51 protein-coding genes, 1 other RNA gene and 1 pseudogene (2 of these 53 running past the window's edge) are annotated in these 55906 nt (G+C 67.2%); 23 read left to right on the forward strand and 30 right to left on the reverse strand.

What is annotated here, in order from left to right; translation table 11 throughout:
• The 4 genes from xdhC to ACW9UL_RS09610 all read right to left on the reverse strand — a co-directional run.
• Positions 1-74: the beginning of a xanthine dehydrogenase accessory protein XdhC gene (gene xdhC, locus ACW9UL_RS09595; RefSeq protein WP_457790404.1), read on the reverse strand. Its footprint begins 778 nt before the window's first position; the window shows 74 of its 852 coding nt (coding positions 1-74); its start codon is at positions 72-74; its stop codon lies off the left edge, out of view.
• A 247-nt stretch (positions 75-321) separates the two neighbouring features.
• A complete protein-coding gene (xdhB, locus tag ACW9UL_RS09600) occupies positions 322-2718 on the reverse strand; it encodes a xanthine dehydrogenase molybdopterin binding subunit (RefSeq protein ID WP_457790405.1) in 2397 nt (798 codons plus the stop codon).
• Between the two features lie 62 nt (positions 2719-2780).
• Complete coding sequence (gene xdhA, locus ACW9UL_RS09605; RefSeq protein WP_397497351.1) at positions 2781-4220, reverse strand: xanthine dehydrogenase small subunit; 1440 nt, start codon at positions 4218-4220, stop codon at positions 2781-2783.
• A 284-nt stretch (positions 4221-4504) separates the two neighbouring features.
• Positions 4505-4930, reverse strand: a complete 426-nt coding sequence (locus tag ACW9UL_RS09610; protein ID WP_021443262.1) for a MarR family winged helix-turn-helix transcriptional regulator — start codon at positions 4928-4930, stop codon at positions 4505-4507.
• 167 nt (positions 4931-5097) lie between these two features.
• Here ACW9UL_RS09610 and ACW9UL_RS09615 point away from each other — a divergent pair, with 167 nt between their 5' ends.
• Positions 5098-6255, forward strand: coding sequence for an aminotransferase-like domain-containing protein (locus ACW9UL_RS09615; protein ID WP_457790408.1), 1158 nt, complete (start codon positions 5098-5100; stop codon positions 6253-6255).
• Positions 6256-6344: 89 nt separating this feature from the next.
• Positions 6345-6947 carry a glutathione S-transferase family protein gene (locus ACW9UL_RS09620; protein WP_457790410.1) on the forward strand — a complete coding sequence of 201 codons (603 nt, stop codon included), beginning with the start codon at positions 6345-6347 and terminating at the stop codon, positions 6945-6947.
• Here ACW9UL_RS09620 and ACW9UL_RS09625 read toward each other — a convergent pair whose 3' ends face one another.
• The 9 genes from ACW9UL_RS09625 to ACW9UL_RS09665 form a co-directional block, all read right to left on the reverse strand.
• On the reverse strand, positions 6948-7514 hold the full coding sequence (locus ACW9UL_RS09625) for a helix-turn-helix domain-containing protein (protein WP_122108375.1): 567 nt from the start codon (positions 7512-7514) through the stop codon (positions 6948-6950).
• A gap of 86 nt (positions 7515-7600) precedes the next feature.
• Entirely contained in the window at positions 7601-8242 is a 642-nt protein-coding gene (locus ACW9UL_RS09630) for a response regulator (RefSeq protein WP_457790412.1), read from the reverse strand.
• A complete protein-coding gene (locus ACW9UL_RS09635) occupies positions 8239-11244 on the reverse strand; it encodes a sensor histidine kinase (protein WP_457790414.1) in 3006 nt (1001 codons plus the stop codon). The genes ACW9UL_RS09630 and ACW9UL_RS09635 overlap by 4 nt, the downstream gene beginning before the upstream one ends.
• Before the next feature lie 34 nt (positions 11245-11278).
• Positions 11279-12049 carry an alpha/beta fold hydrolase gene (locus ACW9UL_RS09640; protein ID WP_457790416.1) on the reverse strand — a complete coding sequence of 257 codons (771 nt, stop codon included), beginning with the start codon at positions 12047-12049 and terminating at the stop codon, positions 11279-11281.
• 30 nt (positions 12050-12079) lie between these two features.
• Positions 12080-13708 carry an MFS transporter gene (locus tag ACW9UL_RS09645; protein ID WP_457790418.1) on the reverse strand — a complete coding sequence of 543 codons (1629 nt, stop codon included), beginning with the start codon at positions 13706-13708 and terminating at the stop codon, positions 12080-12082.
• A gap of 1 nt (position 13709) precedes the next feature.
• Positions 13710-15551 (reverse strand): amidohydrolase, encoded by a 1842-nt coding sequence (locus ACW9UL_RS09650; RefSeq protein WP_178082551.1) that lies wholly within the window; start codon positions 15549-15551, stop codon positions 13710-13712.
• 137 nt (positions 15552-15688) lie between these two features.
• The gene (locus ACW9UL_RS09655; RefSeq protein WP_021446345.1) at positions 15689-16267 is read right to left on the reverse strand and encodes an antibiotic biosynthesis monooxygenase; all 579 of its coding nucleotides are present in this window, start codon (positions 16265-16267) and stop codon (positions 15689-15691) included.
• A gap of 82 nt (positions 16268-16349) precedes the next feature.
• Positions 16350-17036 carry a hydrolase gene (locus ACW9UL_RS09660; RefSeq protein ID WP_003243736.1) on the reverse strand — a complete coding sequence of 229 codons (687 nt, stop codon included), beginning with the start codon at positions 17034-17036 and terminating at the stop codon, positions 16350-16352.
• 138 nt (positions 17037-17174) lie between these two features.
• A complete protein-coding gene (locus tag ACW9UL_RS09665) occupies positions 17175-18152 on the reverse strand; it encodes an alpha/beta hydrolase (RefSeq protein ID WP_457790421.1) in 978 nt (325 codons plus the stop codon).
• Positions 18153-18315: 163 nt separating this feature from the next.
• Here ACW9UL_RS09665 and arcD point away from each other — a divergent pair, with 163 nt between their 5' ends.
• The 7 genes from arcD to ACW9UL_RS09700 all read left to right on the forward strand — a co-directional run bounded on the left by arcD (position 18316) and on the right by ACW9UL_RS09700 (position 24263).
• A complete protein-coding gene (gene arcD, locus ACW9UL_RS09670) occupies positions 18316-19743 on the forward strand; it encodes an arginine-ornithine antiporter (RefSeq protein ID WP_457790423.1) in 1428 nt (475 codons plus the stop codon).
• 69 nt (positions 19744-19812) lie between these two features.
• Positions 19813-20208 (forward strand): hypothetical protein, encoded by a 396-nt coding sequence (locus ACW9UL_RS09675; protein WP_457790425.1) that lies wholly within the window; start codon positions 19813-19815, stop codon positions 20206-20208.
• A 74-nt stretch (positions 20209-20282) separates the two neighbouring features.
• The gene (locus ACW9UL_RS09680; protein ID WP_457790427.1) at positions 20283-20582 is read left to right on the forward strand and encodes a hypothetical protein; all 300 of its coding nucleotides are present in this window, start codon (positions 20283-20285) and stop codon (positions 20580-20582) included.
• The gene (locus ACW9UL_RS09685; RefSeq protein WP_457790429.1) at positions 20569-21969 is read left to right on the forward strand and encodes a TolC family protein; all 1401 of its coding nucleotides are present in this window, start codon (positions 20569-20571) and stop codon (positions 21967-21969) included. The genes ACW9UL_RS09680 and ACW9UL_RS09685 overlap by 14 nt, the downstream gene beginning before the upstream one ends.
• 16 nt (positions 21970-21985) lie before the next feature.
• Positions 21986-23398, forward strand: coding sequence for a multicopper oxidase family protein (locus tag ACW9UL_RS09690; RefSeq protein ID WP_457790431.1), 1413 nt, complete (start codon positions 21986-21988; stop codon positions 23396-23398).
• A 57-nt stretch (positions 23399-23455) separates the two neighbouring features.
• On the forward strand, positions 23456-23950 hold the full coding sequence (locus ACW9UL_RS09695; RefSeq protein ID WP_457790433.1) for a cupredoxin domain-containing protein: 495 nt from the start codon (positions 23456-23458) through the stop codon (positions 23948-23950).
• A gap of 19 nt (positions 23951-23969) precedes the next feature.
• Positions 23970-24263 (forward strand): copper-binding protein, encoded by a 294-nt coding sequence (locus ACW9UL_RS09700; protein WP_122108366.1) that lies wholly within the window; start codon positions 23970-23972, stop codon positions 24261-24263.
• Positions 24264-24285: 22 nt separating this feature from the next.
• On the opposite strand, the gene ACW9UL_RS09705 is transcribed toward ACW9UL_RS09700, so the two are convergent.
• From ACW9UL_RS09705 to ACW9UL_RS09720, 4 genes are all read right to left on the reverse strand, one after another.
• Positions 24286-26619: an EAL domain-containing protein gene (locus ACW9UL_RS09705; RefSeq protein WP_457790435.1), complete on the reverse strand. Its 2334-nt coding sequence runs from the start codon at positions 26617-26619 to the stop codon at positions 24286-24288.
• Positions 26619-27872 carry a tetratricopeptide repeat protein gene (locus tag ACW9UL_RS09710; RefSeq protein WP_457790437.1) on the reverse strand — a complete coding sequence of 418 codons (1254 nt, stop codon included), beginning with the start codon at positions 27870-27872 and terminating at the stop codon, positions 26619-26621. Before ACW9UL_RS09710 ends, ACW9UL_RS09705 begins: the two co-directional genes overlap by 1 nt.
• A gap of 161 nt (positions 27873-28033) precedes the next feature.
• On the reverse strand, positions 28034-28312 hold the full coding sequence (locus ACW9UL_RS09715) for an HU family DNA-binding protein (RefSeq protein ID WP_021443254.1): 279 nt from the start codon (positions 28310-28312) through the stop codon (positions 28034-28036).
• Positions 28313-28439: 127 nt separating this feature from the next.
• Positions 28440-30047 carry an esterase/lipase family protein gene (locus tag ACW9UL_RS09720; protein WP_457790439.1) on the reverse strand — a complete coding sequence of 536 codons (1608 nt, stop codon included), beginning with the start codon at positions 30045-30047 and terminating at the stop codon, positions 28440-28442.
• A gap of 194 nt (positions 30048-30241) precedes the next feature.
• Between ACW9UL_RS09720 and ACW9UL_RS09725 the strand changes: the two are divergent.
• The 3 genes and pseudogenes from ACW9UL_RS09725 to ffs all read left to right on the forward strand — a co-directional run.
• Positions 30242-31024, forward strand: a pseudogene (locus ACW9UL_RS09725) (MCP four helix bundle domain-containing protein); the annotation flags it as partial.
• A gap of 78 nt (positions 31025-31102) precedes the next feature.
• Positions 31103-31882 (forward strand): methyl-accepting chemotaxis protein, encoded by a 780-nt coding sequence (locus ACW9UL_RS09730; protein WP_397497514.1) that lies wholly within the window; start codon positions 31103-31105, stop codon positions 31880-31882.
• A gap of 102 nt (positions 31883-31984) precedes the next feature.
• Positions 31985-32081, forward strand: an RNA gene (ffs, locus tag ACW9UL_RS09735) — signal recognition particle sRNA small type.
• 207 nt (positions 32082-32288) lie between these two features.
• On the opposite strand, the gene ACW9UL_RS09740 is transcribed toward ffs, so the two are convergent.
• Positions 32289-32576, reverse strand: a complete 288-nt coding sequence (locus ACW9UL_RS09740) for a DUF3509 domain-containing protein (RefSeq protein ID WP_021443251.1) — start codon at positions 32574-32576, stop codon at positions 32289-32291.
• Between the two features lie 54 nt (positions 32577-32630).
• Positions 32631-32852, reverse strand: coding sequence for a hypothetical protein (locus tag ACW9UL_RS09745; protein WP_021443250.1), 222 nt, complete (start codon positions 32850-32852; stop codon positions 32631-32633).
• A 455-nt stretch (positions 32853-33307) separates the two neighbouring features.
• Here ACW9UL_RS09745 and dnaX point away from each other — a divergent pair, with 455 nt between their 5' ends.
• The 5 genes from dnaX to ACW9UL_RS09770 all read left to right on the forward strand — a co-directional run bounded on the left by dnaX (position 33308) and on the right by ACW9UL_RS09770 (position 38421).
• The gene (dnaX, locus tag ACW9UL_RS09750; RefSeq protein WP_457790441.1) at positions 33308-35404 is read left to right on the forward strand and encodes a DNA polymerase III subunit gamma/tau; all 2097 of its coding nucleotides are present in this window, start codon (positions 33308-33310) and stop codon (positions 35402-35404) included.
• A 24-nt stretch (positions 35405-35428) separates the two neighbouring features.
• Positions 35429-35755 carry a YbaB/EbfC family nucleoid-associated protein gene (locus tag ACW9UL_RS09755; RefSeq protein ID WP_003240957.1) on the forward strand — a complete coding sequence of 109 codons (327 nt, stop codon included), beginning with the start codon at positions 35429-35431 and terminating at the stop codon, positions 35753-35755.
• A 236-nt stretch (positions 35756-35991) separates the two neighbouring features.
• Positions 35992-36591, forward strand: a complete 600-nt coding sequence (gene recR / locus ACW9UL_RS09760) for a recombination mediator RecR (RefSeq protein ID WP_021442697.1) — start codon at positions 35992-35994, stop codon at positions 36589-36591.
• Positions 36592-36620: 29 nt separating this feature from the next.
• Positions 36621-37205 carry an eCIS core domain-containing protein gene (locus ACW9UL_RS09765; protein ID WP_457790444.1) on the forward strand — a complete coding sequence of 195 codons (585 nt, stop codon included), beginning with the start codon at positions 36621-36623 and terminating at the stop codon, positions 37203-37205.
• 67 nt (positions 37206-37272) lie between these two features.
• Positions 37273-38421, forward strand: a complete 1149-nt coding sequence (locus ACW9UL_RS09770; protein ID WP_457790446.1) for an acyl-CoA dehydrogenase family protein — start codon at positions 37273-37275, stop codon at positions 38419-38421.
• Positions 38422-38523: 102 nt separating this feature from the next.
• On the opposite strand, the gene ACW9UL_RS09775 is transcribed toward ACW9UL_RS09770, so the two are convergent.
• Positions 38524-39471, reverse strand: coding sequence for an AraC family transcriptional regulator (locus ACW9UL_RS09775; protein ID WP_457790448.1), 948 nt, complete (start codon positions 39469-39471; stop codon positions 38524-38526).
• A 358-nt stretch (positions 39472-39829) separates the two neighbouring features.
• On the opposite strand from ACW9UL_RS09775, the gene ACW9UL_RS09780 reads away from it, so the two are divergent.
• The 6 genes from ACW9UL_RS09780 (at position 39830) to ACW9UL_RS09805 (ending at position 45017) form a co-directional block, all read left to right on the forward strand.
• The gene (locus ACW9UL_RS09780) at positions 39830-39976 is read left to right on the forward strand and encodes a hypothetical protein (protein WP_021442701.1); all 147 of its coding nucleotides are present in this window, start codon (positions 39830-39832) and stop codon (positions 39974-39976) included.
• A 20-nt stretch (positions 39977-39996) separates the two neighbouring features.
• A complete protein-coding gene (locus ACW9UL_RS09785; protein WP_397497324.1) occupies positions 39997-40296 on the forward strand; it encodes an antibiotic biosynthesis monooxygenase in 300 nt (99 codons plus the stop codon).
• Between the two features lie 118 nt (positions 40297-40414).
• The gene (locus ACW9UL_RS09790; protein ID WP_457790451.1) at positions 40415-41704 is read left to right on the forward strand and encodes an NAD(P)/FAD-dependent oxidoreductase; all 1290 of its coding nucleotides are present in this window, start codon (positions 40415-40417) and stop codon (positions 41702-41704) included.
• A 13-nt stretch (positions 41705-41717) separates the two neighbouring features.
• Positions 41718-42275, forward strand: coding sequence for a helix-turn-helix domain-containing protein (locus tag ACW9UL_RS09795; RefSeq protein ID WP_021442704.1), 558 nt, complete (start codon positions 41718-41720; stop codon positions 42273-42275).
• 24 nt (positions 42276-42299) lie between these two features.
• Complete coding sequence (locus ACW9UL_RS09800) at positions 42300-43640, forward strand: glutamine synthetase family protein (RefSeq protein WP_457790453.1); 1341 nt, start codon at positions 42300-42302, stop codon at positions 43638-43640.
• Between the two features lie 9 nt (positions 43641-43649).
• Positions 43650-45017, forward strand: coding sequence for an aspartate aminotransferase family protein (locus ACW9UL_RS09805; RefSeq protein WP_457790455.1), 1368 nt, complete (start codon positions 43650-43652; stop codon positions 45015-45017).
• Positions 45018-45249: 232 nt separating this feature from the next.
• On the opposite strand, the gene ACW9UL_RS09810 is transcribed toward ACW9UL_RS09805, so the two are convergent.
• The 10 genes from ACW9UL_RS09810 to ACW9UL_RS09855 form a co-directional block, all read right to left on the reverse strand.
• Positions 45250-46104: a helix-turn-helix transcriptional regulator gene (locus ACW9UL_RS09810; RefSeq protein WP_457790456.1), complete on the reverse strand. Its 855-nt coding sequence runs from the start codon at positions 46102-46104 to the stop codon at positions 45250-45252.
• A 13-nt stretch (positions 46105-46117) separates the two neighbouring features.
• Positions 46118-46522, reverse strand: coding sequence for a nucleotidyltransferase family protein (locus ACW9UL_RS09815; protein ID WP_457790458.1), 405 nt, complete (start codon positions 46520-46522; stop codon positions 46118-46120).
• Entirely contained in the window at positions 46479-47450 is a 972-nt protein-coding gene (locus tag ACW9UL_RS09820; protein WP_457790460.1) for an XdhC family protein, read from the reverse strand. The genes ACW9UL_RS09815 and ACW9UL_RS09820 overlap by 44 nt, the downstream gene beginning before the upstream one ends.
• 323 nt (positions 47451-47773) lie before the next feature.
• On the reverse strand, positions 47774-49072 hold the full coding sequence (locus ACW9UL_RS09825; RefSeq protein ID WP_457790462.1) for an OprD family porin: 1299 nt from the start codon (positions 49070-49072) through the stop codon (positions 47774-47776).
• 148 nt (positions 49073-49220) lie between these two features.
• The gene (locus ACW9UL_RS09830) at positions 49221-50462 is read right to left on the reverse strand and encodes a benzoate/H(+) symporter BenE family transporter (RefSeq protein ID WP_021445637.1); all 1242 of its coding nucleotides are present in this window, start codon (positions 50460-50462) and stop codon (positions 49221-49223) included.
• 83 nt (positions 50463-50545) lie between these two features.
• Entirely contained in the window at positions 50546-51349 is an 804-nt protein-coding gene (locus tag ACW9UL_RS09835; RefSeq protein WP_021445636.1) for an enoyl-CoA hydratase/isomerase family protein, read from the reverse strand.
• 27 nt (positions 51350-51376) lie between these two features.
• Positions 51377-52909 (reverse strand): AMP-binding protein, encoded by a 1533-nt coding sequence (locus ACW9UL_RS09840; protein WP_457790464.1) that lies wholly within the window; start codon positions 52907-52909, stop codon positions 51377-51379.
• Positions 52909-53415: a (2Fe-2S)-binding protein gene (locus ACW9UL_RS09845; protein WP_457790466.1), complete on the reverse strand. Its 507-nt coding sequence runs from the start codon at positions 53413-53415 to the stop codon at positions 52909-52911. The genes ACW9UL_RS09840 and ACW9UL_RS09845 overlap by 1 nt, the downstream gene beginning before the upstream one ends.
• A 2-nt stretch (positions 53416-53417) precedes the next feature.
• Positions 53418-54224, reverse strand: a complete 807-nt coding sequence (locus tag ACW9UL_RS09850; protein ID WP_457790468.1) for an FAD binding domain-containing protein — start codon at positions 54222-54224, stop codon at positions 53418-53420.
• On the reverse strand, positions 54221-55906 hold the 3' portion of the coding sequence (locus ACW9UL_RS09855; protein WP_457790470.1) for a xanthine dehydrogenase family protein molybdopterin-binding subunit. It continues 1317 nt past the right edge of the window; the window shows 1686 of its 3003 coding nt (coding positions 1318-3003); the start codon falls outside the window, past its right edge — the gene reads right to left on this strand; its stop codon occupies positions 54221-54223. Before ACW9UL_RS09855 ends, ACW9UL_RS09850 begins: the two co-directional genes overlap by 4 nt.

Genomic DNA, 55906 nt, shown 5'->3' on the forward strand with positions numbered 1-55906 from the left:
TCCTCGATGATGGTCACCAGCACGCAGGCTTCACCTTTTTGCTGCAGCTCGGCGAGGGCACTGATCCAGCTCATTTACTCAGCCTCCAGGAAGGCGTGGTCTGGCCCGGGCGCGGCAGGCGCCAGTTGCTCGGCGACGGGTCGAGAATCGGCACCGGTGCCGGGCGAGCAGGGCGGTTATTCGGTTCGGTGTGTTTTGTCATTGTTGTACACCTGCTTTGTTCTTCATTCACGCCTCTGGTGGACAACACTTCGCGGTTGTCCACCCTACGAACCGTCGTAGGGTGGATGTCGCGCAGCACATCCACCAAGGTGTTTAGCGTTACGCCGGTTCAACCTCGGCAGCGCTGGCAGCCTTGGCCGTAGCCTTCAGCTTGCGCATCTGTTCCACGCCCCAGAGCACGCGCTCGGGGGTGGCCGGGGCGTCGATCTGCGGTTGCACCTTGTAGTCCGCCAGGCTGGCCACGGCGTCCTTGAGGGCGCACCAGGCAGCGATGCCGAGCATGAACGGCGGCTCGCCCACGGCCTTGGAGTGGAACACGGTGTCTTCCGGGTTCTTGCGGTTCTCCACCAGCTTCACGCGGAGGTCGATGGGCATGTCGGCGATGGCCGGGATCTTGTAGCTGGCCGGGCCGTTGGTCATCAGCTTGCCCTTGGCGTTCCACACCAGCTCTTCCATGGTCAGCCAGCCCATGCCCTGGACGAAGGCGCCTTCGACCTGGCCGATGTCGATGGCCGGATTCAGCGAGTCGCCGACGTCATGCAGGATGTCGCCACGCAGCATGCGGTATTCGCCGGTCAGGGTGTCGACCAGCACTTCCACGCAGGCCACGCCGTAGGCGTAGTAGTAGAAGGGGCGGCCGGCGGCCTTGTCGCGGTCGTAGTAGATTTTCGGCGTGCGGTAGAAACCGGTCGACGACAGCGAGACCTGGCCGAAGTAGGCCTTCTGGATCATTTCCTCGAAGGACAGGAAGTGATCACGCACGCGCACCTGGCCGTTGCGGAATTCCACGTCTTCCGGGGTGACCTTGTACTCGCGCACCAGGAAGTCCACCAGGCGCTGCTTGATGGTCTCGGCCGCGTTCTTCGCCGCCATGCCGTTGAGGTCGGCGCCGCTGGAGGCTGCGGTGGGCGAGGTGTTGGGCACCTTGTCGGTGTTGGTGGCGGTGATCTGGATGCGCTCGATATCGACCTGGAACACTTCGGCGACGACCTGCGCGACCTTGGTGTTGAGGCCCTGGCCCATCTCGGTGCCGCCGTGGTTGAGGTGGATCGAACCGTCGGTGTAGATGTGGATCAGCGCGCCGGCCTGGTTGAGGAAGGTGGCGGTGAAACTGATGCCGAATTTCACCGGGGTCATGGCCAGGCCTTTCTTCAGCACCGGGCTTTTTTGGTTGAACTCGATAATTTCGCGACGGCGCTTGGCGTACTCGCAGCTTTGCTCCAGCTCGGCGGTCATTTCGTGAATGACGTTGTGCTCGACGGTCTGGTGGTAGTGGGTGACGTTACGCTCGGTCTTGCCGTAGTAGTTGAGCTTGCGTACTTCCAGCGGGTCCTTGCCCAGGCTGCGCGCCACGGCGTCCATCACTTCCTCGATGGCGACCATGCCCTGCGGGCCGCCGAAACCGCGGTAGGCGGTGTTCGACGCGGTGTTGGTCTTACAGCGATGACCGTTGATGGTGGCGTTGCCGAGGAAGTAGGCGTTGTCCGAGTGGAACATGGCGCGGTCGACGATGGAGCCGGACAGATCCGGCGAGTAGCCGCAGTTGCCGGCCAGGTCCATCTCGATGCCGTGCAGCAGGCCATCGTCATCGAAGCCGACGTCGTACTCGACGTAGAAGGGGTGACGCTTGCCGGTCATGCTCATGTCTTCCATGCGCGGCAGGCGCATCTTGGTCGGCCGACCGGTGAGGTGCGCGATCACCGCGCACAGGCACGCCGGGCCGGCGGCCTGGGTTTCCTTGCCGCCGAAACCGCCGCCCATGCGGCGCATGTCGATGACGATCTTGTTCATCGGCACGCCGAGCACTTCGGCGACCAGTTTCTGCACCTCAGTGGGGTTCTGCGTCGAGGTGTAGACCAGCATGCCGCCGTCTTCAGTCGGCATGACCGAGGAAATCTGGGTTTCCAGGTAGAAGTGCTCCTGGCCGCCGATATGCAGGGTGCCCTGCAGGCGACGCGGGGCGCTGGCCAGTTGGCTGGCCGAGTCGCCAATGCGGTGGGTGTGGCTGGCGAGCACGAAATGCTTCTTGCGGTAGGCCTCGACCACGTCGAGCACCGGCTCCAGGTCTTCGTATTCGACGATCGCGGCCATGGCCGCCTTGCGCGCGGTTTCCAGGCTGTCGGCGGCTACCGCCAGCACCACCTGGCCAACGTACTCCACCTTGCCGTCGGCCAGCAGCGGGTCGCCGGCGACCACCGGGCCGATATCCAGCTGGCCTGGCACGTCATCCTTGGTGATGGCGATGGCCACGCCCGGAAACTCGTAGCAGGGGCGGGTGTCGATGCGCAGGATGCGCGCATGGGCGCGATCCGACTGGCGCGCATAGACGTGCAGCTGGTTGGGGAATTCCAGGCGGTCGTCGACATAGACCGCCTCGCCGGACACGTGCTTGTCCGCGCTCTCGTGCTTGACGCTGCGGCCGACGCCGCTGGTCATGCCGGCGCGGAGCAGGGCGGCCAGCTCTTCCTGGGATTTGTGTTCGATATGACTGGACATCTTCGCCTCCAAAACTTCGCATGCCGCCGGGCGCGCCGGCGGCGTATCAATTCACTGCGCCATCAGGCGTAAGCGGTAACCCGGGTCTCGACCTCGGGCGACTGCTGCTCCAGGAAGAACTTGCGCAGCAGGTTCTGGGCAGTGAGCAGGCGGTATTCCTTGCTGGCGCGGAAATCCGACAGCGGGGTGAAGTCCTCACCCAGCGCGTCGCAGGCGCGTTCGATCACGCCCGGATACCAGGCCGAGCCGACCAGCGCCGCTTCGCAGGCGCTGGCGCGTTTGGGGATGGCGGCCATGCCGCCAAAGGCGATGCGTGCTTCGGTGACCACGCCGTCGACGATAGTCAGGTTGAAGGCGGCGCAGACGGCGGAGATGTCGTCGTCCAGGCGCTTGGACACCTTGTAGGCGCGGAACGCCTGGTTGGCCTGGGCGCGCGGCACGATGATCTTCTCGATGAATTCGGCTTCCTGGCGGGCGGTAACCTTGTAGTCGAGGAAGTAGTCCTGCAGCGGCAGGATGCGCCGAGTGTTGCCCTGGCGCAGGGCGATCTGCGCGCCGAGGGCGATCAGCAGCGGCGGGGCGTCGCCGATGGGCGAGGCGTTGCCGATATTGCCGCCCAGGGTGCCCTGGTTGCGAATCTGCAGCGAGGCGAAGCGGTGCAGCAGCTCGCCGAAGTCCGGGTACTCGCGCGACAGAGCTTCGTAGCAGTCGGACAGGGCCGCGGCCGCGCCGATCTCGATGGCGCTGTCGGTCACTTCGATACGCTTCATGTCTTCGATATGGCCGACGTAGATCATCACCGGCAGCTCGCGGTGGAACTGGGTGACCTCCAGGGCCAGGTCGGTACCGCCGGCGAGCAGGCGGGCTTCGGGGTTGGCGGCATAGAGGTCGGCCAGGTCGGCCACGGTCAGCGGCACCAGGCAGCGCTTGTCGCCACTGTTGAGCTCGGCAGTTTCACGCGGGGCGATGGCCTGGAGTTGGGCCACGGTGTTGCTTTCGAAGGCATCGAACTGATCCGGCTGCTTCTGGCAGCAGGCCTGCTCGGCGGCATCGATGATCGGGCGGTAGCCGGTGCAGCGGCACAGGTTGCCGGCCAGGGCTTCCAGGGTCTGGCCCTTGTCGTACCCCGTGGAGTTCTTCTGCAGGGCGAACAGCGACATGATGAAACCGGGGGTGCAGAAGCCGCACTGCGAGCCATGGCAGTCGACCATCGCCTGCTGCACGCTGTGCAGCTTGCCCTGGTGTTTGAGGTCTTCGACGGTGATCAGCTGCTTGCCGTGCAGGCTGGAGACGAAGGTCAGGCAGGAGTTGAGGGTGCGGTAGCGCACGCGGTCGCCCTCGAGCTCGCCGACCACCACGGTGCAGGCACCGCAGTCGCCGGAGGCGCAGCCTTCCTTGGTTCCGGTTTTGCCGACGTGCTCACGCAGGTAGTTGAGCACGGTGACGTTGGGGTCCAGGGCATGCTCGGTACGCAGCTCCCGGTTGAGTAAAAACTGGATCAAGGACGACCTCCAGGCACTTTATTGTTATGACTCGGTTGGCTGGCCAGGTGATGCACGCACTGCAAGGCCCTGGCGCGGGCTGCCATGGGGCCAATCTAGAGTTTTCTGACTTTTGGGTCAACAAATATTTGACCTTGTGGTCAGCCGATTGTCATGCAATTCGGTTATGAGCCGGGCGCGGGTCGAGAGGCCTGTTTTCAGGCTAGCGGCTTTTGTGCTAGCGGTGTGCCTGGATCGCCAGGAGGGGCGCTCGTCGATGTCTGCCAGAGCGCCCGCGTGCGGGGTCAGCGGCGCACGGTCAGCGCCTGGTTGACCTTGAGCCAGCCCTGTACGGCCTCTTCGCCGACTTCGGCGAACACCCGCTGCAGCAGGCGCGCCTGTTCGCGGCGCAGGGCCTGCTCCAGTTTGGCGCCTTCGGCGGTGAAACCGAGCAGGCGCTTGCGCTTGTCGTCCGCCGCGGCCTCGCTGTGCACCAGGTGCATTTCCATCAGCTGGCGCAGCGGCGTGTTCAACGCCTGCTTGCTCACGCCGAGATAGCCGAGCAGTTCCTTCATGCTCAGCCCCGGGTACTTGGCGATAAAGAACAGGATGCGGTGGTGCACCCGCGACAGGCCGCGCTTGGCCAGCATCTCGTCGGGCTTGGCGGTGAAGGCCTGGTAGCCGAAGAAAAAGGCCTCCATGGCGGCCTGTTGGACGGCCGGGTTCTTCATGGCCTGCCATCCATGGCGGCCACCCTGCGGGCCGTCGCTGGGCGACGTTAAAAATTTCTCGGGGAAATTTTTTAGGTCAGTCATATTGACGTATCTCTGGGTGGCGTCGTAGTTTCGGTCAAGCAGTTTGACTTAAATTTCCAGCCTTTTGCACCCCAGGTAATCCCATGGCCTTCTCCGAACGCATCGCCCGCCTGAAAAGCTCCCTGATCCGTGAAATTCTCGCCGCGGCGCAGCGTCCGGAGGTGATGTCCTTCGCCGGCGGGCTGCCGGCCGAACCCATGCTGCCGAAGGTGGACTGGGCCGAAATGCCGGCGAGCATGGGCCAGTACGGCATGAGCGAGGGCGAGCCGGCCCTGCGCGAGGCCATTGCCGCCGAGGCGCGCGCCCTGGGCGTGCCCTGCGAGGCCAGCCAGGTGCTGATCGTCAGCGGCTCGCAGCAGACCCTGGACCTGGCGTCCAAGCTGTTCATCGATCCGGGTACCGAGGTGCTGCTCGAGGCGCCGACCTACCTGGCCGCGCTGCAGGCCTTCCAGCTGTTCGGCGCCGATTGCATCAGCATGCCGCAGGAGGCCGACGGCCCCGAGCTGGCCGCGTTGCGCCAGCGTCTGGAAAAGCACAAGCCGGCCTTCGCCTACCTGATCCCGACCTTCCAGAATCCGTCCGGCACCCGTTACAGCGAAGCCAAGCGCGAAGCGGTGGCGGCGCTGCTCGACGAGTTCGGCCTGACCCTGATCGAGGACGAGCCCTACCGCGAGCTGGTGTTCGATGAAGGCCAGGCCACGCCCATCGTCAGCCGCCTGAAGAAGGCCAGCTGGATCTACACCGGCACCGTATCCAAGACCCTGCTGCCGGGCCTGCGCGTCGGCTACCTGATCGCCACCAAGGATCTGTTCCCGCACCTGCTGCGCCTGAAGCAGTCGGCTGATCTGCACACCAACCGCATCGGCCAGTGGCAGGCACTGCAGTGGCTGGGCAGCGAGCAGTACCGCGGCCACCTGGCCGAGCTGCGCGATTTCTACCGCATCCGCCGCGATGCCATGCAGACGGCGCTGCTGGAGCACTTCGCCGATCTGGCCGAGTGGGAAATTCCGCAGGGCGGGCTGTTCTTCTGGCTGACCCTGAAGCAGCCGCTGGATACCCGCACATTGCTCGATGCGGCCCTGGCGCAGAACGTCGCCTTTATGCCGGGTGAGCCGTTCTTTATCGATCCGGACGCCAACGCCGGTCATCTGCGACTGAACTTCAGCCATGTGGCGCCGGATCGCCTGGGCGAAGGCCTGCGCCGCCTCGCTGCAGTTATCCGCGAGGCGCAGGGGGCGTGATTGAGTCCCCCCTGCAGAAGCAGGGCGGTTGGCTGTGATTTGATTGGCGGCGAGCTTGCCGCAAGGATTGATGTAGGGAGGGCAATGCGATGTACAAGGTCTACGGCGATTACCGTTCGGGCAACTGCTACAAGGTCAAGCTGATGCTGCATCTGCTGGGCAAGGAGTACCAGTGGATTCCCGTCAACATCCTCAAGGGCGAGACGCAGAGCGAAGCCTTCCTGGCCAAGAATCCCAACGGCAAGATCCCGGTGCTGGAGCTGGACGACGGCACCTGCCTGTGGGAGTCCAACGCCATCCTCAACTACCTCGCCGAGGGCAGCGAGTTTCTGCCGACCGAGCCGCGCCTGCGCACTCAGGTGCTGCAGTGGCAGTTCTTCGAGCAGTACAGCCACGAGCCCTATGTTGCGGTGGCGCGTTTCATCCAGCTCTACCAGGGCATGCCCGAGGAGCGCCGCGAGGAGCACGCGCGCTGCCTGAAGCTCGGCTACAAGGCCCTGAAAGTGATGGAGAAGCAGCTCGAACGTACGCCCTATCTGGTCGGTGAGCATTACTCCATTGCCGATATCGCCCTGTATGCCTACACCCATGTGGCAGGCGAAGGCGGCTTCAGCCTCGAAGCCTTCCCAGCCATCCGCGCCTGGCTCGAGCGGGTGGCCAGCCATCCGCGTCATGTGACCATGCTGGGCTGATCAACGCTCGGTGGTAGCCTGCGTCTTCGCGGCGCAGCGCTGTCGCCACAGCAGTGGGCTCATCCCGGTCTCGCGCCGAAAGGTGCGGGTGAAGTGCGACTGGTCGCAGAAACCGTGGGCATGGGCAATCTGCGTCAATGGCTGATCGGTGGCCAGCATCATCGCCCTGGCCGCTTCGATACGCTTGCGCGCCACGTAGGCCAGCGGCGTGATGCCGAAGGTCTGCTTGAACACATGGGAGAAGTGGCTGCTGCTCAGGTTGAGCTGAGCGGCCAGGTGGCAGGTGCGGATCGGTGTATCCAGATGCCGGCTGATGTATTCGTCCAGACGCCGCGTTTGCCAGCGGTTTAGGCCCGCCGCATGGCGCAGGTCGCTCTCGCTGCCGCCGTTCGCCTGTCTTAGCAGTTCCATGGCCTGGTCGAGGTAGACGTAGGCGCGCAGGGTGTCTTGCTGCAGGGCCGCTCCGGCATCGGCCAGCAATTCGGCGATCCTTGCCAGCGTCTGAGCATTGTCCAGCGCCTTTGCCAGACAGGGCGTGATGCCCTGAGTTTCTCCGAGCGAGCCCATATGAAGCCTCCTTGTCTGGTCGCACGCAGAGCATGCGCGGCGGAGCTGTCGGCGCCCAGCTCACAAGGTGGGGACGGGGAGCAACACTAAAGTGGCAGGCCGACCTCGAGGACCCCGCGCTGCACGGCGATGGCCACGGCGTGGGTGCGGTTGTTGGCGCCGAGCTTGTCCATGACCAGGCGCATATGCCCCTTGACCGTATCCTCGGTGATGCGCAGTTGCAGGGCGATATCGCGGTTGGAGTAGCCCAGTGCCGCCGCCTGCAGCACCTCCACCTCGCGCGCGCTGAGGCACTGCTGGCCGATATGCTCGGCCAGTTCGGCGGCGATCTCCGCTGGAATGTGGCGTTTACCCGCGGCCACCTGACGGATGGTCTCGACCAGCTCCTTGCGCAGGCTGCTTTTCAGCAGATAGGCCTGGGCGCCGGCCTGGATGGCGTGCAGGGCGCGCACGTCGCCGCGGTAGGTGGTGAGGATGGCGATGCGCGCATCCGGGCATTCGCTACGGATCGCCTGGATGCTCTCGATGCCGTTCATGCGCGGCATCTGCAGGTCCATCAGGGTGACGTCCGGGCGCAGGCGGCGGAAGCAGTCCAGCGCTTCCTGGCCGTCGCCGGCCTCGCCCACCAACTCGATATCCGCCTGAGCGGCGAGAACGGCGGCGATGCCCTCGCGCAGCAGCGGGTGGTCATCGGCGACCAGCACGCGGATGGGGGTGGCGATGCTCATGGGTGCGGGCTCCTCGTGAGTCTTTTCCAGGGTAGCCAGCGGCGCGCGCAAGGCTCCTTCTGCCGGTAGGCCAGTACGCCGACCAGTGTCAGTCGGACCTGGCTGCCGCGCCCCTGGGCGCCGTGAATGCTGAGGGTAGCGCCAATCTTCGCGGCGCGCTCGTACATCCCGCGCAGGCCCCAGTGATCGGCGGCCTCGCTGCTGTCCAGGTAATCGGCGCGAATGCCGCAGCCATCGTCGACCACCTGCAGCTCGAACTGGCGCGGGTCATAGTCCAGCTGCAGCTGCACGAGGCTGGCGCGGGCATGGCGAAAGGCGTTGCCGACGGCCTCGCGCGCCAGCAGGTACAGCTCATCGTGAACCACCGGATGCAGCGCAATGGGCGTGCCCTTTATGTCGATCCGATAGGTTACGCCCGGGTGATCGAGCAGATGCTCCAGCTCGCCCAGTGCCTGGGGCAGGTCGACGGGACCTTGAGGCACGCTGCGCAGATCGCGCACCCGCTCGCGACCCTCGTTGATCACCTGGTCGGCGCGGTCCAGTGCCTTTTCCAGCAGGCCGCGGCTGGGCTGTCCGACGGGCAGGCTGTCGGCCGCGGCCTGCACGTGCAGCATCAACCCCTGCACCCCCTGCAACAGGGTGTCGTGCAGCTCGCGGGCGATGCGCTCGCGCTCCTCGTGACGCTCTTCCAGGCGGGTGCGCAGCCGCTCCGCCGCGCGCCGCATGTTGCTGCGGTAGAGCAGATGCAGGCTGCCGAGCAGGGCGACGCCGAGCGCCAGGAGAAACCACGGCTGGCGGTAGAACAGCGGTGCGATGCTGAAGTCGAGTTCGGCGTCCTGTTCGCTGGCGACCCCGTTCTGGTTGAGGGCGCGTACCCGGAAGCGGTAGTCGCCCGCGGGCAGGCCGGTGTAGGTGACTTCCCGCTGGCGGCCGGCGGATTGCCAGGCGTGATCGAAGCCGTCGAGGCGATAGAGAAAATGCAGGCCCTGCGGCGCCGACAGGCTCGGCGCGCCGTAGCCGATGACCAGGCGCCGGCTGTCCGCCGGCAGCTCGGCGGTTGCACCGAGCGGCAGCGCTTCGCCGTCCACCACCAGCGATTCGATGCGCACGCGCGGCGCCGCGCTGTTCTGCGGGGCGCGCAGCGGGTTCAGGCCAACCACGCCGTTGCGGGTGACGAACCATAGCCGATTCTCGCCGGCGCGCACTGCGGTGGGCAGGGCCAGTACCTGGTGCGGGTCGTTGGCCAGGCCGCCCTGTGCATCGTAGGTGCGGTAGCGGATCTGATGCGCGGGGTTGGCCAGGGCCAGGGCGATCTCCGCGGCGGGCAGCTGGAAGATGCCGCCCTGGCCCTGCAGCCAGAGATCCTCACCGGCCTCGACCCGCACCGGGACGATGGCGTAGAGGTTGTCGAACAGGCCGTTGTCCGGCAGCGGCAGGCGCTGAAAGCGCTGCCCGTCGAAGTGCGCCAGGCCACGCTGGCCGCCGACCCAGGCATGACCGGGCTGATGGGCCATGGCGGTCACATGGCCGACATCCAGGCCTTCGGCCGCGCCCCAATGGCGTTCGCCGCCGTCGTCGTGGCTGACGATCAGGTTGTCGCGATAACCGAACCAGCGGCCGCCATCGGGCGCCAGGGCGGCGCTGACCGGCATCTGCTGCGCCGGCTTGGCGCTCGGCGGCGGCAGCCCGTGCCAGCGCCCGTCGCGCAGGACGAACAGGCCCTGGCGGTTCAGCGACAGCCACAGCGCGCCGTGGCGATCCACCAGCATGGCGCGCACCGCGGAGTCCAGGCTGCGTTGCACAGGCAGCTCGGCGACTTTTTGCAGGCTGTCGCCGCTGCTGCGCCAGATGCCCTGTGGGCCGGCCAGCCAGGCTCGGCCCTGGCTGTCGCGGGCGGTGGCGCTGATCGGCGTCTGCAGCGGTAGATGCTGCAGGCCGTCGCGGTCCAGGCGCATCACCGGCAGGTTGCTGCTGCCGGCCCAGAGCGCGCCGGTCCGATCTGCCACCAGGGCCAGATTCTGCGCATTGGCGGGCAAGCCCGCCGGTTGCAGCGGTCGGTCGCGCAGGCGGTCCAGGCCATCGTGCGTGCCTATCCAGAGGCTGCCTTCGCTGTCCTGATGCAGCGGCGCAACGAGGTCGGAGCTGAGCCCGTCGCGAGCAGCGAAGCGTTCGATGGCGTTGAAACCGCCCAGCGCGTGGCGATCCGGCTGCGCCACATGCAGCAGGCCGTTGCCGGCGGTGCTCAGCCACAGCGCGCCACGTTGGTCGAACAGCAGGGCGTTGACCGGCTCGCCGACCCCGATGCGACTGGCCTGCCCGGTCGAGGTATCCAGCCGCAGTACCGATTCGCCGTCGCGTTCGGCCAGCCACAGCGCGCCATCGGGCGCCTGGACGATCTGCCGGGGACGCCTGACCGCGATGCCGCTGTCGCGCAGCGTCCGGGCGCCAGGCTCCAGCGTATAGAGGCGCCGCTCGTCGGCCACCCATAGCCGGCCGTTGCTATCGACCAGCAGGGCGTAGGCGTTCGCGCCGACGAAGCCGGCTTCGCTGGAAAGCTGCTGCCAGCTTTGCCCGTCGAAGCGCAGCAGACCGTCGTTGGCCGCGGCCCAGAGCTGGCCGTCGGCGGTCTGCGCCAGGGCGTAGACCGTGCCGCGGCCCAGGTCGAAGGCGGCCGCGACCTCGCCCTCGGCGTCGATCAGGCGCACGCCGCCGTTGCGCAGGCCCACCCACAGGCCCTGGTCGCTGGCCAGCAGGCTGGAGACTATGCCCAGTTCCTGCTGATCGGCGGCGCGGTAGCGGGTGAAACTCAGGCCGTCGAAGCGATACAGCGAATCATGGGTGCCGAGCCACAGATAGCCGTCGCGGGTCTGCGCCAGGGCGCCGATCTGGCTGGGGCTGTCGTCGTTGAGCGTCCAGCGCCGATGTTCGAAGCGTTGCTGCAGTTCGCCAGCGTCGGCGCGAACGGCGGTGCAGAGCAGCAGGCACAGCAGGGCCAGTGCCACGAACAGAGGATGAAGCTGCGAGGCGGTCGGCGATTCAGAAGCGTCCCAGCTGGTTCTGTGCCCATTCGATGCAGTAGTCGGCAATGGTTTCCCAACCCGGTTCGGCAATCAGCCAGTGGCTGTAGCCGCTGAAGTGTTTGAAAGTGGTGACCGCCGTCGAGCCCCGGTGGCGCCGATAGGCCGCCGCGACCGCGCCGGGGCGGACGCTACGGTCCGCGCCCGCCGCAATCAGCAACAGCGGTGGGCGGTCGGGATTGCCGAAGTCGATACGGCTACCGATGCCCAACGCGTTGTCGAAGAATACCCGGCCCGGTGCCGGCACGATATGCCGCGCGTATGCGGCGGCCTGCCGCTCTGGCGTCAGTGTCTGCGCCATAGTGCGGGCGAAATGTTGCGGGCTCATGTGCAGCACGCCGCGCCAGCACGCCTGGCGCAGCAGCCAGGGCCCGCTGCCGCGCAGCCCTTCCAGCCCACCGTGGGCCGGTGGCGCGATGGCGATGCCGGCGCAGCCCAGGCCGCGGTCGAGCAGCAGCTGCACCAGCAGGCCGCCAAGGTCGTGACCGATCAGCAGCGGCGGCTGTGCGAGGTCGCCGATCTGCCCTGCGTAGTGAGCGAGAATGGCGGCGATGCCCAGGCTGGCCGTTGCCCGCGGCGGCTGGCTGCGCTGACCCGCCGGGTCGGCAGCGAGCAGCGGCCAGGCCGGCGCGCTGCAGCTGTAGCCGCAGGCCTCGAAGCGACGGCGAAACCGGCTCCAGATCAGCGGGGTGAGCCAGGTTCCGTGAATGAACAGGGCCTGTTGGCTCATGGCGGCGCGCGTCCTGCCGCCGCTGCGCCGTCATTGCGGGTCGCTGGCATGCTGCGCTTCCGAAGACTCCGGCGCCTGTTTGCCCGGCGTCAGGAAGTGGTCGATGCGTATCGCGACCCCGGCGCTCTGGAACTGCCTGGCCGCCGCCTCGATGCGTTGCTCGGCGCGGGTGACCCGGCCGTGGTGGCGCAGGTGTTCGAGCCAGGACTCGTCGAAGAAGAACTCCTGCCAGTGGCGCGGGTTCTCGCTGCTCTGCACCAGGCCCCAGGAGAACGCGCCGTTGCGCCGACGCATGCGCGCCACCTCGCTCATCGCCTGGCGGAAGGCCGTGGCATGTTCCGGGGCGATGTCGTAGTGCAGGGTGACCATCACCGGGCCGCGCTCGAGGTCGGCTTCGTCGGCCAGGATCGGCACCGGCCAGTGCAGTGACGGGGCGAGATCCTCGGCCTCGGTAACCGGCAGCGGAAAGCGTGACGTCAGCAGCCCGCCCAATGCCAGGCAGCCGGCCGCGGCGACCAGGGCGAGCGGGATCGACGCCTGGCTGGCGACGAAGCCCCACAGCGCGCCACCGGCGGCCATGCTGCCGAAGAACACCAGGATATAGACCGACAGCGCCCGCGCCCGTACCCAGTCCGGCACCGAGGTCTGCGCCGCGACCTGCAGGCTGGACAGCACGGCGATCCACGCCGCGCCGCTGAGCAGCATCACCGGCAGCAGCGCGGCGAAGTGGCGCAGGCTGGCCAGGGCCAGCAGCACCAGGGCATAGAGCAGGCTGGCCAGCAGCACCAGGCGGTCGCTGCTGATGCGCTCGCGCACGCGCGGCAGCAAGGTGGCGCCGAGCACGGCGCCGACGCCGACGCTGCCGAGCATCAGGCCGAAGTCGCTGGCGCTGCCCTGCAGCTCGCCGCGCACGATCAACGGCAGCAGCGACATGCCGGCGCTGGCGCCGACGAAGAAGGCCGCCGCGCGTACCAGCACCGCCTGCAGCGGTTTCGAGGCGCGGCTGTAGCGCCAGCCGGCACGCATGGCGCCCAGCAGGCGCTCGGCCGGGAAGCTGGCGACCTGGCGCTCGCGCCTCCAGGTCAGCAGCACCGCCATCACCGCGAAGAACGACAGGGCGTTGAGGGCGAAGGTCGCCCAGGGGCCGCTCAAGCTGACCAGCACCCCGGCGATGGCCGGGCCGAGCGCACGGGCGACATTGATGCCGAGGCTGGACAGGGCGATGGCCGAGGGCAGGTCGCGCTTGCTCACCAGTTCCGGCGTCAGCGCCGACCAGGCCGGCATCATTAAGGCGGTACCGACGCCCATGGCCAGGGTCATGCCCAGCAGCAGCCAGACCGTGGTCAGGCCGAGCAGGGTCAGCACGGCCAGCAGCGTCGCCACCGCCGCCATCCACAGCTGCACGCCGAGCAGATAGCGGCGCTTATCGACGATATCGGCCATGGCGCCGGCCGGCAGCGCCAGGAGGAACATCGGCGCCGAGCCGGCGACCTGTACCAGCGCCACGTGCATGGGGTTGGCCGACAGGCTGGTCATCAGCCAGCCGGCACCCACCTCGTGCATCCAGGTACCGATGTTCGAGGCGATGCTGGCCAGCCACAGCCAGCGGAAGGTGCTGTGCTTGAGTGCGCCCCAGGGCGACGGTTTTTCGCTGGCCATGTCAGAAGGCAAAGCAGGAGCAGCCGAAGGCGCCCCAGAAGCCCTGGTGATCGCTCACCGGTACACTGCTGCGACGCGCCCGGTCATGCTGGTGCTGATGCACGGCGCAGGCGCCGACGCACTGGTGGATGCTGGCCGACAGCGGCGCCGCGACCGGCTTCCAGTGCCCGGGCACCTTGGCCACCGGCGACCAGTCCGGCAGTACCGGCAGCGTCGGCGGGGCGAGCTTGTCGAACTCGCCGGTGCCATGCACAACCTTGCCGCCGACGATGGTCAGCACCGACTCCAGCCACTTGATCTGCTCCTCCTCGATGCTGAAGAAGTCCGCCGTCAAGGCCACCAGGTCGGCGAGCTGACCGACCTTGATCTGGCCCTTCTTGCCCTGTTCGCTGGAGAACCAGGCGCTGCCGTGGGTGAACAGCTGCAGCGCGGTGTCACGCGGCAGCCCCTGCGGGTTGAGCGTGGTGCCGCCGACCGTCTTGCCGCTGACCAGCCAGTACAGCGCCGTCCAGGGGTTGTAGCTGGCCACGCGGGTGGCGTCGGTGCCGCCGCCGACCGGCACGCCTTCGGCCAGCATGCGCTGGATCGGCGGGGTGGCTTCGGCGGCCTTGGCGCCGTAGCGGTCGATGAAGTATTCGCCCTGGAAGGCCATGCGGTGCTGGATGGCGATGCCGCCGCCGAGCGCCCGTACCCGCTCGATGTTGCGCGGGCTGATGGTCTCGGCATGGTCGAACAGCCAGGGCAGGCCGTTGAACGGCATGTCGCGGTCGACCTTCTCGAATACGTCGAGCATGCGCGAGATGGATTCGTCGTAGGTGGCGTGCAGGCGGAACGGCCAGCGCTGCTCGACCAGATGACGCACCACCGGCTCCAGGTCGGCCTCCATGCTCGGCGCCAGGTCCGGGCGCGGCTCGACAAAGTCCTCGAAGTCGGCGGCGGAGAACACCAGCATCTCGCCGGCGCCGTTGTGGCGGAGGAAGTCATCGCCCTGGTGCAGCTTGACGCTGCTGGTCCAGTTCTTGAAGTCGGTCAGCTCTTCCTTGGGCTTCTGGGTGAACAGGTTGTAGGCGATGCGCACGGTGAGCTGATCCTTGTCGGCCAGCTCCTGGATCACCTGGTAGTCGTCGGGGTAGTTCTGGTAACCGCCGCCGGCGTCGATGGCGCTGGTCACGCCCAGGCGGTTGAGCTCGCGCATGAACTGGCGGGTGGAGTTGACCTGATACTCCAGCGGCAGCTTCGGCCCCTTGGCCAGGGTGGCGTAGAGGATCAGCGCATTGGGCCGGGCGATCAGCATGCCGGTGGGCTGGCCGCTGGCATCGCGCTGGATCTCGCCGCCGGGCGGGTTCGGCGTGTTCTTGTCGTAGCCCACGGCGCGCAGCGCGGCGCGGTTGAGCAGGGCGCGGTCGTAGAGGTGCAGGACGAACACCGGGGTGTCGGGCGCCGCCTTGTTCAGTTCATCCAGGGTCGGCAGGCGTTTCTCGGCGAACTGGAATTCGGTCCAGCCGCCGACCACGCGCACCCACTGCGGCGTCGGCGTGCGGTCGGCCTGCTCCTTGAGCATGCGCAGGGCGTCGGCCAGCGACGGCACGCCCTCCCAGCGCAGCTCCAGGTTGTAGTTGAGGCCGCCGCGGATCAGGTGCAGGTGCGAGTCGTTGAGGCCGGGAATCACCGTGCGCTTTTGCAGGTCGATGACGCGCGTGGCATCGCCGCGCAGGGCCATTGCTTCGGCATCGCTGCCGACGGCGACGAAGCGTCCGTCCTTGATGGCCACGGCGCTGGCCTGGGGTTTTTCGCGGTCGACCGTGTGCAGGCGGCCGTTGTACAGAATGAGGTCGGCACTCATGTTGCCTCCTGGTGAACTGGCGGATGAGTCGCCGGACAAGGCGGCGAAGGGCAGGGTGGACCACAGTGCCCCGGCGGCGCCGAGCACGCTGCTGGTGGCGAGAAAATGGCGACGTTTCGGGTCGGAGGGATCCTGGCTCATGGTCGATCCTCGTCGGTGCTGGGGCTCAGCCAGGCGGCGAACAGCCGCGTGGCCATGGGCATGAACAGGTACACCACGAGCAGGACGATGCTCAGGGTGATCACGATGTTGCTCGGCAGGTAGCCGCCGAGCCAGGGAGCGAGCTGAAACAGGGGTTGCCAGAGCAGCGGCACCAGGAGGCTCAGCGGCAGGATCACCAGGAAGGTGACGCAGACCTGTTTCCAGCGGGGCGGCGGCGTCTGCGCGCTTTCCGGCATGAACCAGAACTCCTTGCCCTGGGCGATCTCCAGCTGGTCGCCGGCGCGCAGCAGCGGCTCGACCTCGGCGATCAACTGGCGCCTTTGCTCCGAGTCGATCCAGTTCTGCAACTGCTGCAGGCCGGCGAAGCGCAGCACGCAGGTGAATTGCGCCAGGCTGGCCTGACGGCTGCGCACCACGTCCACGCCGAGGTGGCCGGGGCATTGGCTGGCGGTGGCGATGATGCGCCGTAGCCAGGCCTCGTAACGCGGCACATGGTCGGGGCGCACCTGGTGGCGCACCACCAGGGTGACGGTTTCCTGTTGCGTCTCGCTCATGCTGGAGACTCTGCGCGTGGCCTGGGTCTTGCCGAGCCGGTGACGTGCGGCGGGGCGCGTCACCGGCTCGGCCGTCATCGGCTCAGATGGGGGCTGCCACCGGGGCCAGGGTCGGACCGTGCTGCACACGCTCAGGCGCCTTGTGCACCATGGTGTAGGCGTAGTCCACGCCCATGCCGTAGGCACCGGAGTGTTCCTTGACCAGGGCCATGACGGCGTCGTAGGTGTCGCGGTTCTTCCAGTCGCGCTGCCACTCCAGCAGTACCTGCTGCCAGGTCACCGGCACCACGCCGGCCTGGATCATGCGCTGCATGGAGTAGTCGTGGGCGGCCTGCGAGGTGCCACCGGAGGCGTCGGCGACCATGTAGATCTCGTAGCCGGCGTCATGCATGGCGGAGAGGGCGAAGGTGGTGTTGCACACCTCGGTCCACAGGCCGGAAACGATGACCTTGTTGCGGCCGTTCTTCTTCAGCGCGTCGCGAACCTTCTGGTCGTCCCAGGAGTTCATCGAGGTGCGCTCGAGCAGCGGCGCGTCGGGGAACACGGCGAGCAGTTCGGGGTAGGTGTGGCCGGAGAAGCTTTCGGTCTCGACCGTGGTGATGATGGTCGGCACGTTGAAGATCTTGGCCGCCTTGGCCAGGCCCACGGTGTTGTTCTTCAGGGTTTGCCGATCGATGCTCTGCACGCCGAAGGCCATTTGCGGCTGCTGGTCGATGAAGATCAGCTGGCTGTTGTGCGGGGTCAGGACTTCGGTTTTTGGATTGCTCATAGCGGTTACCTGTCGGTGAGGCGGTGGACGATGCACGCATCCCGTCGGTCGTTACCGTCGGGTAGACGAAAGGACTATTGCAGAGCGGTCGCCGCCTGGATTGGATGTAACTGCGGTTCTGGTATCGGGCTGTGGCGCTCAGGCCAGGTGTTCGCGCAACGCCGCGCCGGCCTGCTGCATGGCAGTGCGCACCGCAGGCACCTCGGCGATCACGTTGAGCAGGCCGTAGTCGTGGATCATGCCGTTGTAACGCACGGCGCTGACCGCGACGCCGGCCGCGCCCAGGCGGCGGGCGTAGGCTTCGCCTTCGTCGCGCAGCACGTCCATCTCGGCGCTCTGCACCATGGCCGGTGGCAGGCCTTGCAGCTGTTCCAGGCTGGCGCGCAGCGGCGAGGCGTGGATCTCGTTACGCTGCTTGGGGTCGGTGGTGTAGTTGTCCCAGAACCACTCCATCATCCCGCGGGTGAGGAAATGCCCCTCGGCGAATTGGTTGTAGGAGGCGTTGTTGAAGCTGGCGTCGGTCACCGGCCACAGCAGCAGCTGGAAGCGCAGCTTCGGTGTGCCGGCTTCCTTGGCCTTGAGCGCGACCACCGCCGCCATGTTGCCGCCGACACTGTTGCCGGCCACGGCCAGGCGCGAACCGTCGACACCGATCTGGCTGCCATTGGCGGCCACCCATTGGGTCGCCGCGTATGCCTGGTTGATCGCAGTCGGGTATTTCGCTTCGGGCGCGGGGGTGTAGTCGACGTAGACCGCCGCGGCGCCGGAATGCACCACCAGGTCGCGGATCAGCCGTGCGTGGGTCGGATAGTCGCCCAGCACCCAGCCGCCACCGTGGAAGAACATGAAGCCCGGCAGGTTGCCCTGGCTGCCTGCCGGACGCACCACCACCAGCTTCAGCATCTGGCCGGCGGCCTCGATGCTGTGTTCGCGGGTTTCCACGGCCGATAGATCGACCTCGACCGAGGCTTGCGCGCCTACCAGCACGGCGCGAGCTTCCGCAGGCGATAGCCGTTCCAGGGGCGTGCCACCACCGGCGGCCAGGGCTTCGAGAAAGGATTGGGTGTTGCGTTCGACGCCGGGACTGCCGGCGCCCAGGTTGGGGGAGGGCTGCATGGCGATTGACCTCATGATGGTTGAAGGAGCTGTAGCGCTACTGCGTCGGGCATCTTCTGCCCCTGAGGTCGAGCCGGCTTGTACCGGCCTGCCGTTTTGGCATCAGGCTGCTGCCGGGCTGCTAGAGTGAGAGCGGAGTCGCTGGAGTCCGGACGAGGTGGGCATGACAGGGGAAAGTCGCAAGCTGGGTCTGGGGTCGCTGACCGCGCTGGTGGTGGGCTCGATGGTCGGTGGCGGGATCTTCTCGCTGCCGCAGAACATCGCCGCACGGGCCGATGTCGGCGCCGTGCTGATCGGCTGGGGCATTACCGCGGTGGGCATGTTGGCGCTGGCCTTCGTCTTTCAGAACCTGGCCAACCGCAAGCCGCAGCTCGATGGCGGGGTGTACGTCTACGCCAAGGCGGGCCTCGGCGATTACATGGGTTTTTCCTCGGCCTGGGGCTACTGGATCAGCGCCTGGCTGGGCAATGTCGGCTACTTCGTCCTGCTGTTCTCCACCCTGGGTTACTTCTTCCCGGTCTTCGGCCAGGGCAATACGCCGCTGGCCATCGCCTGTTCCTCGGTGCTGCTGTGGTGCGTGCACGCCCTGGTGCTGCGCGGCATCAAGGAGGCGGCGCTGATCAACCTGATCACCACCGTGGCCAAGCTGGTGCCGATCCTGCTGTTCATCGTCATCGTCGGCCTGGCCTTCGACCGCGACATCTTCACCCGTGACATCTGGGGCCGCAGCAATCCGCAGTTCGGCGGCGTGCTGGAGCAGGTGCGCAACATGATGCTGGTCACCGTGTTCGTGTTCATCGGCATCGAAGGGGCGAGCGTGTACTCGTCGCGCGCCGAGCGCCGCCGCGATGTGGGCAAGGCCACGGTGATGGGTTTTCTCGGCGTGCTGGCGCTCTTGATGCTGGTCAACCTGCTGTCGCTGGGGGTGATGAGCCAGCCCGAGCTGGCGGCGCTGCAGAACCCGTCCATGGCCGGGGTGCTGGAGCATGTGGTGGGGCGCTGGGGCGCGGTGCTGATCAGCATCGGCCTGGCGGTGTCGCTGCTCGGTGCGCTGCTGTCCTGGGCGCTGCTGTGCGCCGAAATCCTCTTCGTCTCCGCCAAGGACGGCACCATGCCGGCCTTCCTGCGCCGGGAGAACGCCAATCAGGTGCCGGTCAACGCGCTGTGGCTGACCAACGGCATGATCCAGCTGTTTCTGCTGATCACCCTGTTTTCCCAGGGCACCTACCTGTCGCTGATCTACCTGGCCTCGTCGATGATCCTGGTGCCCTACCTGTGGTCGGCGGTCTATGCGCTGCTGCTGGCGCTGCGCGGCGAGACCTACGAAGGCCAGGCCAGGCTACGCCGCAAGGACCTGGCGATCGGCCTGCTGGCGGTGGGCTACGCGATCTGGCTGCTGTATGCCGGCGGGGTCAAGTACCTGCTGCTGTCGGCGCTGCTCTATGCTCCGGGGGCGCTGCTGTTTCTCAAGGCCAAGCGCGAGCAGGGGCAGATGCTGTTCACCCGCTTCGAATGGCCGATCTTCGCCGCCGTAGTGCTGACCGCCGCGCTGGCCGGCTACGGCCTGTATGCCGGGCATCTGAGCTTGTAGTGCTGGACAAAGCGGCCAGCGCGCGGATAATCCGCCCCATCGCCCTCTGACTCTGGCCTCGCGACCCCTATGCGCAAATCCCTGCGTACCGCCCTGATCTGGATGCTGATGCTGGCCCTGCCGGCACAGGCCATGGCGGCGCTCGGCATGCAGTTGTGCGAGCAGGTGCATCGCAGCGGCGCCCTGCAGATGAGCGGCAGCGAGCATGGCGAGCACCACGACATGACGGCCGATAGCGCGCATGACGCGCATCAGGATGACGCGCCTGCTGCCAGCAGCGAGGCTCCCGGCGATGGCAGCCTCTGTACCCTGTGCGCCTTCTGCGTCGGCGTCGCCGCGCCCAGCCAGCCGTTTCTGAACGACTCTGCCCTGCAAACCGTCGAACCGGCCGTAGCCTGGCCCGACCGCCTTATCGTCGGCGTGGCCGACACGCCCGAACGCCCCCCGCGTCTTTCTCTCGCCTGAGCCCCTTAGGTAGCGCCGTCCTGCGGCGCCTGTAGCTCACGCGGCCGCCTGGCCGCCGTACGCGAGAACACATCATGACTTTGCATTCCCTTGCCGGATGGCTGCTGGGCATCGCTGCCCTGGCGCTGCCCGGCATCCTGATGGCGGCCCAGCCCGATCCGCTGGACGCCAACGCCGCCGTGCCGGCGCAGGATTACCGTTCCCCTCTGCAAGACTACCGCGCCCAGGCCGACGAGCCGTTGCAGGACTGGCGTGCGGCCAACGATCTGGTCGGCCGTATCGGCGGCTGGCGCACCTACAGCATGGAGGGCTGGGAGCAGCCGACCGAGCAGGGTGCCGAGCCCGCCGAGGGAGGTGGCCATGACCACCATTAAATCCGCCGTGCTGCTCTGCGCCGCGCTGCTGTTGGCCGGTTGCGCCGGCTTCAGCCAGGACGGCGGTTTCGACCCGGTGCAGCAAAACGCCGAGCGCCAGCTGGACAAGCAGCTGCTGTGGGCGCGGGACGAGGCCGGGCGCGGGCAGATCGAGGCGCGCGTCGCCGAGCTGCTGGCCGAACCCCTTAGCCTGGACGCCGCGGTGCAGCTGGCGCTGCTCAACAATCGCGGCCTGCAGGCGTCCTTCGACGAGCTGGGCATCGGCGAGGCCGAGCGCGTGCAGGCCGGGCGCCTGCCCAATCCCGGCTTCTCCTACGGCCGTCTGGAGAAGGGCAGCGAGGTCGAATACGAGCGCGGCCTGCACCTGAACCTGGCGCGCCTGATCGCCCTGCCGCTGACCTCGCGCCTGGAAGGGCGGCGCTTCGAGCAGCTGCAGCGGCAGACCAGCCTGGCGGTGTTCGAATTGGCCAGCGAGACGCGCAAGGCCTGGTACCAGGCGGTCGCCGCCGAGGAGAGCCTGGTCTACGCGCGGCAGGTGCTGGACGCCGCCGAAGCCGGCGCCGAGCTGGCCCGGCGCCTGGCCGCGGTGGGCAACTTCAGCAAGCTGCAGCAGGCCGAGCAGCAGAACTTCTACGCCGAGGCCGGCATCGGCCTGATCCAGGCCGAACAGGCGCGGGTGCGCAGCCGCGAGCAGCTGACCCGCCTGCTCGGCCTGTGGGGCGAGCAGCTCGACTACCGCCTGCCCGAACGCCTGCCGGCGTTGCCGAACAGCGCCGACCAGCTGCCGGACGTGGAGCGCCTGGCCATGAGCCAGCGCCAGGACATCCAGGCCGTGCGCCTGGATGCCGAGCGCCTGGCGCAGAACCTCGGTCTGACCCGCACCACGCGCTTCATCAACGTGCTGGAGCTGGGTGTGGTCAACAACCGCTCCAACGAGGAGCCGACCCAGCGTGGCTACGAGATCAGCGTCGAGCTGCCGCTGTTCGACTGGAGCGGGGCCAAGGTGGCGCGGGCCGAGGCGCAGTATCGCCAGGCGCTCAACCGCGCCGCCGAGACGGCGATCAACGCCCGCTCGCAGGTGCGCGAGGCCTACCACGCCTACCGCAATGCCTTCGAGCTGGCGCAGCACTACCGCGCCGAGGTGCTGCCGCTGCGCCAGCGCATCGCCGAGGAAAACCTGCTGCGCTACAACGGCATGTTCATCAGCACCTTCGACCTGCTCGCCGATGCGCGCCGCCAGGTGCAGGCGGTGGACGGCTACCTGCAGGCGCAACGCGACTTCTGGCTGGCTCGCGCCGACCTCGACATGGCCCTGTTGGGCGCGCCCAATCCCTCGCTCGGCGCGGCGCCTGCCGCTGCTGCCGAGCCGGCCGCCGCCGGCCACTGAACAAGGAAATTCCCAGATGGTTTCACGACGCGATTTCTTTCTCGGGGCCGGCGCCATCGGCGCTGCGGTGGCCACTTCGGCGGTCAGCCGGGTGGCCATGGCGGCCCTGCCCGAGCCGGTGCTGCAGGCCAGCGCCGACACCCAACCGCCGCTGCAGCCGGGCAGCGGGCGGCCCTACAACCCGGTGGTCACCCTCAACGGCTGGACCCTGCCGTGGCGGATGAACAACGGCGTCAAGGAGTTCCACCTGGTCGCCGAGCCGGTGGTACGCGAGCTGGCGCCCGGCTACAAGGCCCACCTGTGGGGCTACAACGGCCAGTCGCCGGGGCCGACCATCGAGGTGGTGGAGGGCGACCGGGTGCGCATCTTCGTCACCAACAAGCTGCCCGAGCACACCAGCATCCACTGGCACGGCCAGCGCCTGCCCAACGGCATGGACGGCGTCGCGGGCCTGACCCAGCCGGCGATCCCGGTGGGCAAGACCTTCGTCTACGAGTTCGTCGCCCGTCGCCCCGGCACCTTCATGTACCACCCGCACGCCGACGAGATGGTGCAGATGGCCATGGGCATGATGGGCTTCTGGGTCACCCACCCCAAGGAGCATCATCCGCTGATCAGCGAGGTGGACCGCGACTACTGCTTCCTGCTCAGCGCCTACGACATCGAGCCGGGCGCCTACACGCCGAAGATCATGCAGATGCTCGACTTCAACCTGTGGACCTTCAACAGCCGCGTGTTTCCCGGCATCGACCCGCTGGTGGCGCGCCAGGGCGAGCGCGTGCGCCTGCGCGTCGGCAACCTGACCATGACCAACCACCCGATCCACCTGCACGGTCACGAGTTCGAGGTCACCGGCACCGACGGCGGGCCGACCCCGGTCGGCTCGCGCTGGCCGGAGGTGACCGCCGACGTGGCGGTGGGGCAGATGCGCCAGCTCGAGTTCATCGCCGACGAGGAGGGCGACTGGGCGCTGCACTGCCACAAGAGCCACCACACCATGAACGCCATGGGCCACGACGTGCCGACCCTGGTCGGCGTCGATCACCGCGACATGACCCGCAAGATCGCCAAGCTGGTGCCGGACTACATGGTGATGGGCGAGCGCGGCATGGCCGACATGGCGGAAATGCAGATGCCGCTACCCGACAACACCGTACCGATGATGACCGGCGACGGCCCGTTCGGCTCGGTGGAGATGGGCGGCATGTTCACCATGCTCAAGGTGCGCAAGGAGCAGGCCGCCGGCGACTACCGCGACCCGGGCTGGTTCAAGCATCCGGCCGGAACGGTGGCCCATGAGTGGAAGGGCGCACTGGCCAGCCCGAGCCGCTCGCACGACGGCGGCGGCCAGTCGATGCCGCTCAAGCAGCCGCTCGAGACGCCGGTGGAAGTGCAGGTGCGCAAGCCAGGCGGGCATGCCGGGCATTGACGGGGATCGGGTTGGCATGTGCCGCCCGGCCATAACGCAATTTGAGGAAATGGATCGATGAAATCACTACAGCTACTGGTACTGACCCTGGGCGGATTACTGGGCAGCCCGGCGGCGCTGGCCCACAGCGAGGCGCACAAGGGCCATCAGGCCGCCGCGACGATCAAGGAGCAGAAACCCTGGGGCATTGCCGGCGATGCGGCGCAGGTCGACCGCACCATCGAGATCCGCATGACCGACCAGATGCGCTTCACCCCGGACCATCTGCAGGTCAGGCAGGGCGAGACCATCCGTTTCGTCCACCGCAACGACGGGCAGATGCTCCATGAATTCGTCATCGGCACCCGCGCCGAACTGGACGAGCACGCCGCGCTGATGGCCAGGTTTCCCGGCATGGAGCACGACGAGCCCTATATGGCCCACATCGCGCCGGGGCAGAGCGGCGAGATGATCTGGACCTTCAACCGCGCCGGCGAATTCGATTTCGCCTGCCTGATCGCCGGCCACTACCAGGCCGGCATGGTTGGCACCATCCGTGTGCTGGCCGACTGACCTAAGAGAGGAAACACGCATGAAGAAGCAACTGATGATCGCGGCACTGGCCGCCCTATTCAGCCTGCCGCTGCAGGCCGCCGACCCCGCGCCGCTGAGCCAGGGCGAGGTGCGCAAGGTGGACGCCGCCACGCAGAAGATCACCCTGCGCCACGGTCCCATCGCCAGCATCGGCATGCCGCCGATGACCATGGTCTTCGAGGTGCAGCCGGCCAGTCTGCTCGAGGGCGTCGAGGCCGGCGATCAGGTGCGCTTCCAGGCGCGCCAGGAAGGCAACCGCTATATCGTCACCGAGTTGCAGGTAGTCGAGTAGCCGCGATCTGCCGCAGCCTCGCTCAGCGCTGTGACTGCGGCGCCACGGCGGTCTGCAGCTGCGCCTGCGGCATGCCGATATGCTGGCCCTGGGAGTAGTCGATGCCCAGGGCCAGCACCTTCTCCTGCACCGCCGCCGAATGCACGAACTCGGCCACCGTCTGCATCTTCAGGCTGCGGGCGAACTGCACGATGCCCTGGGTCACGGCGTAGGCGTCGGAGTCGCTGTCGAGCTGGCGGATCAGGCTGCCGTCGATCTTGATCAGGTCGACGTTGAGCCGCAGCAGGTGCTCGAAGTTGCTGTAGCCGGTGCCGAAGTCGTCGATGGCGATGCGGCAGCCGAGTGCCTTGACCTCGTCGATGAAGGCGCGCACCTGGCTGTAGTTGTCGATGCCCTCGGACTCCAGGATTTCGAAGATCAGCCGCGGGCCGATGCCGCTCTGCTGCAGCTTGAGCTTGATCGCCCGGCTCAGCTCGGGGTCGATCAGGTCCTCGTAGGACAGGTTGAGGGAAAATTCGTAGGGCAGCTCACGAAAGCGCTCGAAGCACTTGTCCAGCATCACCCGGGTGATCTGCCGGTGCAGGCGGATCTTCTTCGCCACGCCGAGAAAACGCCCCGGGTTGATCACCTGGCCGTCGTCGTCGCGCATGCGCACCAGGCACTCGAACTTGTCGATGCTGGCGCTGCGGTTGTCGTGGATCGGCTGGAAATAGGGCAGCAGCCGGTCGTCCTGCAGCGCCGCCTTGACCTTGTTGGCCCACAGCAGGTTCTGTTCGTACTCCTCGCGGATCTTCAGCGCCGGGTCGTAGAGCAGGTGGTTCTTCTGCTGCAGGCGCGCCAGCTTGAGGGCGATGGCGGCCGAGGCGAGCAGGCTGTCGCGGCCCTGGCGCGCCTCGTCGGCGCTGAGGCTGGCGGCGCCGAGGGTGGCGTTGAAACCGATCTCCTGGCCCTGCCAGTCCAGGCGCTGGCGCTGGATAAAGGCGCCCAGCTCGGCCATGCGCGCCTCCAATTGCTCGCCGCTGTGGCGCGGCAGTAGCACGGCGAACTCGTCGGCGGTCAGGCGGTACAGGCGCGCCTGGCCGGCGTCGAGGCGCAGGTGCTGGCTCAGGTGCGCGCCGAGGTGGCGGAGGATCTGGTCGCCGCAGGCGTGGCCATAGAAGCCGTTGATCTCCTTGAAGGCGTCCAGGTTGAGCAGGATCAGGCTCGGCCGCGGCGTGCGCCCGAGGTCGAGCAGCAGGCGGGCGCGGTTCGGCAGTTGGGTCAGCGGGTCGGTGTAGGACGCCTCCAGCTGGCGCATGGTGCTGGCGATCAGGCGCAGCAGCAGGGCGCCGAGCACCAGCAGCACCAGGCCGGTGACGGCGAGGATGCGGTAGTTGCTCTGGCGCATCGGCGCTAGCACCGCGTCGATCTCGTTCTGCGGCACGCCGAGGCCGAACAGCATGTTGGCGCGGGTCATGGCGAACAGCAGGGCATAGCGCTCGCCGTCGATCTGCAGCTCGCGACTGTACAGCGGTGCGCGTTCGCCGCCGTTCGCCCCGGGCGCGGCGGCGCGGGCCAGTTGCTCGGCGAGGATGGCGTCCATGATGCGCTGCGCGGCCGGGGTGTCTTCCTGCTCGCTGAGGCTGCTCAGCTTGCGGTTGTCGCGGTCGAGCAGGAAGGAAAAGGTGTTGGGGGTGAGCTTGATGTCGCTGATCAGGCGCACCACGTCCTCGCTCCGCCAGTCGCTGCTGGCCAGGCCGATGATGCGTCCGCGACGGTCGTGCAGCGGGGTGGCCAGGGTGATCACCGCGGCATCCGGCAGCGGGTTGTAGTAGGCGGCGCTCCACAGCAGCGGCTCGGCCAGGGCCTGGCTGCGATCCTGCTCGCTGGGCAGCAGGCTGCGGTACCAGTCCTGCCGGCGTGGATCGCCGGCCTGGCGGCGCACCTCGATGCGCCGGTCGGCGCTCCAGTGGGCATAGATTCCGGGGGCTTCGCCCAGCGCCGGAAAACGCCCCGGCTCGTACCACAGGCCGACGCCGAAGGCATCGGGAAAATCGCGCAGCTTCTGCTCCAGCTGCGCCGCCAGTTCGTCGGCCAGCGCATTGCGCTGTAGCAACTCGCCGATGCGCGCGAGGTTCTCGGTGTGCTGCTCCATGCGCCGGTGGTGGCCGTTGATGCGGCCGAGGTTGGCGTAGAAGCTGCCCTCGATCTGGCCGCGGCGCAGCTCGGCCATGGCGCGCTGGGAGAAGTCCAGGTTGAGCGAGGACATCACCCACATCGCCGCGATGAACAGCGCCACCAGCAGCAGAACCAGCAGCATCAGCAGTTGCTTCGAGGATTTCAGCGGCACGCCGGGCAGTCGGGGCAGGGCGAGCATCAGCGCTGCTGCTCCAGGGCCCGGCGCACCTGCAGCTGGGCTTGGGCGATCTGGCCGTCGTCGAGCTGCACGCGCAGCTGCTGCAGCCTGGCTGCGGCGCGCGGCTCGCCGTTGTCCCGGGCCAGGCTCAGCCAGACAAAGGCGGCCGCGGCGTCGGGGGCCACGCCGCGGCCTTCGGCATACAGCTCGCCGAGCTGGTACTGCGCTGCGGCGCTGCCCTGGCGTGCGGCGCGCAGCAGCCAGTCGCGCGCCTTGCCGTTGTCGACGGCGATGCCCTCGCCGTGCAGGTAGAGCAGGCCGAGGGCGAGCTGCGCGTCGCGATGCCCCTGGCGCGCGGCCTGTTCGAAGCGTTGACGGGCCTTGCTCGGGTTCGGCGCGGCGCCCTGGCCGCGCTGGTACATCTGCGCGCTCTGGTACTGGGCACGTGCCAGGCCCTGCTCTGCGGCCTGCTCGAACCAGTTAAGGGCGCTGGCCGGGTTCTGCTCGACGCCCTGGCCGCGCAGGTACAGCTGACCGAGCTGGTAGCGGCCGTCGGGCGAGCTTTCGGCGGCGCGGCGCGCCCAGTGCAGCGCCTCGGGGTAGCGCTTGAGGCTGCTGGCGATCACCGACAGGTTGTACTGCGCCTTGCCATCGCCGGCTTCGGCCGGCCCCAGGCAGGCGTCGCGGGCCTGGCTGTAGTTCTTGATGGTGAACAGCAGGTAGCAGTCGTTGGCCTGCTGGCGGTCGATGCCGCTCGCGACGGGCGCGGCTGTTGACGCGTCGCGGGGGCGCGGCTGGGCGCTACTGGCGGCGGGGCGCGGCGTCGTGCCTGGCCGGGCAGGCGGCAGCAGGGCGGCGAACTGTTCGATCTGTTCCTGGCAGGAGTCGCCATAGCTGGCGCGCATCTGTTGCAGCGTGGCCGGGGTCTTGTCGCGTTCGGCGTAGCGACTGGCGACGCGCTGGCAGCGGCGCTGGCGCTCTTCCACCACCTGGCGCAGGTGCTCGGCGCGGCTGGCGTCGCTACCATGCTGGTCCAGGTAATGCGTCAGCGGGGCGATATAGGGCTGGTCGAACAGCTGCGCCAGTTCCCGGTCGTACTGCGCGTTGTTCTGCGAGGCGCCCCAGTTGCCCAGGCTCTGCGCCTGTTGGCTGATCAGCTCGCCGGTCTTGCTCAGCAGCTCGGCCGATCTGGCGAGCAAGCCGTCCTGGGCGGGCTGGCTCGAACAGCCGCTCAACCAGAGTAGGCAGAAAAGACTGGCGATCAGCGTGCGCACGGTTCCCCCCAACTTCACGGCTGCCGAGGTGGCGGGCAGCGTCTGCGTGCCGGCCTGTTCACTCTAGTCGAAAACCGCACAGGGTGATTGTGCGTGCACGCGGGGAGGGCGGAGGGGGCGGGAGTCGGCCGCGGCTGATGGCAGCCGCGGCCGGCGGGGACTCAGTTCAGCGCGTCGGTCAGCGCCTTGGCCGGTACCAGCTTGACCACCTTTTTCGCGGCGATCTCGATGGCCTTGCCGGTCTGCGGGTTGCGGCCGGTGCGTGCTGGGCGCTCGCTGACCTTCAGCTTGCCGACGCCGGGCAGGGTGATCTCGCCGTCGTTTTCCAGCGCGTCGCTGACAATTTCGCCCAGCTGATCGAGCAGGGCGCGTACCGAGGTCTTCGGCAGGTCGATGGCCTCGGCCAGGTCGCCGATCAGTTGGTCTTTGGTGATTGCCATGATGTAACTCCATTTTCGGGTGAGGGTTTCGGCCGCGGCGCCGGGCCTCTCTGGCCCGGGCGCTGTGGCCGAAAGCGGGGGAACGCTAGCACAAAAGCCGGCGCTCGGGCGCGGCGGTGAACTGGCATTAGTCGTCGGCTCCGGGCTGCTGGTTCCAGCGGGCGAGCAAAAAGCGCAGCTGGCCGCGGATGCCCGGCTCGCTGGCGCTGTCGAAGGGCAGGCGAATTTCCAGGCTGCCGTCGGCCTGCAGGGTGCCGCCGAGTGCCTGGTTGGCGGCATGCACGCCCTGGTTCTGCCAGGCGTGGTGCACCTGCCAGTCGCCGCCGGCGGCGCCGGGCGGGGTGATTTCCAGCACCAGGCTGTTGCGGAACAGGTAGCTGCCCTCGTAGTGCTGGTTGACCCAGAGTTTGCGCTCCACCTCGTAGTCCGGCACCCGCACGTTGAACGTCAGGGTGTAGGCCAGGCCCTTGCGCCGCTGGTTGACCCGCGCGCGGTCGGCGAGAAACAGACTGCCGAGGTACAGCTTGCCATGCTGCTTCGGCGCCTTGAGCCAGTGCTGGTGCGCCAGGCAGGCCACCGAGTCCTCCTCGGCGGTGCGCCGGCTGAGGTACCACAGCTTGCCGCGCGGCGCGGCGAGCACCTCGAACTGATACAGGGCGTTGACCGTCTGGCCCTGGGCCTCGGCCTTGCGCAGTTCCTTGGGCAGCGCGATGGCGTCGACCTCGGCCCAGATGTCCACGCGCACGTCGCCGAACAGGAAACGGCTGAGGTTCTGGTAGGCCTCCTCGCTGTTGACTATGCCGAAGTAGCCGGAATGCGCGCGGTAGGCGAAGGCCTTGGCGCAGGGCGCGCCCGGCTTGCCCTGGGTGTCGAGGCCGCACAGGGTGGCGTTGTCGATGCGCACCAGGCCGTCGCTGCCGTGGCCGGCGAAGGTGCGCGACAGGCCCAGGCCGGCCTCGTAGTCCAGGCGGTTGGTGCCGACCATGCAGAAGAAGCGCTTGGACGCAAAGCGCGCCTCGGGCAGCCAGTCGACCCGCTCGGTGGCCTGGTAGGCGGCCTCCAGGCCGAGGAAGCCGGCCAGGCGCTCGCGGTTGAAATTGCTGATGTCGCTCAGGCTCAGCCAGCTCGGCGGATTGATGCCGAGCAGGTCGATGCCGTTGTGCGGGGTGGCATAGGTGAACACCTTGTCCACCAGCTTCGCTGCGCCCTTGGGGTCGAGCTTGGGGTTCTGCAGCAGGCCACGGCAGACCAGGCCGCCCATGGAGTGGGCGACCAGGTAGCAGCGAAAGTCCGCGGCGGCGATGGCGTTCTTCGGGTTGCCGCAGACCAGCTCGCGCACCTTGAGGATCAGCTCGCCGAGCTTGCCGGCGAACACCTCCAGGCTCGGCGTGCTGCCGATGCCGAGCAGGCGCGAGGCCTCGTCGTAGTAGCGGTAGACGATGATCGAGCGGCTGCCCATGCGGTTGTCCGGGTTGGCCGCCCATTCCGGGTCGAGGATGTCGTAGCCGTCCTCGTACACGTCCTGGTAGCCGAACTCCGAGGCCAGGCGGATCACCGGCGACTCGAAGACGAACTTGCGCGGCTGACGCGTCTTCTCCGCCACCGCGCGGTACACGGTGGAGCCGAGGTTGAAACCGCAGAAGGGGTCGGCGCTGGTCTGGTCGATCTCGCCGGGCGTCATGGCGTAGCCGCGCACGTAGATGATCGGGTGGAAGGGGCTGTGCGGGTTGGCCATGGGCGCTCCTGAACGGGTGCGCGCGTGCCTCGGGACTGCTCATCAGGGCCGGACTGCGGGATGCGACGAGTTGCGCGGGGTGCCAGCCAAGGCTAGCCGAAAGCCGCGGCTTGTCGCGGCATTTGGTCGGCCGGGCGGTGCGCCGGTGCGCCTCGTCTAAGCTACTGGTACCTGGCTAGTACCGGAGTGCCATCATGCTGCGCGCCTTCGCCGACCTCGGCTTTCGCTGGAAAATCGCCTTGCCCATCCTGCTGCTGGCCGCCTTGCTGGTCACCATGGGCGTGCTCGGCATGCGCGGTATCGCCCAGGTGGCCGAATCCAGTACCACCCTGACCAACCGCCATCTGCCCGCCATCAGCCTGCTGCTCAACGCCGACCGCGACCTCTATCAGGCCTTCGTCGCCGAGCGCAGCCTGCTGGGCGAAGGCGCCAGCGCGCATGTCGCCGGGCTCAAGGCGGCCCATGCCGAGAACCTGCAGCAGGCCTACGACCGCGTGCACAGGTTCGCCGACATGCAGCCGGGCAGCGAGGCGCTGGCGCTGGTGGCCGAGTTCGACCGTGGTTTCGAGCGCTGGAAGGCCACCTCGCAGCGGGTTCTGGAACTGGCCGCCAGCGATCCGGACGGCGCCAGCCGGCTCAGCTTCGGCGACAGCGAGGCGCATTTCGAGGCGGCGCGCACCGCCATCGACAAGCTCGGCGAGCTGGAAGATGGCGCCGCCAACGCGGTCGGCACCGCCGCCATCGCCCGCGGCGAGGCACTGGCCTGGCAGCAGGGGCTGATCATCGCCATCGGCCTGGGCGTGTGCCTGGTGCTGGTGCTGGTGCTGGGCTTTCCGCTGCTGGTGACCCGGCCGCTGCACAACCTGCTGTACCGCATCGAGCAGATCGCCGATGGCGACGGCGACCTGCGGGTGCGCCTCGACGTGCTGTCGAAGGACGAGCTGGGCAAGCTCAGCCATGCCTTCAACCGCTTTCTCGACAAGCTGCAGCCGCTGATCAAGGAAGTCGGCCGGGTCACCGGCGAGGTGGCCGACTCGGCGCAGAGCCTGGCCGGCATGGCCGCGGCCAACGATCGGCTGATCAGCAGCGAGCATGCCGCGGTGGATCAGGTCAGCACCGCCGCCACCGAGATGAGCGCGGCGGTGCACGAGGTGGCGCGCAACGCGCAGAACGCCGCCGATGCCGCACGCCATGCCGAGGTGCAGTCGCGCGAGGGCGCCGAGGTGGTCGGCGCCACCATCCATTCGATTCGCCAGCTGGCCCAGGAGGTGGAAAGCGCCTCCGACACCATCCAGACCCTGGAACAGGAAACCGCCAACATCGGCGCGGTGCTGGCGGTGATCAAGGGCATCGCCGAGCAGACCAACCTCCTGGCGCTCAACGCCGCCATCGAGGCGGCGCGGGCTGGCGAGCAGGGTCGCGGCTTCGCCGTGGTCGCCGACGAGGTGCGCGCCCTGGCGGCGCGCACCCAGGAATCGACCAAGGACATCCAGCAGATGATCGAGCGCCTGCAGGTCGGCGTGCAGAACGCGGTCAAGGCCACCCATTCGGGCAGCGCGCGGGCGCGGCAGAGCGTCGAACAGGCCGCCGGGGTCGACCAGGCGCTGAGCGTCACCGGCGATTCGGTGCAGCGCATCAACGACATGGCCGCGCAGATCGCCACCGCCTGCGAGGAGCAGAGCAGCGTCACCGAGGAGATCGCGCGCAATATCAGCGATATCCGCGACCTGTCCAACGAGGCGGCGCAGACCTCGGAGCAGAGCACCCGCGCCAGCCGACACCTGTCCGAGCTGTCCCATGGGCTGGCCCAGCTGGTGGGCCGTTTCCGTGTCTGAATAGGCAACCGACGAATCTAAGTGATTGAAGCGGTTGTAACTTTGCGTTTAGTCGCTACAATGGCGCGGCCCGTCGCCAGGCGGGCAGCGTTATGGTGGCCCTGCCGGTCCCCTCGCATTGATCAGCCGTGAACCCGGTCAGGCCCGGAAGGGAGCAGCCGCAGCGGTGACATCGAGTGCCGGGGTGTGGCTGGTGGGGTCCACCTCCAGTTTCTCCGGCGTCCGCCGAGCCTCCGCAATTCCTTCTCTTTATCAGCATCTGCCAGTGGCGGCGTTTTCCTGCGCCCAAGAAAAAGTTTCCGGGAGAAATTTTTAACGTCGCGTAGCGACGGCCCGTAGGGTGGCCGCCATGGATGGCAGGCCATAAAAAGCCCGCGACGGGCGCGGGCTTTGCAGTCTGCGAGGTTCAGGCCAGGCGATAGCTGAGCACGCTGTCCTGTTCCTTGAGAGTCTTGCGCAGGTCGGCGGGGATATTGCCGGCGCGCACCGCCAGTTCCAGGCGGATTTCCTCCAGGCCCTGGGCGAAGGCGTCGCGGTCTTCGAGCTGGGGTTTGCCGAGCACGCGGCTGTAGACCGTGCTGTCGCTCTCGTCGAGCAGGGCGAGGACGATGCTGCCATCCGGGCGCGGCGGGCTGAAACTGGCGCGCAGCGGGCTGAACAGACGCTCGACGAGTTGCTGGTTGGTGAGTTCCATGACCTTACTCCATCCTGAGGGTGACACTCTGTGACCCGCGGAACCTGGGTAAGTTCAGGCGGTCAGCGACTGTTTGGTGCGCTCGATCACGCGCTGCAGCGATTCACCGCTGTACTGACCGGGGTACAGCCGCTGACTGTACTGGGCGATGCCGGCCTGGTTGACCAGGGTGAAGCTGAAGCTGCCCTTGCGAGTGGCCTGGATGCGGCAGTCGAAGGGCGCGAAGGCGCGGGTTAGGGTGCCAATGGCATCCTGAATCTGATGTTGAGTATTCATTTTTCTGGGTACTTCCTAAAAACAGCTGCGCGTCAGTGCGCGGAATATTGCTCCATGAGGTCGGCCTGCTATGGCCATTGGCATGAACCTGCTCGGAGCTTGATTAGCACGATAAAGTTCCGATGTTACGGTTCTTCAACGGGTCGGTACGTCGGAGGCAGGCAAAGCACTGCGCCAGGTGGCGAGTCGGCCTGATCAGTCAGCAGGTGGGATCGGGGAGGGCGGCAGCAGCGGCGTGCTACGCGTTGAACCGGGAAACCAGCGAGAGGGCGCGAGGCCCGAATGACTTACAGCGTGGTACGAACGCGGCGTATGGTAACGGCTTGGTCAAGAATTAGCCAGCGACATTTTTCCTCCGTGCCGCGCGCCAGAGGGCGGGCGCGGGCGGCGGATGCAATTTGCCGGTCGCTCCGCTAGGATTAGCCCACTTTGCTTTCCTCATACGACGGTTTTCCATGAGTTATCAGGTTCTTGCACGTAAATGGCGTCCGCGCTCGTTCCGCGAAATGGTCGGCCAGACCCATGTGCTCAAGGCCCTGATCAACGCCCTGGACAGCCAGCGCCTGCACCACGCCTACCTGTTCACCGGCACCCGCGGGGTGGGCAAGACCACCATCGCGCGGATCATCGCCAAGTGCCTGAACTGCGAGACCGGCATCAGCTCGACGCCCTGCGGCACCTGCTCGGTGTGCCGGGAGATCGACGAGGGGCGCTTCGTCGACCTGATCGAAGTGGACGCCGCCAGCCGCACCAAGGTCGAGGACACCCGCGAACTGCTCGACAACGTGCAGTATTCGCCGAGCCGCGGGCGCTTCAAGGTCTACCTGATCGACGAAGTGCACATGCTCTCCACCAGCTCGTTCAACGCCCTGTTGAAGACCCTGGAGGAGCCGCCGCCCCACGTCAAATTCCTCCTCGCCACCACCGACCCGCAGAAGCTGCCGGTCACCGTGCTGTCGCGCTGCTTGCAGTTCTCGCTGAAGAACATGCCGCCGGAGCGGGTGGTCGAGCATCTGACTCACGTACTGACTGCCGAGAACGTGCCGTTCGAGGACGACGCGCTGTGGCTGCTCGGCCGCGCCGCCGACGGCTCGATGCGCGACGCCATGAGCCTGACCGACCAGGCCATCGCCTTCGGCGAGGGCAAGGTGCTGGCCGCCGACGTGCGCGCCATGCTCGGTACCCTGGATCACGGCCAGGTCTACGGCGTGCTGCATGCGCTGATCGAGGGCGATGCGCGGGGCGTGATCGAGGCGGTGCGTCACCTGGCCGAACAGGGCCCCGACTGGAACGGCGTGCTGGCCGAGATGCTCAACGTGTTGCACCGCGTGGCCATCGCCCAGGCCCTGCCGGAGGCAGTGGACAACGGCCAGGGCGACCGCGAGCGGGTGTTGCAGCTGGCCCAGGCGCTGCCCGCCGAAGACGTACAGTTCTATTACCAGATGGGCCTGATCGGCCGTCGCGACCTGCCGCTGGCGCCGGATCCACGCGGCGGCTTCGAGATGGTGCTGTTGCGCATGCTGGCCTTCCGTCCGGCCGATGCCGACGATGCACCGAGGGTGACGCTAAAGCCCTTGGGGATCAGCCAGGCCACTGCTGATTCCCAACCAAGCCCAGTGGCCGGCCCCGCTATGGCGGCGCCGGCTGCCGTCATTGCCGCCGCGCCTGCCGCAGCCGTTGTCAGCGCGCCGGCGCCCATCGCGCCGGCACCGGTGATCGCGGCCCCGCCGGTAGCAGCGCCGCTGCCTGTTGCCGACCAGCCGATTCAGCCGCCGAGCCCAGCGATCGGCGCCACGCTGCCCGCCGAGCCCGAGCCCGAGCCCGAGCCCGAGCCAGCGGCCGCGGCAATCGACCTGCCCTGGGAAGCGCCGGCGCTTGCCGCACCGGCCAGCGAACCTATGCCCTCTGCGCCCCTGGTCGAGCCAGTGGCGGCCGTCGTGGCCGCCGAAGCGCTGGTCGAGGCAGCGCCAGCGGCAACTCCGCCTGCCCCGGCCGAGCCGCCCGCGGCAAGCGCGGCGGAGGGCGACGAGGACGAGCCGCCGCTCGGCGATTACGACTATGTGGAGATGGACGCCGAGACGCTGGATTACGATTTCGGCCAGGCCGAGGTCGCGGCGCCGGCCGCCGCCGAACCCCTGCCCGCAGCCAAGCCGGCTACCGGCCTGGCCGCCGAGTGGCTGGCGCTGTTCCCGCAGCTCGGCCTGGGCGGCATGACCGGCAGCATCGCCGCCAACTGCACGCTGATCGAAGCCAATGGCGACGATTGGCTGCTGCACCTGGATCCGGCGCACAGCGCGCTGTTCAACCCGACCCAGCAGCGCCGCCTCAATGACGCGCTGAACCAGCAGCAGGGGCGCAGCATCAAATTGCGCATCGAGCTGCGCAAGCCCGAGCAGGAAACCCCGGCGCAGGCCGCCGCGCGTCGCCGCGCCGAGCGTCAACGCAGCGCCGAGGTGTCGATCCAGGCCGACCCGCTGGTGCAACAGATGATCCAGCAGTTCGCCGCCAAGGTGCGCGACGGCAGCATCGAGCCCATCGATACCCCCAGTTAACCCCCGAACACCGAGGATACCGAGATGATGAAAGGTGGCATGGCCGGCCTGATGAAGCAGGCCCAGCAGATGCAGGAAAAGATGCAGAAGATGCAGGAAGAACTGGCCAACGCCGAAGTCACCGGCCAGTCCGGCGCCGGCCTGGTCAGCGTGGTGATGACCGGTCGCCACGACGTCAAGCGCATCACCCTGGACGACAGCCTGATGCAGGAAGACAAGGAAGTGCTCGAAGACCTGATCGCCGCCGCGGTCAACGACGCGGTGCGCAAGGTCGAGCAGAACAGCCAGGAGAAGATGGCCGGCATGACCGCAGGCATGCAGCTGCCCCCCGGCTTCAAAATGCCTTTCTGAGCATGTGACGCCCAGCCGGCACGCATTACTGCGTTGCGAAAGGCCCCGAGCATCCTCATTTACAGACGTAAACTCCGGTGCTCGGGGCCTTTCGCGCCTTGTACTGCATACCGTCTGATCGCCCCCGTGGCGGCGGTTGGATCAAATGCGCCAAGTGTGTAGCCCGGATGCAATCCGGGAATGCCCAGTGACATCTTTCCCGGATTGCATCCGGGCTACGAACCTGTAGGAACCCCATGAGCTTCAGCCCCCTGATCCGTCAACTGATCGACTCCCTGCGCATCCTCCCCGGGGTGGGACAGAAGACCGCCCAGCGCATGGCCCTGCAGCTGCTCGAACGCGACCGCAGCGGTGGCCTGCGCCTGGCCCAGGCGCTGAATGCGGCGATGGAGGGGGTCGGCCACTGCAAGCGCTGCCGCAGCCTGAGCGAGGACGAGCTGTGCCAGCTGTGCCTCGACGAGCGCCGCGACGACAGCCTGCTGTGCGTGGTGGAAGGGCCGATGGACGTGCATGCGGTGGAGCACACCGGCTATCGCGGCCGCTACTTCGTGCTCAAGGGCCATCTGTCGCCGCTCGACGGTTTGGGCCCGGAGGCCATCGGCATCCCCGAACTGCTCGAGCGCATCGCCGCCGGCAGCTTCAGCGAAGTGATCCTGGCCACCAACCCGACGGTGGAAGGCGAGGCCACGGCCCACTACATCGCCCAGTTGCTGGCCGGCAAGGGGCTGGTCGCCTCGCGCATCGCCCACGGCATGCCGCTGGGCGGCGAGCTGGAACTGGTCGATGGCGGCACCCTGGCTCACGCGCTGGCCGGACGCCGGCCGATCAGCCTCTGATCAGCCGTAGTCTCTGGCGTGTCTCTGCCATGCCCACGATCGCCGCCGCCCTGCGCCTTGTCGCCCTGCTGCTGGTGTTCGGAGCGCCGCTTGCCGCACAGGCCCAATGTCCGAGCGGGCAGGTGCAGGTCTGCCTGGGTGGCTCCTGCCTGTGCGTGCCCGATCCGGTTCGGCTGCGTGAGGACGGCCTGAACCTGGCGGCGACACGACTCGAGGCCTGGCTGCTGCAGTCGCGTCAGGCGGCGCTGCGGGCTGGCACCGAGCCGCTACCGCTGATGATCCGCGCGCAGCTCGCACCTTTCTACGACGCCGCGTTGCTGGACGAAGTGCGCTTTCGCGTGGGCATCACCGAGGAGATGGACGCCGCCACCCTCATGCTGCAGAACCCGGACGTGCAGGCCGTTACCCTGGTCGATGTGGTGGTGTTTCGCAGCGACCAGGCCGCCGAGCACGACGTGGCGCTCTGGGCCCATGAGCTGTGGCATGTGCAGCAGTATCGCGACTGGGGCAGCGATGGCTTCGCCCAGCGTTACACCCGCGATTTCCAGTCCGTGGAGGGGCCGGCCTACGAGATGCAGGCGCGGGTCAGAAGGGCCTTGCGCGAGCAGAAATAAAACGCTCGCTTGAAAACCAAGCAAGCGCTAGGTTAGGGTGGCAGAAACAATAACGGGAGAACCCCGCATGGCCGCCCCGCAGTCGTACTTCGATGATTCCCACCAACTGATCCGCGATTCGGTGCGGCGCTTCGTCGAACGCGAGATCCTGCCGCATATCGATGACTGGGAGGAGGCCGAGGAGTTTCCCCGTGAGCTGTACCTCAAGGCCGGCGCGGCGGGCATCCTCGGTATCGGCTACCCGGAGCAGTATGGCGGCAGCCACGAGGGCGATGTATTCGCCAAGGTGGCGGCCAGCGAGGAGCTGATGCGTTGCGGCTCTGGCGGTCTGGTGGCCGGGCTCGGCTCGCTGGATATCGGCCTGCCGCCGGTGCTCAAGTGGGCCAGGCCGACGTTGCGCGAGCGGGTGGTGCCGCAGGTGCTGGCCGGCGAGAAGATCATGGCGCTGGCGGTGACCGAGCCATCCGGCGGCTCCGACGTGGCCAACCTCAAGACCCGCGCGGTGCGCGACGGCGATTGCTACCGGGTCAGCGGCAGCAAGACCTTCATCACCAGCGGCGTGCGCGCCGATTACTACACGGTGGCGGTGCGTACCGGCGGCGAGGGCTTCGGCGGCGTCAGCCTGCTGCTGATCGAGCAGGGCACGCCGGGTTTTTCCGTCGGGCGCAAGCTGAAGAAGATGGGCTGGTGGGCCTCGGACACCGCCGAGCTGTTCTTCGACGACTGCCGGGTGCCGGCGGAAAACCTGATCGGCGCGGAGAACGCCGGGTTCGCCTGCATCATGGCCAACTTCCAGAGCGAGCGTCTAAGCCTGGCGATCATGGCCAACATGACCGCGCAGCTGGCGCTGGAAGAATCGCTGCGCTGGGCGCGCGAGCGCCAGGCGTTCGGCAAGCCGCTGGGCAAGTTCCAGGTGCTCAAGCACCGCCTGGCCGAGATGGCCACCCAGCTGGAGGTGTCGCGCGAGTTCACCTACCGCCAGGCGGCGCAGATGGCCGCGGGCCGCAGCGTGATCAAGGAAATCTCCATGGCCAAGAACTTCGCCACCGATATCGCCGACCGCCTTACCTACGACGCGGTGCAGATACTCGGGGGCATGGGCTATATGCGCGAGTCGCTGGTCGAGCGGCTGTACCGCGACAACCGCATCCTCTCCATCGGCGGCGGTACGCGCGAGATCATGAACGAGATCATCGCCAAGCAGATGGGGCTGTAGAACCTGCCGTGGGAGGGGCTTTAGCGGCGATCATCCTTTAAGAAAGGGCGGAAAAGCTCGCCACTGAAACGCCTCCCACCGGGGCATGGCCCTGCGCGGTTATCAGGACGCCGCCTGGTTCTGCGCCGCCTGGCGCAGACGGGCGATGTCGCGCTGCGGCGGCGAGCCGAACAGGCGGCTGTATTCGCGGCTGAACTGCGACGGGCTCTCGTAGCCGACGCGGTAGCTGGCCGCCGCTGCCTCCAGGTTGTCGCACAGCATCAGCCGGCGCGCCTCCTGCAGGCGCAGCTGCTTCTGGTACTGCAGCGGGCTGAAGGCGGTGACCGCCTTGAAGCGGTGATGCAGGGTCGACGGGCTGAGGTTGACCTCGCGCGCCAGCTCCTCGATGCGCAGCGGCTGATCGAAGTTCTTGCGCAACCATTCGATGGCGCGCGAGATGCGCTGGCTCTGGCTGTCGGCGATGACCACCTCGTGCAGGCGATGGCCCTGCGGGCTGAGCAGCATGCGGTAGAAGATCTCGCGCAGCGCCAGCGGCGCCAGCATGGCGATGTCGCGCGGGGTTTCCAGCAGGCGCAGCAGGCGGATCACCGCGTCCAGCAGGCGCGGGTCGAGGCGATCGAGAAACAGTGCGCGTTGCGAGGCGGCATCGGGGGGCGCGATAGGCGGCATCTCGGTGAGCAGGCTGCTGATCAGCGCCGGATCGATTTCCAACGCCAGGCTCAGGTAGGGCCGCTGCGGGCTGGCCTCGATCACCCGACCGGTCACCGGCAGCACCACCGAGGCCACCAGGTAGTTCAGCGGATCGTAGACGTAGAGCTCATCTCCCAGGCGGATCTCCTTGCTGCCCTGCGCGATGATGCACAGGCAGGGGTCGTACACCGTCTGCATCGGCAGGCTGGGCGTGGTGGCCCGCGCCAGTTTCAGGCCGGGAATGGCGGTGACATGCACCCCGTCTTCGGGCACGAAGCGTTCGACCAGGCGCGCCAGTTCATGGCTGAGTTCGGCCAGCGGGGTCTCGAGCGCGCTGGTGCTGTGCGTGGGTGACTGCATGGCAAATCTCCTGAGGAAGCGTGAAGCCTAGCCAGGTTTTTCAGGCAAGTCATGAGGGGTGGCAGGATTAGGCAAATATTCGCCAGGAATGGGCAAATCGCCGATGAAACAAGGTGTTTCATCCATGGCGTTAACCCCTGTCGATTTCTCTTCGGTCAAATTGTCGTGGCAGTTTTAGGCAATAATTGGCCAGTAATCGACTAACGCTCGCACGCCGGCCGACCTAGTCTCTGCAGGCATCGCCGATTGCCCTGCCGTCAGCGCCGACAGAGGCAAGCCACTGCGCCAATTCAGCGGCAGTCGCGCTATCGCCCGCTGATCGGTGATTGGGCCCCATTCGCCACAAGGAGGACAGGCCATGTCCAGCAAATGGCTGCTCGCGCCCCTGACCCTGCTGCTGCTCGCCACCGCCTGGCTCGATTCGCGGGCCGGCGACTGCGCGCCGTTCGCCGAGCCCGACGCCGCGCCCCACGTGTTGCAGCGCAACGCCGCGGGCCTGTACTGAATGCATTCCAGGAGGTTGTCATGTGCATCGTTCACCGTATGACCTTTCGCGCCCGCCAGCGCCGTTCGGCGCAACTGGGCCAATGCCTGGCCCGGCTCGATGGCGTCGGCATCGATGGATCGGGCTGCCTGGAGCTGCGGATTTTCCCGCTGGCCGGCGATGCCCCGGGCTGGCAGGTGGAGGGGCGCTGGCGTTCGGTCGCGGCGCGGGACGCCTTTCTCGCCGGCGAAACCTTGCGCGGCGTGCTGGCCGAGGCCATCGGCGCAGACCTGATCGCCAGCCTCGAATGCGCGCTGGAGCCACTGCAACAGGTGGCCTGAGGCGTCGGCCGTGTCCGCGGCGTGTTGGGGCGAGGGCGGCAGAGGCACGGCTTGCCTTTGTGAATTTATCGGCGTAGATTTTCATGAAATTACAAATTGATAATTTCATGAGGCGCCCATGTTCCGCCACGCCAGCCAGCACGTCGACAGCTATTACGCCCACAGTTGCGCCGATCGCCTGAGCGAGCATGCGCCGCTGCAGGGCGAGCAGCGCTGCGAGGTGCTGGTGATCGGCGGCGGTTTCAGCGGCCTGCACACGGCGCTGCGCCTGGCCGAGGCGGGCAAGCGGGTGATCCTGCTGGAGGCCAGCCGGGTGGCCTGGGCTGCGTCCGGGCGTAACGGCGGCCAGGCGATTCTCGGCTGGTCCTGCGATATGCCGCCGCTGGAACGAGCCCTCGGTCTCGAACGCGCCCGCCGGCTGTGGGACGGCATGACCTGGGCCGCCGGCGAGCTGCGCGAGCTGCCGCAGCGCCACGGCTTCGACTGCGACTACCGCCGCGGCCACCTGTGGACCGCGGTGCTGCCGCGGCGGGTGGCGTTGCTGCACGAATGGCAGGAGGAGGCCGCGCGCAAGTGGGGCCATCGCACGCTGCAGTTCGTCTTCCGCGAGCAGATGCCGGAGTGGGTCGCCAGCGAGCGCTACCAGGCCGGGCTCTTCGATCCCGAGGCCGGTCACCTCAATCCGCTCAAGCTGGCCCTGGGCCTGGCCGAAGCCTTCGTCCGCGCCGGTGGGCGGCTCCATGAGCAGAGCCGCGCGCTGAGCCAGCAGGCGCATGCCGGGGGCTACCTCGTGCGTACCGCGCAGGGCAGTGTGCAGGCCGAGCAACTGGCGCTGGCCTGCAACAGTTATATCGACAGCCTGGAGCCGCGTCTGGCCCGGCGCATCCTGCCGGTGGGCACCTACCAGATCGCCACCGCGCCGCTCGGCGCCGAACGCGCCGCGGCGCTGCTGCCGCGCAACGCCTGCGTCACCGACAACCAGTTCGTGCTCGATTATTTCCGCCGCACTCCCGACCACCGCCTGCTGTTCGGCGGCGGCTGCACCTACCTGGGCGGCCTGCCGCAGGACATGGCGGCGGCCACCCGGCCGTTCCTCGAACGGGTGTTCCCGCAGCTGGCCGGCGTGGCCATCGACTTCGCCTGGGGCGGGCATATCGACGTGACCCGCGCGCGCACCCCGGACATCGGCGGCGAGAACGGCCGCTACTGGCTGCAGGGCTACTCCGGCCACGGCGTGTTGCCGACCCTGGCGGCGGCGCGGGCGGTGAGCGACGCCATCCTCGGCCAGCCCGACGAGCTGGCGCTGTACCAGCAGCTGCGCAATCCGGCGTTTCCCTTCGGTGAGCGTCTGGCCGCGCCGCTGGAGGCCATCGGCAAGGCCTGGTATCGACTGCGTGACTATTTCTGATTACGAGGCGGCGATGGACAAGCACGAAGAAATGGCCGCCCTGGCCATCCTCATCCACGACCTGCGCAAGCACAAGAAGGTCACCCTGAACGAGCTGGCCGAACGTATCGGCCGCTCGGTGGGCTTCCTGTCCCAGGTCGAGCGCGGCCTGTCGCGGCCGACCGTGGCGGACCTGACCGCCATCAGCGAGGCGCTCGACGTGCCCACCACCTATTTCTACAACCTGCCCAGGCCCAAGGCGCTGGACTGGGTGACCCGCCCGGACGAGCGGCGCACCCTGTATTTCGCCGGCGGCATCACCGACATCATGGCCTCGCCGACGCTGCAGGGCGCCTTCACCCTGCTCGAAAGCCTGCTCGAACCCGGCGCCAGCAGCGGCGAGCGGCAGATGAGCGACCGCTCGGAGCAGGGCGGTTACGTGCTCGAAGGCCAGCTGACGCTGTGGCTGGGCGAGGACGAAAGCGGCGCCACCCTGCATGCCGGCGACGCCTTCCAGGTGCCGAGCTATGCGCGCCTGCGCTACGCCAACCTGGGCGACACCCCGACGCGGGTGCTGTGGATTTACACCTGATTCTGCGACGTGGACACAACAACAATGACTACCGATGCACTGCTCGATGAAGTTCGCCAGTTCCGCCAGGCCCACCCCGAGGCGCGCTTCGTCGACCTGATCTGCCTGGACATCCCCGGGCATTTCTACGGCAAGCGCTACCCCGTGGAGATGCTGGAAAAGGTCGCCGCCGGCAGCGCCCTCAAGCTGCCGCAGAACTGCGTGCTGCTCGGCGCCCAGGGCGGGCTCTACGAAATCGGCGACTACTGCTTCCACGACGGCGACCCGGACGCGCCGCGGCGGCTGATCCCCGGCACGCTCAAGCCGGTGAACTGGGAGCGCCAGCCGCTGGGGCAGATGCTGATCAGCTCCGACGGCACCGAAGCGCCCATCGAGTTCGAGCCGCGCGAGGTGCTGGCGCGGGTGGTGCAGCGTCTGGCCGCACGCGGCATTCGTCCGGTGGTGGCCTTCGAGCTGGAGTTCTACCTGTTCGACAAGACGCTCAAGGATGGCCTGCCGCAGTTCCCCCGCGACGACCTGAGCGGCGATGCCGACGATCAGCCGAACATGCATATCGAGCGGCTGTCGCGTTTCGCAGGCGTGCTCGGCGACATCACCGAGACCGCGCGCCTGCAGGGCATCGACGCCACGGTGATCACCGCCGAGCTGGGCCCGGGGCAGTTCGAGATCAACTTCGGCCACAACGCCGACCCGCTGCAGGCCGCCGACTGGTCGGCGCTGTTCTGCCGGCTGACCCGCGGCGTGGCGCTGAAATACGGCCATCGCGCCAGTTTCATGGCCAAGCCCTACCTGCAGCATCCGGGCAGCGGCATGCACGTGCACGTCAGCCTGTACGACGAGGCCGGCGACAACCTGCTGGCGCGCGACGCGCAGCGCCCGTTGCGCCATGCCGTGGCCGGCTGCTTGCAGCTGCTGCCGCAGCTGATGCCGATCTACGCGCCGAACCACAACAGCTACCGCCGCTTCGGTGCCATGGTCAACTCGGCCAGCCGCGCCAGCTGGGGCTTCGAGGATCGCGACGCCTGCGTGCGCATCCCCGAGTCGGATGCGCGCAACCTGCGCCTGGAGTTCCGTCTGCCCGGCGCCGATGCCAACCCCTATCTGGTGCTGGCGGCGCTCCTGACCAGCATCGAGCAGGGCCTGGACGCGCAGGCCGAGCCCATCGCCCCGCTCAATGACGACCGCGCCAGCGGCGTGGACTTTCCCAAGGACATGCTCGAAGCGGTGCGCCGCATGCAGGCCAGCGAGCGGGTCGCCGCCGGCCTCGGCAGCGAGTTCGTCATGGTCTATTGCGAGAACAAACGCCAGGATCACCTGGCCTTTATGCACGACATCAACCCGCGCGAATACCGCTGGTATCTGTAAGGAGGCGCCATGCACAACCCGAAAACCGCCCAGTGGCAGGCCATGAGCCGCGCCCATCACCTGGCGCCGTTCAGCGACTACAAACAGCTGGCCGAGAAGGGCCCGCGCATCATCACCGAGGCCAAGGGCGTCTACCTGTGGGACAGCGAGGGCCAGAAGATCCTCGACGGCATGGCCGGGCTCTGGTGCGTGGCCGTCGGCTACGGTCGCGAGGAACTGGTCGAGGCCGCGGCGACGCAAATGCGCCAGCTGCCGTTCTACAACACCTTCTTCCAGACCGCCCACCCGCCGGTGCTGGAGCTGGCCCAGGCCATCGCCGAACTGGCCCCCGAAGGCATGAACCACGTGTTCTTCACCGGTTCCGGCTCGGAAGGCAACGACACCATGCTGCGCCTGGTGCGCCACTACTGGGCGTGTCAGGGCAAGCCTGCCAAGAAGATCATCATCGCCCGCGAGAACGGCTACCACGGCTCCACCGTGGCCGGCGCCAGCCTCGGCGGGATGAAGGGCATGCACGAGCAGGGCGACCTGCCGATCCCCGGCATCGCCCATATCCCGCAGCCCTACTGGTTCGGCGAGGGGGGCGACAAGAGCCCGGACGAGTTCGGCCTGTGGGCCGCCGACCAGCTGGAGGCGAAGATTCTCGAGCTGGGCGTGGAGAATGTCGCCGCCTTTATCGCCGAGCCGATCCAGGGCGCCGGCGGCGTGATCATCCCGCCCGAGAGCTACTGGCCGCGGATCAAGGAAATCCTGGCCAAGTACGACATTTTGTTCGTCGCCGACGAGGTGATCTGCGGCTTCGGCCGTACCGGCCAGTGGTTCGGCAGCGACTACTACGGCCTCAAGCCCGATCTGATGACCATCGCCAAGGGCCTGACCTCGGGCTACGTGCCCATGGGCGGGCTGATCGTCAGCGACAAGGTGTTCGACGTCATCGAGGCGCACGGCGACTTCAACCACGGCTTCACCTACTCCGGCCACCCGGTGGCGGCGGCGGTGGGCCTGGCCAACCTGCGCCTGCTCAAGGAAGAAGGCATAGTCGAGCGGGTCAGGATGGAAACGGCACCCTATTTGCAGCAACGTCTGCGCGAGCTGGCCGAGCATCCGCTGGTGGGCGAGGTGCGCGGCGTCGGCATGCTCGGCGCCATCGAGCTGGTGCGGGACAAGGCGACGCGCACGCGCTTCTCCGGCGAGGTGGGCGTGGGCATGGTCTGCCGCGGTCATTGCTTCGACAATGGTCTGATCATGCGCGCCGTGGGCGACACCATGATCATTGCGCCGCCGCTGGTGATCAGCCGTGCGGAGATCGACGAACTGGTGGAAAAAGCACGCAAGTGCCTGGACCTGACCTGGGAACAGGTTCGTAGCTCTGTGTGAGCAGTCGCGAAGAACGATGAGCAAAACCAAACCCCGCCACCGGTAACGGTGGCGGGGTTAGTTTTTTCAACCGCTGGCTCGAGGCTGTTCTTCGGCGCTCGGGCGACCCGATCCAGCGCGGTGCGCACCGCCGGCCCTGGTCATCTCTGGCCGGCCACGACCGGCAGCAGCCACTCGCTTCAATGCAAGAACCCTGTGCACTGGGCTCCGGCAACCACCGAGGATCCATGGCTCAGGCATGCGGGTAACTGTCCACCACCCGCTGGTACTGGCTCGGCGAGGCGCCGATATGGTGCTTGAAGAAGCGCGTGAAATGCCCCTGCTCGGAGAACCCCAAGGATTCGGAAAGCAAGCCCAGGGTGCCACTGCGCTCGCTGTCGAGCCAGGAAAAGGCACGCCGCATCCTCGCCGCGTTGAGCAGCAGGTTGGGGGTCATGCCGGTGTCCTTGCGAAACAGGGAATAGAAGTGCGCGCGCGACAGACCGCAGCTTTTGGCCGCATTGTCGATTGGCGCCGGGTCATCCAGGTGATTGAGCAAATAGTCGGTACCTTTGCGCACCCGCGCGTCGCGGTAGTCATTGACGGTGCGAACGCCCATCCGACAGAGGTGCCGCCACTGCGAGGAGTCTTCGATCAGCTGGATGAGGAAGTCGAACAGGTAAAACTCGATACGCTCCTGTGGAACCAGGCCAGGGCTGTGCATTTCAGCAATCAAGCGATCCGCCAGATTGCGGTTTTGCGTGCTCAGTTCCATGGAGGATTGCGCAAAAAAGTCTGGCCGACTGCTCAAGGCGAGCGACTGTTGCGCGGTGGCCAGCCAGGCCGGCTCGATGTACAGAGCCAGAATCAAGGTATTGCCGGCACCTGCCTGATAATCGAAATAATGCGGTTCCCAGGCGTTGACCAGGACCGCATTGCGGTCGGTCAGCGGCACCTGACGGCCGCGGACGTTGAAGAAGGTGTCGTCTCCCGCCACTTTCACCAGCACATGGCATTCCGAATGGGTATGCATGACCAAGGGTTTGTTCATGTTCAACAAGGCAACGCGGCCGAAATTGCCATGAAATACGCGTTGAGCGTCCGACATAAGCTGTTCTCCCTCATCCGCTGGATGAGCGTTGTCCGCAGCGCTTGGTTCTCTCTGCGCCGTCTTGGAAGATTTCCCTCGGGGCGGTTAGCCGAAGGTCGGCAGGCGTATCGATATCCAGGTGGATACCTGGACCCTCCACGGCGGGCGCCGCGTGCTCACGGAGGAATTCAGGGGCACCGCTATCGCCATCGAGTTCCTGCAGCGCTGGCCAGAAATCTTGGCCAAACCACAGCGGATGTGCTGAGTAGCCTCGATAGCGGGGCTGCGCAATATTTGATCGATTTGCCTTGGCGCACAAGTATCCATGAGTCGTAGAGCCGATCCGAGGCATATCGCCGCGCAATACCGCCAGCCCCAGGGCCGCGACCTGCTCACAAGGCATGACGCGCCTTGCCGTGGTATACGCGCAGGACATCCGCCATGACCGCCAGGGCTATTTCCGCCGGCGCCTTGCTACCCAGATCCAGACCGATGGGCATGTGCAGGCGCGCGATCTGCTCGTCGGACAGGCCGCCAACGCGCTTGAGCCGCTCGGCGCGCTTGGCCGAGGTGGCCTGCGAGCCCATGGCGCCAATGTAGAACGCCGGGGTGCGCACCGCTTCCATCAGCGCCAGGTCGTCGATACGCGGATCGTGGGTCAACGCCACCACTGCGGTGGCGGCGTGGCAGCCTCCGGCGCCGATAAACAGCGAGGGCAGCACGCGCTGCATCTGCACGCCGTCGAGCACGATGTGCTCGACCTCCTCGCGGGGGTCGCAGGCGATCACCTCGCAGCCGATGGCGCGGGCAAAAGCGGCGCAGGCTTCGGCCACCGGGGAGAGCCCGGCGAGAATCAGGCGCAGCACCGGGCCGACATGAATGCGCACCGTTTCATCGACGATGTGCACCCGTTCGCTACCCTGACCGGCGTCCGGATCCAGGCGCAGCGCACCACTGCCAAGGTCGACATGACGCATCAGGCGATGTTGACCGAGCAACGCCGCCTGCAGGGCTTGCAGGTGCTCGATCCACTCGCCGCTGGGCGCGCGGTGTTCCACCAGCACCACCAGCACCCCACCGCAGGGCAAGCGCAGGCGCCGGCTCTCCTCGGCGCTGTCGCCGTAGCGGACAATCTGCGCCGGCTCGCGCAGCTCGCCACGCGCCAGGCTGGCGAGGAATTCCTCCTCGACACAGCCGCCGGAGAGTGAACCGACATGCTCGCCGGCACCGCTGGCCACCAGCATCGCCCCCGGCGCACGCGGCGCCGAGCCATAGGTCGAGAGAACCGTACAGAACCACAACGCACGACCGGCACGGGCCCAGTCGAGCGCCTGGCTGACAACCTGTAGATCGAGATGGCGCATGCTTCCAGTACCTCGTAGAGCCGCTATCACCCGTGCCTTAACAGGGGAGGCAGCAGACGCGAAGTTGCCCGTTTCGCCCCTGTCCAGACATGCACGGGTGCGGGAAATCCCCGGTGACGCCTGCGTTTTGTCGTTGCAGCGTTTTATCAGCCGTCCGCCGGATGGTCAGGTTACGGCACGCAATGGCGCACGCCTTGCCACCCCGATGGAATATTGGTCTTTACGTCTGCCGATTTGCCTTTTCGTCTAAATAAGGGCTGATGGGCGAATAAAAAAGGCCCGCGAGAGCGGGCCAAGCCATCACCCGGGATACCGGGAAGGGCTCAAAACAAAGTCAGGCTGTAGCTGAGGATCAGCCGGTTCTCGTCGATGTCGGTGCGGTAGTTGGAGCGCGCGGTGACGTTGCGCACGCGCACGCCGAGGCCCTTGAGCGCCCCGCTCTGCACCACGTAGCCGATGTCCAGGTCGCGCTCCCAGTCCTTGCCCTCGTAGCGCGCACCGCCGCGGTTGGTGGCCTGGGCATCGACGTTGTCGCCGCGGATGTAGCGCACCCCGGCCACCAGGCCCGGCACGCCCATGGCGGCGAAGTCGTAGTCGTAACGCGCCTGCCAGGAGCGCTCGTCGGCCGAGGCGAACTCGAAGGTCGGCACCTCGTTGCCCAGCGGCGCGATGTTGGCGAACACCCGCGGGAAGGCGTCATCGCCGAACATCGCCTGGTAGCCGAGATAGAAGGTATGACCGCCGTGCTTGGCCGACAGCAGGGAGAACAGCGCCTGGTTGTCGATGTCGCCGAGCAAGCGGTCGCCGTCCTCACTAGCGTCGTAGAAACCGAGGTTGGCGCCCAGGGTCCAGTCGCCCAGCGGCTCGCTGTGCTTGAGGCCGATGAAGCGCTGGTTGTAGATGTCCTCCAACTCGCCGTACCAGGCGCTGGCGGTGGTGCGGCTGGCGTTGAAGGCGTAGTCAGCGCCGGCATAGTTGAAGGCGTCGCTGCGGGTGGCGCGCTGCGGCAGGTGGCCGAGGGTGGCCAGCATCTGGTCGTCGCCGGCCTCGTTGCGCAGGCTGGTGGAGTTGAGGTGGCCGGCCTGCAGGGTCAGCCCGGCCAGCTCGTTGGAGACGACGCTGACACCCTGGTAGCTCGGCGGCAGCAGGCGTATGTCGCTGAAGGCCAGCACCGGCAGGTTGGGCTGCAGCTCGCCGACCTTCAGCTCGGTCGCCGACAGCTTGACCTTCAAGGCGGCGCCCAGGCGGCTGTAATCATCGGCGGCCTTGCCGCTCTCGCGGGTCGGCAACAGGCCGGTATTCACCCGATCCGCGCTGCTGTCGAGCTTGAGGCCGAGCAGGCCGATGGCATCCACGCCGAAACCCACCGGCCCCGGGGTGTAGCCGGATTTCACGTTGAGGATGAAACCCTGCGCCCACTCCTCGGCCTTGGACTGCTGGTTCGGCCCGACTATGTCGGAAAAGTCGCGACTGAAGTAGTAATTGCGTGCTTGCAGTGTTGCCGTGGCGTCCTTGAAAAAATCGCTGTCGGCCGCCAAAGCCTGGAACGGCAACCCCAGCAGAAAACCGGTGTAGACCAGGCAACGGGTGGCTTTGCATAGGCGAGTTAAGGTAAAGGTCATAGTTATACGCTCTCTTTCTTATTCGATTTTTAGGCAAAAGAGCTCCCACGGGCCTCGTGCCGGTCCATGTGTGGCAGTGGGAACTCTCGAGGGGGACAGCGTTTAAGACGTGCGCGCTGTGTCGTTACTCGGCGAGGGCCAGGCCACTCTAGGCGGCCCGCTCACGGCGCAACTCGCCGAGCACCCAGGACACCGCTACGCCGATCACCAGCGCCCAGAACGGCGCGCTGATACCGAACAGGCTGAACTTGCTCATGGCCACCACCAGGGCGACGAATGCACCGATCTGGCAGCCGGTTTCTTTGTGGAAGGCCTGCTGCAACGAGCTGAGCAATACGCCGATCATCGCCAGGCCGGCGACCACCAGGATCAACTCACGCGGCAAGGCGAGGATGAAGGGCACGGCGACACCGGCGAATACGCCGAACAGGGCGAACAGCACGCCATTGACCAGGGTCGCCCCGTAGCGTTGACGCGGATCGTCGCCGGCCTGCTCGGAACTGCAGATCGCCGTCATCGGCCCGGCGATATTGGCGTTGTGCCCGCCCAACAGCCCGGCCAGCATGCCGCCCACGCCGCTCACCACGGTCATCTCATTGACCGGCGGCTTGTAGCCCTCGACCATCAGCACGCCGGTGGCCTGGGCATTCTCGGCACCGATCACCAGCGCCGCCAGCGGCACCGATATGGCGAAGAAGGTCGCCAGGGTGAACATGGGTGTGGTGAACGTCGGCATGACGAAGGCGATATCCACATCCGCCGGTTTCAGCAGGCCCAGGGCCAAGGCCGCGGCGAAACCCACCACCCCGGCAGCCAGCACCGGCGGCACCGCCTTGACGAAGCGCATGACCAGGAAGAAGGTCAGCGCCGCCAGACCGGCCATCAGCGGTACGCTGCCGACCGCCTCTACCGCGCCGACGCCGAAGCGGATCATCGCCCCGGCGATCATCGCCATGACGATGGGCATCGGCAGCCAGCGCATCAACTTGCCGATCAGCCCGCTCAAGCCGAGCAGCAGGACCAGCGCACCGCTCATGATGAAGGCGCCGACCGCCTGGCGAAAATCCAGACCGCCGAGTGCCGCGATCATGATCGCCGCGCCAGGAATCGAGTAAGCGCCGCAGATCGGCTGGCGGTAACGCAGCGCCATGCCGATGCTGATCAGTCCGCCGAGCACGTAGATGGCGAATAGCCAGGCAACCGTCTGGCCATTGCTCAGATGGCCGGCTTCGGCGGCGCTGATGACGATCAGCGCCGGCCCGGAACAGCCGAACAGCGCGGCTACGACCCCGGCGCTGACCGACTTGAGGGTGAATGCCTCTCGCAGTGAATAGCCTGCTGAGACGTCGGAGGGTGATGCAAAAACCGTGTTCGCTTTATTGCCAGGCATGACCCGTTCTCCGCGATTGTTGTTGTACTGCGGTATGGCCGTTGTCTGCCGGGGCCTGCCGCAGGCAAGCCCCGACGGGAAGATCACTCGCCGCGGAATACCGCCGGGCGCTTGCTGTGGAACGCCTCGACGCCTTCCTTGAAGTCATGCGAGCTGCGCAGGCGGCTGTAGCAGTGGCCTTCCATCTCGATGGCCACGCTCAGCGGCGCGTCTTCGTTGTCGTTGATCAAGCGCTTGGCCGTGCGCTGGGCCAGTGGCGAGAAGCGCCGCAGTTCTTCGACCAGCGCGTCTACCGTGCTGTCCAGCTCGGCGTCCGCGACGCACTCGGTGGCGATGCCCCAGTCATAGGCCTGTTCGCCGCTGATGCGCTTGGCGCGCATGACCATGTGCTTGGTGCGGGCCACGCCGATGATCTTCTGCAGGCGCGCCGAACCGCCGGAGCCGGGGATCTGCCCGAGATTCTGCTCGGGCAATGCGTAGCGAGTGGTCTCCGAGGCGATGCGGAAATCGCAGGCCAGCGACAGCTCGAAACCGACGCCGAAGGTGTAGCCACGGTTGGCGGCGATCACCGGCTTCTCGCAGCGCACCGGCGCGGCGACGTTCCAGGCCAGCTTGGAGACGTGCTCCGGCGAGGCCTCGAGGAAGCCCTTGATGTCGCCGCCGCTGGAGAAGTGCTCGCCCACCGCGCGCAGCACGATGACGCGCACCTGCGGGTGTGCGTCAAGCGCTTCGAAGACCTGGCGCAGCTGGTCGCGCTGGGCCATGGAGATGACGTTCAGCGGCGGGCGGTTGAGGATGATGTCGGCGCGCTCACGGGCCGCATCGACCTCGACCTGGAAACCGTCGAACGGGGTTTCGAGAAATTGCTGGGTCGCTTGCAGTTGCATGATAAATGTCCTCGGGATAGTGAGCAGTCAGCCTTTTTGGGCCTGTTCCTGGTGCTGGGCCAGCAAGACGCGGCGCAGCACCTTGCCAACGGGGGATTTGGGAATTTCGTCGATGAACTGGTAACGCCGCGGCCGCTTGAACTTGGCCAGGCCGGAACTGATGCAGTGGGCATCCAGTTCGCTTTCGTCGACCTCGGCACGCCGCTTGATGAAGGCGGCGATGATCTTGCCCCACTGTTCGTCCGGCAGACCGACCACCACCACTTCCTCGACGGCGGGGTGCAGTGAGAGCACGTTCTCGATCTCCACCGGGCTGACGTTCTCGCCGCCGGTGATGATCAGGTCGTCCACCCGCCCGGTGACAAACAGGTCGCCGTCCTCATCGAAATAGCCGGTGTCGCCGGTGAAGTACCAGCCGTCGCGCAGCGCCTTGGCCGTGGCTTCGGGGCGGTTCAGGTAGCCTTCGAACGCCTCGTCGCTGGCCAGGTCGGCGACGATCTGGCCTTCTTCCATGGGCTTGCTTTGCACCTGTGCCGATTCGGCGTCGATCGGCACCACCCGCACCCGCTGGTTCAGCGCGCTGCGCCCCGAGGAGCCAGGCTTGCGGCTGGCCTGCTGGTCGATGGTGAAGGTATAGATCTCCGAGCTGCCGTAGTGGTTGACGAACAACTGCGGCTGGAACGCCTGCTCGACACGGCGCATCAGCCCGTCGCTCATGGGCGCGCCGGCGAAGCCGATTTTCTCCACGCTGGCGACCCGTTCGCGGGCGAAGGCCGGGTGCTCGATGAGCATGTGATAGAGGGTCGGCACCAGGTACAGGTTGCTGACCCGTTCCCGCTCGATGGCCTCCAGGGTGGCCTCGACGTCGAACTTCGGCACGCAGACGAAATGCCCGTCGATCAGCGCCATGGCCAGCAGCGAGCGCACCCCCATGGTGTGGTACAGCGGCATCACGCCGAGGGTGCATTCACCGTGGCGATAGAGGTTCTGCGCCACATGGGCGACCGCCGCGGCGCGTTCCGCGCTGTGCCGGCGCGGCACGCCCTTGGGCTTGCTGGTGGTGCCGGAGGTATAGAGCAGCAGGGAGAAATCCTCGGGCGTGGCGCGCAGGATGGTCGTCGTCGGCGCCTCTGCGCAGAGTTCGGCGAAGCTCAGGTCGGCGTCCGCGGCGCGCTCACCCGCGGCGATCCGCGGCAGACCGTTCGCCGCCGCGCAGGCAGCGACCGCAGCCACGGTGGCGTCGTCGTAGGCCAATGCGCGGACCTGCGCATCCTCGATGCAGTAGGCCAACTCCTCGGCAGTCGAGCGCCAGTTCAGCGGGGTCATGACGATGCCGGCGAACTGGCAGGCCCAGTGCAGGGTCGCCATCTGCCAGCGGTTCTGCATGGTCACCAGCAGGCGATCACCCCTGCCCAGTCCGAGTGATGCGAGGCCGTGGGCGGCACACTGGATATCGGCTAACCACTGTTCGTAGGTTTTTTTCACTGTGCCGTCGCTGACCGCAGTGGCCAGCGGGCGGCGTTCCACGGCAGCGAGGAAGCTGCGTCCGAGATCGAACATTATTGTTTTACCTCTTCGTTCGTTTGGCGTTGGGCAGCCACTTCCAGCACCGCCTGGACGATGCCGGTGTAACCAGTGCAGCGGCACAGGTGCCCGGAAAGCATGTCGCGCACTTCGGCCTCGCTCGGGTCGGGCTGCCGCTCGAGGAAATCCACGCAGGACATGAGGATGCCCGCAGTGCAGAAACCGCACTGCAGGGCGTGATGACGGCGGAACGCCTGTTGCAGGTCGCTCAGCGTGTCGTCGTCGGCCAGCGCTTCGACTGTCTCGATACGCCGCTCTTGGGCCTGCACGGCGAGCATCAGGCAGGAACGCACGGCGACGCCGTCCACCAGCACCGTGCAGGCGCCGCAGACGCCGTGCTCGCAGCCGACATGGACGCCGGTGGCACCGAGGTCGTGGCGCAGGAAATCGCACAGCTGGGTACGCGGCTCGGCCAGGCCTTCGCGCGAGCGGCCGTTGAGCTCGAGGCGGACGGGAAAACGTTGTTCGGCGGTTGCGCGCATATTCAGACTCCTTCGATGAGCCGGTGACCCAGCTCGCGAATCAGTTGCCGGCGGTAGGCCGCGCTGGCGTGCACATCGTCCTGGGCGTCGAGCGACCAGGCGGTTTCGTTGAGCGCGTCGGCCAGCGCCGGGCCGCGCGGCAGGCTGCGCATCACCGGGCGATCGGCGACCCCGCCGACGCCCAGGCGCACCTCGTCGGTGCCGACACAGGCGGCCAGCGAGACGATGGCGAAGTCGCCGTGGCGCATGGCGATTTCCCGGAAGCGGTAGTCGATGCCCTCGCGTTTGAGCGGGAAGCGCACCTCGACGAGCAGTTCGTCGGCGCGTTTGTCGGTGGTGAGAATGCCCTGGAAGAACTCGGCGGCCTTGACCACGCGCCTGCCTTTCTTCGACTCCAAGACGATCTCGCCGCCCAAGGTCACCAGGCACAGCGGCAGCTCGGCGCTGGGGTCGGCGTGCGCCACCGAACCGCACACGGTGCCGCGGTTGCGGGTCTGGAAGTGGCCGATCCAGGGCATCGCCAGGGCCAGCAGCGGCACCTCGTCGAGCAGCGTCGGCCGCGCCAGCAGCTGCGCCTGGCGCACCGCCGCGCCAACCGCCAGGCAGTCCTTGCGCAGCTCGATGTAGTCCAGGTCGGCGACCTGGTTGATGTCGATCAGCAGCTTGGGCTGGGCCAGGCGCATGTTCAGCACCGCCATCAGCGACTGCCCGCCGGCAATGATGCGCGCATCCGCGCCATACTCGGCGAGCAGCTCGAGCACCTGGCGGCGACTCTCGGCGCGGACGTAATCGAAGGCAGCCGGTTTCATTGCGCACCTCCCTTGCCGAGCAGCCTGGCCAACAGCGCACGCAGGCGGGGCCACCAGCCCGCGGCGATCGCCTGGCCACTGACCCGCTGCGACAGGCGGGTGAAAATCTGTCCGATGATCACTTTCGAGGCCCCTTGCATCATGCGGCTGCCGACTGCGGCGACCTTGCCGCTGACGGCGACCTGGTATTGGTATTCCAGGCGCGTGTGGCCGTTCTCCAAGGCGACGAAACGCACCCTGGCGTGGCCCTCGGCCGAGCCCATGGAGCTAGTGCCGGAGCCGGACAGGCGCAACGAATGCGGTGGGGCCAGCTCGCTCAGGGCGACCTTGGCCTCGAAGCGCGCGCGGATCATGCCGACGCCGACGGTGACGTCCGCGCGGTAGCGATTCTCGCCCTGCAGTTCGAGGGCATGGCAGCCGGGGATGATCGCCGCCAGGGTGGCCGGGTCGAGCAGGGTGTCGAACACCTGCTGTGGCGGCGCAGGGATCACCACCGCATCGTTGGCGCGCAGGGCCGAACCAGCGGCCGGCTCTGCGGCGAAACCGTCGTCCTGCTGCATGCCGGCCGGCCGCGGCGGCTCGTCGATGCCGATCAGCGTGCGCACCTTCGAGGGAGTCAGCGGCAGGCGGATGTCGGCGCGGCCGAGGGCATCGGCCACGGCGTTGGCGATGCATACCGGCGTGCTCATGTTGTTGCCCTCGCCGACGCCCTTGGCCCCCAGGGGGGTGAACGGCGAGGGTGTTTCCAGATGCAGGATCACCGGCTCGAGCACTTCCGGGGCAGTGGGCACCAGGTAGTCGGCGAAGGTTCCGGAGAGGAAGCTGCCGTCCTCGCCATAGGCGAACTCCTCCATCAGCGCCGCGCCAAGCCCCTGGGTAAAGCCGCCGCGGATCTGCCCGTCGACCAATGCGGGATTGAGCAGGCGGCCGGCATCGTGGCAGGTCACGTAGCGGTCGATATGAATCGCGCCGGTGACGCGGTCGATCTCCAGGCCACAGATGTCGAAGACGAAGCCGTAGCACAGCGAGCTGTTGATGAGATCGTCGTCGTCCGGCGCCATGAGCTGCGGCGGGCTCCAGAATGCGGTCTCGCGCAGGCCGCCCGGTTCGCCTTGCGGGAGCAGGCCAGGCGTCCAGTGGGTGGCGCCGGCGATGCGGTGAAAGGCTGCGGAAGGACCGCCGTCGGCGACGAAGATCTTGCCGCCTCCGAAGCGGATGTCTGCCGCCTTGGCTTGCAGTTGCGCGGCGGCGATCGCGGCGAGGCGATCGCGCACCTTCAGCGCGGCCTGGTAGACCACCCCGGCCACCGCGCCGGCGAAGCGACTGGAATAGTTGCCCGAGGCGATCGACCAGGCATCCTTCTGAGTGTCCAGTTCGACGTTGACTACTATCGATTCCAGCGCCACACCGAGCACATCGGCGACTATCTGCGCCACCGCGGTCTGGTGCCCCTGGCCCTGGGGCGTCGAGGAGACGTGCACGCTGACGTCGCCGAGCGGGCCGACGTTGATGGTCGCCGTGCTCACCGCACCGTTCTTCGGCCCGGCCTTGCGCCGTTCCTCGGGCGTCATCGCGGCGGTGATGTAGCCCATGTTGGAGATCGACGGCTCGATCACCGCGGCATAGCCGATGCCGTACAGCCGACCTTCGCCGCGCGCCTGCTCGCGGCGGCGCAACAGTTC

It is taken from the genome of Pseudomonas sp. PL-6 (assembly GCF_054110165.1).

Coding starts and splice junctions, on each gene's coding strand:
- xdhB (WP_457790405.1), bottom strand. CDS start 2,718: ATGTCCAGTCATATCGAACACAAATCCCAGGAAGAGCTGGCCGCCCTG.
- ACW9UL_RS09610 (WP_021443262.1), bottom strand. CDS start 4,930: ATGAAGAACCCGGCCGTCCAACAGGCCGCCATGGAGGCCTTTTTCTTC.
- ACW9UL_RS09615 (WP_457790408.1), top strand. CDS start 5,098: ATGGCCTTCTCCGAACGCATCGCCCGCCTGAAAAGCTCCCTGATCCGT.
- ACW9UL_RS09620 (WP_457790410.1), top strand. CDS start 6,345: ATGTACAAGGTCTACGGCGATTACCGTTCGGGCAACTGCTACAAGGTC.
- ACW9UL_RS09625 (WP_122108375.1), bottom strand. CDS start 7,514: ATGGGCTCGCTCGGAGAAACTCAGGGCATCACGCCCTGTCTGGCAAAG.
- ACW9UL_RS09630 (WP_457790412.1), bottom strand. CDS start 8,242: ATGAGCATCGCCACCCCCATCCGCGTGCTGGTCGCCGATGACCACCCG.
- ACW9UL_RS09640 (WP_457790416.1), bottom strand. CDS start 12,049: ATGAGCCAACAGGCCCTGTTCATTCACGGAACCTGGCTCACCCCGCTG.
- ACW9UL_RS09645 (WP_457790418.1), bottom strand. CDS start 13,708: ATGGCCAGCGAAAAACCGTCGCCCTGGGGCGCACTCAAGCACAGCACC.
- ACW9UL_RS09650 (WP_178082551.1), bottom strand. CDS start 15,551: ATGAGTGCCGACCTCATTCTGTACAACGGCCGCCTGCACACGGTCGAC.
- ACW9UL_RS09655 (WP_021446345.1), bottom strand. CDS start 16,267: ATGAGCGAGACGCAACAGGAAACCGTCACCCTGGTGGTGCGCCACCAG.
- ACW9UL_RS09660 (WP_003243736.1), bottom strand. CDS start 17,036: ATGAGCAATCCAAAAACCGAAGTCCTGACCCCGCACAACAGCCAGCTG.
- ACW9UL_RS09665 (WP_457790421.1), bottom strand. CDS start 18,152: ATGCAGCCCTCCCCCAACCTGGGCGCCGGCAGTCCCGGCGTCGAACGC.
- arcD (WP_457790423.1), top strand. CDS start 18,316: ATGACAGGGGAAAGTCGCAAGCTGGGTCTGGGGTCGCTGACCGCGCTG.
- ACW9UL_RS09675 (WP_457790425.1), top strand. CDS start 19,813: ATGCGCAAATCCCTGCGTACCGCCCTGATCTGGATGCTGATGCTGGCC.
- ACW9UL_RS09680 (WP_457790427.1), top strand. CDS start 20,283: ATGACTTTGCATTCCCTTGCCGGATGGCTGCTGGGCATCGCTGCCCTG.
- ACW9UL_RS09685 (WP_457790429.1), top strand. CDS start 20,569: ATGACCACCATTAAATCCGCCGTGCTGCTCTGCGCCGCGCTGCTGTTG.
- ACW9UL_RS09690 (WP_457790431.1), top strand. CDS start 21,986: ATGGTTTCACGACGCGATTTCTTTCTCGGGGCCGGCGCCATCGGCGCT.
- ACW9UL_RS09695 (WP_457790433.1), top strand. CDS start 23,456: ATGAAATCACTACAGCTACTGGTACTGACCCTGGGCGGATTACTGGGC.
- ACW9UL_RS09700 (WP_122108366.1), top strand. CDS start 23,970: ATGAAGAAGCAACTGATGATCGCGGCACTGGCCGCCCTATTCAGCCTG.
- ACW9UL_RS09705 (WP_457790435.1), bottom strand. CDS start 26,619: ATGCTCGCCCTGCCCCGACTGCCCGGCGTGCCGCTGAAATCCTCGAAG.
- ACW9UL_RS09715 (WP_021443254.1), bottom strand. CDS start 28,312: ATGGCAATCACCAAAGACCAACTGATCGGCGACCTGGCCGAGGCCATC.
- ACW9UL_RS09720 (WP_457790439.1), bottom strand. CDS start 30,047: ATGGCCAACCCGCACAGCCCCTTCCACCCGATCATCTACGTGCGCGGC.
- ACW9UL_RS09730 (WP_397497514.1), top strand. CDS start 31,103: ATGGCCGCGGCCAACGATCGGCTGATCAGCAGCGAGCATGCCGCGGTG.
- ACW9UL_RS09740 (WP_021443251.1), bottom strand. CDS start 32,576: ATGGAACTCACCAACCAGCAACTCGTCGAGCGTCTGTTCAGCCCGCTG.
- ACW9UL_RS09745 (WP_021443250.1), bottom strand. CDS start 32,852: ATGAATACTCAACATCAGATTCAGGATGCCATTGGCACCCTAACCCGC.
- dnaX (WP_457790441.1), top strand. CDS start 33,308: ATGAGTTATCAGGTTCTTGCACGTAAATGGCGTCCGCGCTCGTTCCGC.
- ACW9UL_RS09755 (WP_003240957.1), top strand. CDS start 35,429: ATGATGAAAGGTGGCATGGCCGGCCTGATGAAGCAGGCCCAGCAGATG.
- recR (WP_021442697.1), top strand. CDS start 35,992: ATGAGCTTCAGCCCCCTGATCCGTCAACTGATCGACTCCCTGCGCATC.
- ACW9UL_RS09765 (WP_457790444.1), top strand. CDS start 36,621: ATGCCCACGATCGCCGCCGCCCTGCGCCTTGTCGCCCTGCTGCTGGTG.
- ACW9UL_RS09770 (WP_457790446.1), top strand. CDS start 37,273: ATGGCCGCCCCGCAGTCGTACTTCGATGATTCCCACCAACTGATCCGC.
- ACW9UL_RS09775 (WP_457790448.1), bottom strand. CDS start 39,471: ATGCAGTCACCCACGCACAGCACCAGCGCGCTCGAGACCCCGCTGGCC.
- ACW9UL_RS09780 (WP_021442701.1), top strand. CDS start 39,830: ATGTCCAGCAAATGGCTGCTCGCGCCCCTGACCCTGCTGCTGCTCGCC.
- ACW9UL_RS09785 (WP_397497324.1), top strand. CDS start 39,997: ATGTGCATCGTTCACCGTATGACCTTTCGCGCCCGCCAGCGCCGTTCG.
- ACW9UL_RS09790 (WP_457790451.1), top strand. CDS start 40,415: ATGTTCCGCCACGCCAGCCAGCACGTCGACAGCTATTACGCCCACAGT.
- ACW9UL_RS09795 (WP_021442704.1), top strand. CDS start 41,718: ATGGACAAGCACGAAGAAATGGCCGCCCTGGCCATCCTCATCCACGAC.
- ACW9UL_RS09800 (WP_457790453.1), top strand. CDS start 42,300: ATGACTACCGATGCACTGCTCGATGAAGTTCGCCAGTTCCGCCAGGCC.
- ACW9UL_RS09805 (WP_457790455.1), top strand. CDS start 43,650: ATGCACAACCCGAAAACCGCCCAGTGGCAGGCCATGAGCCGCGCCCAT.
- ACW9UL_RS09810 (WP_457790456.1), bottom strand. CDS start 46,104: ATGTCGGACGCTCAACGCGTATTTCATGGCAATTTCGGCCGCGTTGCC.
- ACW9UL_RS09815 (WP_457790458.1), bottom strand. CDS start 46,522: ATGTCCTGCGCGTATACCACGGCAAGGCGCGTCATGCCTTGTGAGCAG.
- ACW9UL_RS09820 (WP_457790460.1), bottom strand. CDS start 47,450: ATGCGCCATCTCGATCTACAGGTTGTCAGCCAGGCGCTCGACTGGGCC.
- ACW9UL_RS09825 (WP_457790462.1), bottom strand. CDS start 49,072: ATGACCTTTACCTTAACTCGCCTATGCAAAGCCACCCGTTGCCTGGTC.
- ACW9UL_RS09830 (WP_021445637.1), bottom strand. CDS start 50,462: ATGCCTGGCAATAAAGCGAACACGGTTTTTGCATCACCCTCCGACGTC.
- ACW9UL_RS09835 (WP_021445636.1), bottom strand. CDS start 51,349: ATGCAACTGCAAGCGACCCAGCAATTTCTCGAAACCCCGTTCGACGGT.
- ACW9UL_RS09840 (WP_457790464.1), bottom strand. CDS start 52,909: ATGTTCGATCTCGGACGCAGCTTCCTCGCTGCCGTGGAACGCCGCCCG.
- ACW9UL_RS09845 (WP_457790466.1), bottom strand. CDS start 53,415: ATGCGCGCAACCGCCGAACAACGTTTTCCCGTCCGCCTCGAGCTCAAC.
- ACW9UL_RS09850 (WP_457790468.1), bottom strand. CDS start 54,224: ATGAAACCGGCTGCCTTCGATTACGTCCGCGCCGAGAGTCGCCGCCAG.